Origin of the sequence: Pedobacter jeongneungensis (assembly GCF_039538295.1) — a bacterium.
Taxonomy (GTDB): domain Bacteria; phylum Bacteroidota; class Bacteroidia; order Sphingobacteriales; family Sphingobacteriaceae; genus Pedobacter; species Pedobacter jeongneungensis.
This window is the reverse complement of sequence record NZ_BAABBY010000020.1, coordinates 1-55591: the sequence shown is the minus strand read 5'-3', so window position 1 is coordinate 55591 and position 55591 is coordinate 1. Positions and strand designations below refer to the sequence as shown.

40 protein-coding genes and 1 tRNA gene are annotated in these 55591 nt (G+C 40.7%); 23 read left to right on the top strand and 18 right to left on the bottom strand.

Going from position 1 to position 55591, the window contains the following annotated elements:
* Window positions 1-418: 418 nt before the first annotated feature.
* The 8 genes from ABD769_RS24540 to ABD769_RS24505 all read right to left on the bottom strand — a co-directional run bounded on the left by ABD769_RS24540 (window position 419) and on the right by ABD769_RS24505 (window position 13219).
* Window positions 419-1240, bottom strand: coding sequence for a universal stress protein (locus tag ABD769_RS24540; RefSeq protein ID WP_344854009.1), 822 nt, complete (start codon window positions 1238-1240; stop codon window positions 419-421).
* A gap of 18 nt (window positions 1241-1258) precedes the next feature.
* On the bottom strand, window positions 1259-2677 hold the full coding sequence (locus tag ABD769_RS24535) for an inorganic phosphate transporter (RefSeq protein ID WP_344854008.1): 1419 nt from the start codon (window positions 2675-2677) through the stop codon (window positions 1259-1261).
* 306 nt (window positions 2678-2983) lie between these two features.
* Window positions 2984-4057, bottom strand: a complete 1074-nt coding sequence (locus tag ABD769_RS24530; RefSeq protein ID WP_344854007.1) for a hypothetical protein — start codon at window positions 4055-4057, stop codon at window positions 2984-2986.
* A 98-nt stretch (window positions 4058-4155) separates the two neighbouring features.
* Window positions 4156-5457 carry a hypothetical protein gene (locus ABD769_RS24525; protein WP_344854006.1) on the bottom strand — a complete coding sequence of 434 codons (1302 nt, stop codon included), beginning with the start codon at window positions 5455-5457 and terminating at the stop codon, window positions 4156-4158.
* 384 nt (window positions 5458-5841) lie between these two features.
* Entirely contained in the window at window positions 5842-9093 is a 3252-nt protein-coding gene (locus tag ABD769_RS24520) for a TonB-dependent receptor (protein WP_344854005.1), read from the bottom strand.
* Between the two features lie 168 nt (window positions 9094-9261).
* On the bottom strand, window positions 9262-10287 hold the full coding sequence (locus tag ABD769_RS24515; protein WP_344854004.1) for a FecR family protein: 1026 nt from the start codon (window positions 10285-10287) through the stop codon (window positions 9262-9264).
* 836 nt (window positions 10288-11123) lie between these two features.
* Entirely contained in the window at window positions 11124-11741 is a 618-nt protein-coding gene (locus ABD769_RS24510; RefSeq protein ID WP_344854003.1) for an RNA polymerase sigma-70 factor, read from the bottom strand.
* Between the two features lie 77 nt (window positions 11742-11818).
* Window positions 11819-13219: a S41 family peptidase gene (locus ABD769_RS24505; RefSeq protein WP_344854002.1), complete on the bottom strand. Its 1401-nt coding sequence runs from the start codon at window positions 13217-13219 to the stop codon at window positions 11819-11821.
* Between the two features lie 180 nt (window positions 13220-13399).
* On the opposite strand from ABD769_RS24505, the gene ABD769_RS24500 reads away from it, so the two are divergent.
* Window positions 13400-13636, top strand: a complete 237-nt coding sequence (locus ABD769_RS24500) for a hypothetical protein (RefSeq protein WP_344854001.1) — start codon at window positions 13400-13402, stop codon at window positions 13634-13636.
* Window positions 13637-13807: 171 nt separating this feature from the next.
* Here the strand turns inward: ABD769_RS24500 and ABD769_RS24495 are convergent, their stop codons facing one another.
* From ABD769_RS24495 to ABD769_RS24480, 4 genes are all read right to left on the bottom strand, one after another.
* Window positions 13808-16321 (bottom strand): multicopper oxidase domain-containing protein, encoded by a 2514-nt coding sequence (locus ABD769_RS24495; protein ID WP_344854000.1) that lies wholly within the window; start codon window positions 16319-16321, stop codon window positions 13808-13810.
* 26 nt (window positions 16322-16347) lie between these two features.
* Entirely contained in the window at window positions 16348-16809 is a 462-nt protein-coding gene (locus tag ABD769_RS24490; RefSeq protein WP_344853999.1) for a heme-binding domain-containing protein, read from the bottom strand.
* A gap of 3 nt (window positions 16810-16812) precedes the next feature.
* Complete coding sequence (locus ABD769_RS24485; RefSeq protein ID WP_344853998.1) at window positions 16813-17355, bottom strand: DUF3347 domain-containing protein; 543 nt, start codon at window positions 17353-17355, stop codon at window positions 16813-16815.
* Between the two features lie 149 nt (window positions 17356-17504).
* Window positions 17505-17921: a hypothetical protein gene (locus ABD769_RS24480; RefSeq protein WP_344853997.1), complete on the bottom strand. Its 417-nt coding sequence runs from the start codon at window positions 17919-17921 to the stop codon at window positions 17505-17507.
* A 206-nt stretch (window positions 17922-18127) separates the two neighbouring features.
* Between ABD769_RS24480 and ABD769_RS24475 the strand changes: the two genes are divergently transcribed.
* The 4 genes from ABD769_RS24475 to ABD769_RS24460 are packed head-to-tail and all read left to right on the top strand — an operon-like array spanning window position 18128 to window position 22118.
* Window positions 18128-19444, top strand: coding sequence for a gluconate:H+ symporter (locus ABD769_RS24475; RefSeq protein WP_344853996.1), 1317 nt, complete (start codon window positions 18128-18130; stop codon window positions 19442-19444).
* A 1-nt stretch (window position 19445) separates the two neighbouring features.
* Window positions 19446-19916, top strand: coding sequence for a RidA family protein (locus ABD769_RS24470; protein WP_344853995.1), 471 nt, complete (start codon window positions 19446-19448; stop codon window positions 19914-19916).
* A gap of 9 nt (window positions 19917-19925) precedes the next feature.
* Window positions 19926-21038 carry a D-TA family PLP-dependent enzyme gene (locus tag ABD769_RS24465; protein ID WP_344853994.1) on the top strand — a complete coding sequence of 371 codons (1113 nt, stop codon included), beginning with the start codon at window positions 19926-19928 and terminating at the stop codon, window positions 21036-21038.
* Window positions 21039-21047: 9 nt separating this feature from the next.
* On the top strand, window positions 21048-22118 hold the full coding sequence (locus tag ABD769_RS24460; RefSeq protein WP_344853993.1) for a dipeptidase: 1071 nt from the start codon (window positions 21048-21050) through the stop codon (window positions 22116-22118).
* 717 nt (window positions 22119-22835) lie between these two features.
* Here the strand turns inward: ABD769_RS24460 and ABD769_RS24455 are convergent.
* The gene (locus ABD769_RS24455) at window positions 22836-24239 is read right to left on the bottom strand and encodes a hypothetical protein (RefSeq protein WP_344853992.1); all 1404 of its coding nucleotides are present in this window, start codon (window positions 24237-24239) and stop codon (window positions 22836-22838) included.
* Between the two features lie 371 nt (window positions 24240-24610).
* Here ABD769_RS24455 and ABD769_RS24450 point away from each other — a divergent pair, with 371 nt between their 5' ends.
* Window positions 24611-24985, top strand: coding sequence for a hypothetical protein (locus tag ABD769_RS24450; protein WP_344853991.1), 375 nt, complete (start codon window positions 24611-24613; stop codon window positions 24983-24985).
* A gap of 18 nt (window positions 24986-25003) precedes the next feature.
* Window positions 25004-26161 carry a zinc-dependent alcohol dehydrogenase gene (locus tag ABD769_RS24445; protein WP_344853990.1) on the top strand — a complete coding sequence of 386 codons (1158 nt, stop codon included), beginning with the start codon at window positions 25004-25006 and terminating at the stop codon, window positions 26159-26161.
* Between the two features lie 88 nt (window positions 26162-26249).
* On the opposite strand, the gene ABD769_RS24440 is transcribed toward ABD769_RS24445, so the two are convergent.
* Window positions 26250-28451, bottom strand: a complete 2202-nt coding sequence (locus ABD769_RS24440; protein WP_344853989.1) for a hypothetical protein — start codon at window positions 28449-28451, stop codon at window positions 26250-26252.
* Between the two features lie 266 nt (window positions 28452-28717).
* On the opposite strand from ABD769_RS24440, the gene ABD769_RS24435 reads away from it, so the two are divergent.
* Both ABD769_RS24435 and ABD769_RS24430 read left to right on the top strand, forming a co-directional pair.
* The gene (locus ABD769_RS24435; protein ID WP_344853988.1) at window positions 28718-29797 is read left to right on the top strand and encodes a sensor histidine kinase; all 1080 of its coding nucleotides are present in this window, start codon (window positions 28718-28720) and stop codon (window positions 29795-29797) included.
* A 140-nt stretch (window positions 29798-29937) separates the two neighbouring features.
* Complete coding sequence (locus ABD769_RS24430; RefSeq protein WP_344853987.1) at window positions 29938-30327, top strand: RidA family protein; 390 nt, start codon at window positions 29938-29940, stop codon at window positions 30325-30327.
* Window positions 30328-30373: 46 nt separating this feature from the next.
* Here the strand turns inward: ABD769_RS24430 and ABD769_RS24425 are convergent, their stop codons facing one another.
* The gene (locus ABD769_RS24425; RefSeq protein ID WP_344853986.1) at window positions 30374-31069 is read right to left on the bottom strand and encodes a patatin-like phospholipase family protein; all 696 of its coding nucleotides are present in this window, start codon (window positions 31067-31069) and stop codon (window positions 30374-30376) included.
* A gap of 28 nt (window positions 31070-31097) precedes the next feature.
* Window positions 31098-31325, bottom strand: a complete 228-nt coding sequence (locus ABD769_RS24420; protein ID WP_344853985.1) for a patatin-like phospholipase family protein — start codon at window positions 31323-31325, stop codon at window positions 31098-31100.
* 203 nt (window positions 31326-31528) lie between these two features.
* Between ABD769_RS24420 and ABD769_RS24415 the strand changes: the two genes are divergently transcribed.
* From ABD769_RS24415 to ABD769_RS24360, 12 genes are all read left to right on the top strand, one after another.
* Complete coding sequence (locus ABD769_RS24415) at window positions 31529-33178, top strand: glycoside hydrolase family 32 protein (RefSeq protein ID WP_344853984.1); 1650 nt, start codon at window positions 31529-31531, stop codon at window positions 33176-33178.
* A gap of 76 nt (window positions 33179-33254) precedes the next feature.
* Entirely contained in the window at window positions 33255-34121 is an 867-nt protein-coding gene (locus tag ABD769_RS24410; RefSeq protein WP_344853983.1) for a sugar phosphate isomerase/epimerase family protein, read from the top strand.
* Window positions 34122-34350: 229 nt separating this feature from the next.
* Window positions 34351-35886, top strand: coding sequence for an arylsulfatase (locus ABD769_RS24405; RefSeq protein WP_344853982.1), 1536 nt, complete (start codon window positions 34351-34353; stop codon window positions 35884-35886).
* A 73-nt stretch (window positions 35887-35959) separates the two neighbouring features.
* Complete coding sequence (locus ABD769_RS24400) at window positions 35960-37735, top strand: aminopeptidase P family protein (RefSeq protein ID WP_344853980.1); 1776 nt, start codon at window positions 35960-35962, stop codon at window positions 37733-37735.
* A gap of 585 nt (window positions 37736-38320) precedes the next feature.
* Window positions 38321-39718, top strand: coding sequence for an aminopeptidase P family protein (locus tag ABD769_RS24395; protein ID WP_344853979.1), 1398 nt, complete (start codon window positions 38321-38323; stop codon window positions 39716-39718).
* A 582-nt stretch (window positions 39719-40300) separates the two neighbouring features.
* The gene (locus ABD769_RS24390) at window positions 40301-41218 is read left to right on the top strand and encodes a dihydrodipicolinate synthase family protein (protein WP_344853978.1); all 918 of its coding nucleotides are present in this window, start codon (window positions 40301-40303) and stop codon (window positions 41216-41218) included.
* Between the two features lie 14 nt (window positions 41219-41232).
* The gene (locus tag ABD769_RS24385) at window positions 41233-42819 is read left to right on the top strand and encodes an aldehyde dehydrogenase (NADP(+)) (RefSeq protein ID WP_344853977.1); all 1587 of its coding nucleotides are present in this window, start codon (window positions 41233-41235) and stop codon (window positions 42817-42819) included.
* Window positions 42812-43813, top strand: coding sequence for a 4-hydroxyproline epimerase (locus ABD769_RS24380; protein ID WP_344853976.1), 1002 nt, complete (start codon window positions 42812-42814; stop codon window positions 43811-43813). Before ABD769_RS24385 ends, ABD769_RS24380 begins: the two co-directional genes overlap by 8 nt.
* A 36-nt stretch (window positions 43814-43849) precedes the next feature.
* Window positions 43850-45091: an NAD(P)/FAD-dependent oxidoreductase gene (locus ABD769_RS24375; protein WP_344853975.1), complete on the top strand. Its 1242-nt coding sequence runs from the start codon at window positions 43850-43852 to the stop codon at window positions 45089-45091.
* A 207-nt stretch (window positions 45092-45298) separates the two neighbouring features.
* Window positions 45299-46201 carry an AraC family transcriptional regulator gene (locus ABD769_RS24370; protein WP_344853974.1) on the top strand — a complete coding sequence of 301 codons (903 nt, stop codon included), beginning with the start codon at window positions 45299-45301 and terminating at the stop codon, window positions 46199-46201.
* A 145-nt stretch (window positions 46202-46346) separates the two neighbouring features.
* A complete protein-coding gene (locus ABD769_RS24365; protein ID WP_344853973.1) occupies window positions 46347-48638 on the top strand; it encodes a S9 family peptidase in 2292 nt (763 codons plus the stop codon).
* Window positions 48639-48831: 193 nt separating this feature from the next.
* A complete protein-coding gene (locus ABD769_RS24360) occupies window positions 48832-49620 on the top strand; it encodes an NIPSNAP family protein (RefSeq protein ID WP_344853972.1) in 789 nt (262 codons plus the stop codon).
* Between the two features lie 86 nt (window positions 49621-49706).
* Here ABD769_RS24360 and ABD769_RS24355 read toward each other — a convergent pair whose 3' ends face one another.
* Window positions 49707-50078: a response regulator gene (locus ABD769_RS24355; RefSeq protein ID WP_344853971.1), complete on the bottom strand. Its 372-nt coding sequence runs from the start codon at window positions 50076-50078 to the stop codon at window positions 49707-49709.
* A gap of 291 nt (window positions 50079-50369) precedes the next feature.
* On the opposite strand from ABD769_RS24355, the gene ABD769_RS24350 reads away from it, so the two are divergent.
* Window positions 50370-54236, top strand: coding sequence for a TIM-barrel domain-containing protein (locus ABD769_RS24350; protein ID WP_344853970.1), 3867 nt, complete (start codon window positions 50370-50372; stop codon window positions 54234-54236).
* A gap of 82 nt (window positions 54237-54318) precedes the next feature.
* Here ABD769_RS24350 and ABD769_RS24345 read toward each other — a convergent pair whose 3' ends face one another.
* Window positions 54319-54951 (bottom strand): Crp/Fnr family transcriptional regulator, encoded by a 633-nt coding sequence (locus ABD769_RS24345; RefSeq protein ID WP_344853969.1) that lies wholly within the window; start codon window positions 54949-54951, stop codon window positions 54319-54321.
* A gap of 422 nt (window positions 54952-55373) precedes the next feature.
* Here ABD769_RS24345 and ABD769_RS24340 point away from each other — a divergent pair.
* A tRNA-Lys gene (locus ABD769_RS24340) sits at window positions 55374-55446 on the top strand.
* Window positions 55447-55591 lie beyond the last annotated feature (145 nt).

The following is a 55591-nucleotide window of genomic DNA, read 5'->3' as shown; positions in this document are numbered from 1 at the left end:
AACGGTATTTACTTAAATAATTCCGCTTTAAGGTAAGGTCGTTAGTGTTTATTCGCATAAATTATAATTAGCTATTTACAAAGCTAATTCTGTTACCGAATTACTAAACCTTTACAATTGCGAGGAGGAACGACGAAGCAATCTTTCTAACAATGATCGCTAGCAAGAAAGATTGCTTCGTCGGCTGAAAAAGCCTTCTCGCAATGACGAACTTAGCGGCTTATCATTGCGCGAAGATTCTTCTGTCATTCATATTGATTTTTATAAAATAAATTATCCCTCAGGATGACAACACGACTGAAGTTTCCGTGTTTCCGCGTCTCTGTGGCTCAATACTAGGGCTATCGCTAACTGATCATTGGTGAGATTCATTTCCATTATCCATCTTACCTTTTCCATCTCAACTCAAAATTCCCTCTTATTCGTGTAATACCAAAATAGCCTTCACCGTTTTGTTCATCACCTGGTTAACCGTACTGCTGGTAAATAAGCGGTAAATGATATTATGGTGGTGTTTAACCAAACAAAGAATATCGGTGTGATTACTTTTAATAAAGTCCATAATGCCATTTGGGGCGCTGTTGTGCATAATGTAATTAAATTCTATCTCGGTATCTGGTAGCAGCTCCCTGATTCTTTTTTCTCCGGTTTTAATGTGAACTTCATCTGATTTTTCTGCCACATAAAGCACCTGCATTTTTCTTGTTCCCGAGGCTTTTAACAATTCGCTGAGGGCAGTAATATCTTTCGGCGAAAGCACGGTTTCATAATCAGTGGCGAGCGTAATAATCGGAAAATTGGTAAAACTGCTCTCCAGAGGTACAATTAACGTCGGGATTCTCATTTTGGTAACAGCCATGCTGGCGTTACTACCCACAATTCCGCTGATACCTGTAGCACCGGTAATGCCCATTACCAATAATTCTACAGGGTTATTTTCGGTATGTTTGGTAATTACCGTTTTTAAAAAGCCTACATCGCATATGGTTTCGAGTTTTACATCGGTGAGGTTATCTTTCTGACTGATGTTTTCGGCCCATTCTTTTAAAGCAACCCTTTTATTTCTGTAGTACGATTCGATAAAAATGGCATTGTAGGTGCTGTTATTTATACCTTCGGTAGGGTGGATGGCATGAATGGCCACAACTTCCATTTTCAGCGTTTTTGCCATTGCCAATGCATAGGAGAGGGCATTTCCGGCACTTCTTGAAAAATCTGTTGCTACAAGTATCTGTTTCATTTTTTGCAGAATAATATTTTAAATAAACAGGTGAAAAAGCATAAATAACAAAATAGCCAATACAATCGAAACCGGCAAGGTAAGTACCCAGGCCAGACCAATATTTTTAAGCGTATTATTGTTCAGGTTTTTTCTTCCGCCAGAAGCCACCATTGCACCGGCTATCCCGCTTGATAATACGTGTGTGGTACTTACGGGCAAACCAAAAGCGGTACTCAAGCCAATGGTAGAAGCGGCTACAATTTCGGAAGTAGCGCCCTGCGCATAATTTAAATGTTCGTTACCTATTTTCTCGCCAATGGTAACCGCTATGCGTTTCCAGCCGATCATTGTACCCAGTCCGAGTGAAATGGAAATTAAAAGTATTACCCAAAGCGGTGCAAATTCTACCAGTTTCGATAATTCGGAAGCATTATCGTGAAGAAGCTGATCATCAGCCGGGTTAATTACCAGTGTTTTATCTTCCCGCACCGTTTTTACCGAAGCTATAACGTCTTCAATCTGCTTACGGAAAAGATAGGTGTTTTTTTTATCAGTTTCATTTTTAAGCGACAAATGATATTTTGTCTTTTCTATTTTATTCAGTAGTGTGCTGATATCCAATCGCTTGCCATGGTTAAGGCTGGTTGTTTTTTTAAGCACCTGTTCCGTCTGATTCAGCTGAAACAATACTTTATCGTTGGGAATGTGATGGTTTACTGCAAATTTCGCCGGTAAAAAGGCAATCAGGATCAGCATTAATAAACCCACACCTTTTTGTCCGTCGTTGCTTCCGTGGAAAAAACTAACCAGTGTACAGGTAGTAATCAGCAGGCCCCTGATCAATAATGGCGGACGGTCGTTTTCGCCGGTTGGGATGTGAAATAACGCATGATACTTAATTACATGCTTTAAAAAATACATGAGTAATATGGCCAGTCCGAAGCCGATAACGGGCGATAAAATAAGTGATAAACCAATTTCTTCGGCCTTGCCCCAGTTTACGCCATTGCCACCATAGTACCAGGTAAAGGCTAAACCTGTGCCAATCATGGCCCCGATCATGGTATGCGAACTGGAACAGGGGATCCCCAGGTACCAGGTGCCGAGGTTCCAGGCAATGGAAGCCAACAAAACGGCTAAAACCATAGCCGCGCCAACACCAACCGGAAGGTTCATTAAAGCATCTAATGGAACGAGTTTTAAAATGCCCATGGCTACGGCAATCCCTCCGGTAAATACGCCCATAAAATTCCAGAATCCCGACCAGGGAATGGCAATAATGGGCTTAAGTGCCTTGGTATAAATTACGGTTGCTACTGCATTGGCCGTATCGTGAAAACCATTTACAAACTCAAAACCAACTACGGCAAGGAGGCAAACAATAAAAACAATGGCGAGTGAGGTACTTAAATCGGTGTTCCCTAAAAAGGGTATAACGGTGCAGAACGACGGCATAAAATCAGTTTGGGTATTGATGGTGCAGATCTCTTATCTACACTACCCAAATAAATGAATAAGTAACTGATTTAAATCATTTTGAATGTTAAATGATTGTTATCAATACGTTAAAGCAGATGCTGTTTTTTTAACAATTAAGAAAGGTTAGGAATAGCTATATGAGGTGATACAATCGCGATTCTCGTGCATCACCGTTGCAAACGGAGACGATGATTGAATAACAGGTATTATCATTCGAAAAAAACAGGGGAATAACCCATGCACAATGCGCAGGTATCCCCCTATATTATGTTATTATGATTTTTATTTAAAATATTCAGAAAGATCGGTAACAGCGCCGGAGAAATAGGTAGATCTTGTTACTGCAGCTAAATTTTTTGTATCCTTTATAATAAATAACTTCGATTTATTTGCTTCAAAGCTGATTGAACCATACCTTCCTTCGTTTTGTTTAAAAGGAAAAGCTGCATTTACAAATGGTGAGGCGGTGGTGGTGTAAGGAACATTGTTGGTTCCCGCTTCAAATATGTCAAAGCTGTAAATGTAATTCGGTCCGGGCAGGGGTGGGAGTTCAATTGAACTGAACGAGCCATCTTTTTTAAGGGTAAGCCTAAGTTCGGGTGTAACTTTTGTTCCTGCGGTTGTAATGGCGGCAGATGTAGGTTTTGTATAAAAAACAATATCTACATCAACATTTTTAAATTGTGGTGAAAATATGGTTTCAAACTTTGCACTGATCATCATATTGGCAGGATTTGCCGGTGGAGTGAGTTTTACATTATCTGCGATTTTGGTTCCGTCGAAAAAGAAATCAATATTCTGCCTTGCTATTTCAGCCTGGATTGTTTTGGTCAGAAGAATTTCGGTGGTCCCCTTCTTACGGATGGTAATTTCCCTCGTGGTGCCTTTATCAATTAGGATAAAAAAGGTGTTGTTAATGGTACTGGTGCCAGATGATAATACTTTTCCATCTAACAGGAATTCAATTTCGCCGGATAAGGCAAAACCTTTAACAACCAATGAAATGGCACTGTTGTACACTTTGGTTCCATCATAAAAAATACTGATGGTCTGATCAAATGGTACTGCAACCATGGCTTTGGTGAGCAATATTTCTGATGTGCCTTTTTTTCGCACCTTTAGAACAGCATTCTGATCCTTTACAGAAAGCAATGTTTTTACATTAATGCCACCAACAGGCGGGGTAGCAATGATACTGTCTTTATACAAATATTCCAATGCTACATCAGAAGCACCGGTAAGGGTTAACTGAATTACTTTAGCAGGTTCTGGCTGAAGAAGTTCTGCTTTGCGACAGGATAAACCTAAGGCTATAACAGCCGAAAAAAAGAAAAGGGTAAAGATTTTTAGTTTCATAAAAGGGGTAATTATCATTTAAAACAGAAAAGTGCTGTTTTATAAATCAAGAGACCATACCTGAAAAGGTACGGTCTCTTTAGGTAAGAGAGAAAAAATTAGAATACAAGTTTTGACCATGTAGCAGCCCAACCCGGAAGTGTAACCGTAGATGGAGAACCTGGTGTATTGTACCATGGCTGGCTTACACCGAATGAACTTGCGTTGCTTGCATTAACCACTAAATTGTTACCGCCACCATCAACATAAGCACCAACTGCCGCTGTAATTGAATTTGTGAAACCGTGAACAGATGTAGTAGAAATATCTGAAAGACTTGCATTGGCATCAGCATCAAAAGCGATACCGGTGTTGTAACCAGAAACAATTACGTTAGATAAAGTAACTTCCGAACCTCTGCGCTCGCGGATACCATTACGGTAACCTAAACCGGCAATACCTGAAGTATTTTCTGTTCCAAAAATGCTCACATTGATTAATACAGGGTGTGTTTTAGGTGTTAAGCTAAAAGTTGCATCTTCTGCAGGTGCGTTGTTATCTGATTCGATACCGTTAGAATCGCTGGCGCTACCGCTTGTGCTGTGGGTAGAATTTTTATCTGCAATAGCGATACAGTCGCTTAATATACCACTGAAACCATTATCGAAATCGAACTGATCATCGTCAGAAGCTAAGGCAATTAAATTGCTTGCGTTAACTGTACCACCGAAAAATTCGAATCCATCATCTAAACCGTAAGAAACCTGTACGTGATCGATAGTTGTACCGTTACCTACACCGCCTAAAGTTAAACCGTTAACCTCAACGTTTGGAGCCAGCTGGAAACCGGCATACTCAATACGTACATACTGGAAAGTACCACGATTATCGGCATCGTTAGTACCTCCGTAGTGGAATTTAGCTTCGTTAGCCAAACCTTCAATCAGTTTATCACCAACGTTGATGGTTGCATTACCTAAAATAATTGTACCACCAAAATCACCTGGTTTACCTGTTGTGCTGGCATCGCCATCTAAAAGGTAACGGCTTGTAAATACAATCGGATCGGCAGCTGTACCAACTGCATTGATGGTACCATCTTTTGCAATAACCAATACACCGTTTTGTACACCCGGGGTATTAACCGATGCTTTGATGTAAGTACCTGGCTGAATGGTTAATGTTGCACCGTTTCTAACCGTTACTACACCGCTTAATTCGTAAACGTTTCCTGCTGTCCAGGTTACAGAGCTGGTAATGTCTCCGCTAACTGCTACAACCGGTAATGATGATTGAGAATAATCTGCTGCTGAAGTACTGCGGTTGCCAAATGCTGATGAACCACCTTCATTTTTTTTACAAGCTGTAAAAGAAACAGCAACAATTGATAAAAGACCGATTAAGTTTTTGAAATTTTTCATTTTCGTTTTTTGTTTTTCATAGGATCTCATAGGGATGATCCATGTTTTTTAGGTTGATTTTTTTGGTTATTCAGATACAGGAGGCAAGTGATCCGTTGTTTTGCGGAAATAAAAGCCTGTTTGTACCTAAATGGTATGTTTTTTTATATCTTAGTATTTCTGATCGATATCACTAAGCAGATCTGTTAACAGTCCTCGACTTTTAGCAGTAGGTTTTTAAAATAATTCGGGTTTATCCTGATGCGCCGTTCCACTAGAAATGACCGGTTTAAAACGGAGGGTTCTGATACAACCTTTCGTTTTTTTTATGGCTATGCAGGAAACTTTGTTCCTCCTTTCTTTTTAAATGGTGTAACCTTATTTATACTGTTTTTCATGGTCGCATTAAAAATTATAGGTAATGGAAGTACTGTAGGTTCGGCCAAACTTCTGCGAAAATAATACCTGGTCGCCATCATCCAAAGCATTGGTAAAACCTGGTTTCAGGCGGTATTGCTTACTGTAATCGGCGGTTCCGGCAACATATTCAGGATTGCGCTCATAACTGCCGTTATTGTTAAAAATTACAGAAGCCTTATTGAGCAGGTTACCCGCATTTACCTTTACCTCGAACCTGTTTTTGTAAAATTTGTAACTCACCTGCGCATCAATCTGGTCTCTTGGTTTTTCATATTCTATGCGCAGCAGTTCTGCACTTACCATTGTGGTTTTAAGTCCCGATTTGTTGTAAGAAATGTTAAAACCAAAGTGCTCATCAAGGTATTGTAAACCAGCATTTAAGAGGTAAGGCGACTGGCCGTACATGTTTCTTTTTACTTTGGTGCATACTTTAATCTGGCTGCCATCGGGCCCAATTGCATTATATGTTCCCACTACATCTGCCTTTTGCAGGGTTAAATTTCCATATAGGGTAAAGCGCGATAACAGGGGAGTACTGGCAATAAAGCCGAGGTTTTTCCTAAGCTCGAATTCTAAACCATACACTTTAGCTTCATCAGAGTTTAAGATGTAATAAAAGCCACCGTTACCGTTTGATAAGCTGAAAGTAACTTCAACGGGTTTATCAAAGCGTTTATAAAAAGCACTGACTGAGATAATTTCGCCTAAACCCGGAAACCATTCTGCTTTAATATCGAAATTTTTAATCTGTGTACTCGCCAAACCCTCATTGCCAAACTGCGCATCGAACATAGGATCGTACCTGAAGAACTGGCTGTTATCCATTAGTTCCGGTCTGATGGCCGTATTTGAAAAAGCAGCCCTGATGTTGATCTGCCTTGTTGGACTATAGGTAAGATTCGCCGATGGCAACCACCTCCATTTCTTTTCGTAAGGTATTGCAAATGAGCTGATTCCCCTCACGTTGATGTCATTACGCAGCTCGGTATATTTATAATATTCGGCCCTTACACCCCAAACCAGGCGTAGTTTTTCGGCTAAGCGGTTATCCAGCATTACATAACCGGCCTGGGTAGTGCTTTTTCCCTTATAACCGTTTAAAAAGTAATTGTTGATGTAGTAATTGTAACCGTTATTGCCAATTTTGGCCGGATCGATCATCTGTCCGATCGGGATGTACCTTAAACTATCGGCGAGTGCGGGACTGTTTACCAGCGAAGCAATCTGCCAGTTTAGCGATCCTTCTTTATGGATACCGAAATAACCGGCTTTGATGCTGTTGTTTAGCGGACCCGTTTTAAATGGCATGCTTGCATCACCGCTCCATGAGAAATGATGTTCGTTATTGCTGTAGTTATGGCGCGATGTAGGTTTGATATAACCCTCTGTTTGTCCGCTTGATGCGTAAAAATATTCGTAATCGTTACCTGTTTTGGTTAGATATTGCGTGGCAATCCCCAGGTCTTTCTCTTTACGGTCTATTGCTGTCCTCGATAAATTCCAGTCTAATTTTACCTTGCCCAGCTGGTGCTGACCGTTTAATTTATTCTGTAATAAATCCGTGTAGGTAGGATCGTCGGCCTCTACAATGCGGTTGGGTTTTAAGCCTGCATTAAAAAATGCCGTTCCCTGATCCGTATCATATCCAATGGTACGCACCATATCATTGTTAAAAATGTGGGTATAGGTATTGCGGAAACCAAACCTGTTTTTATTCAGCTGTAAGCCAATATTTAGCATGGCACCCAAAGTGGTATTGAACATGTATTTATTACCGGTATTAGTGGTGCCGGCATTCCAATCGCTTCTGGTTTGTTGTTCTATGGTGTTGATATTCTGCGTATTGCGATAGTTTAAAGACGCTGTAAAGCCCAGTTTTTTATTATTGGTGGTATCAATACCGATCAGCCTGCCAATGGTGAACTGATAATTCTGCGAGGGGGAAGTTTTGTATTTGTACATTGTAAAATTATCGTTCGTAAACTTCTGGCTCTGTGTAATCAGCTTTTGTTTATACTGCTCATCAGTAAGGGTGTTATTGGGCGTAATAGTACGGTCGGTATGCTGTAAATCTTCAGGGAATTTTCTCCGGCCATCATCAAAACCCAGGTAATCATTTTTGCCACGCTGATGGCTTAAAAAGTCTTTGCCTGTACTTTGGTCGTTATAGGAAGTACCTGCCGTAAAGCTCATGAAATTTTCTGTCGGGATATCTTTGGTATTGATCTGGATTAAACCACCACCGAAACTGCTGTTCATATCAGGAGTAACTGTTTTACTTACCACCACGTTATCAACCAGACTCGAAGGGATGAGGTCGAAAGAGAAATTGCGGGTCTGTGCTTCGGTGCTTGGCAAAGTGATGCCATCTAATTGTGCCGTATTATACCGTTCGCCAATACCACGTACCAGTACCAGTTTATTATCTATCGAGCTTACCCCGCTGATGCGCTTTAAACTTTCGCCGATGTTTTTATCCGGAGTTCTCGAAATCTGTTCGGCACTGATCCCGTTACTGATTTCGGAGGCATTTTTCTGACGGGTAAGCAAACCTTCAACAGAAGCTTTTTTATAGGTAGCCGTTACCACAACATCCTGCAAGCCTGTTGCATCGGGTTTTAATGAGATATCAAGTGTAGTGGTTTTATCGCTTTTTACGATTACCTCACTGATGCGTTTGGTAGCGAAAGAAATATAGCTGATTTCTACGGTGTAGGTTCCGGGTTCTACATTTATGCTATAACTTCCGTCGCTTGCTGTTTGGGTGGCTTTGCCTGTTTCGATAATCTTTACGGAAGCACCGGGAAGGGTTTCTCCTTTCTCATCGAATATTTTTCCCGATACCCGCCCTGGTTTTACCGGATCTGGTAATTTATAAAGCAATATGGTATTGGCATCAGCAAACCTATACGTTACCCTGGTGCCCGAAAGTATCTTTTTAAGGATAAGCTCAAGGGGCATATTTTTGACCTCAAGGTTTATTGTTCCGTTTTGGCTAAAAATCGATTTGTTATAATTGATGGAAAATCCGGCTTTTTCTTCTAGCAGCGAAAGTGCATCGGGGATATTTTTTGTCGCTATTTTAATGCTCAAACTGGTTTCTTTTGGCGTTTGCGCAAAGCTGCTTGCCATGCCCTGGTTTAATAAAAATGTACATAACACCATAAGGGCTACCAGAGCACGGTAATCCAAATTGATAAAATATTCTTTTATATAGTCGTAAAACCCTATTTTCATAGGTTCAAGATGTTTTTTAATTCTCACGGGTTAAAAACTTTTGTTTTAGGAGCTGGATTGTTCGAGCAATCCGGCTCCTTGTTTATGTTAAGAGGTTTAATTTGTTTTTCGTAGGTATAAATCCGGTTTATGGTGCTTTTTGCAGCACTATAGCATATCGCTAACTCCTCATTGACAGCCCTCCCCCCATACGGTAATTATTTTGTTCACAGTGTCTATTTTATATTTCATTTTTTTGCCGCTCATCACGCGGATTTCTTCCATTATATCGCTAATGCTTTTATTGGTGAACGTGGCATTAAACCTGCATTGATTTAAATTGTTGCCCTTAAGTTCAAAATGAACATTGTAATATCTTTCCAGTGATTTAAGCATGGCTGCTAAGCTTGTATGTTTAAAAGCAAAACTGTTTTTAATCCATGCATTTACCTCCGCAATGCGTTCTGTACGTACTGTATAATTGCCTTCTTTAAGGCGGTAAAGCAGTTTCATGCCCGGTGTAAGGAGCGAAAGTTGTTTTAATTTACCCTCACGGTTTTCTGAAATCCCTACCTTTCCGGTTCTTACTGCAACACTGAAAGTACCATCCTTAGGGTAGGCATAGATGTTAAATGAAGTGCCCAGAACCCTGGTTTGCATGTGCCCGCTGTGTACAATAAACGGACTCTTGATATCGTGTTTTACTTCAAAAAAAGCCTCACCTTCCAGCCGGATATTTCTAAGCTTCCCTTTCACAAAATGCGATGGCCAGGTAAGTTTACTCCCTGCACCCAGATATACAATGGAACTATCGGGCAGCATCAGTTTTACTTTTTCTCCCTTTTGGGTAGTTTTACTTAAAAAGGCAATTGCTAATTCTACCGGCTGCTGTGTTTTTTTATAGGTATACCAACCGAGAGCTGCAGAAATAATCACCACAATTGCGGCAGCATATTTTAGTACAGGGTATAGTCTTTTGCTTTTTGGCTGACCGGCCTCAATTTTATTCCATATTTCATCTAGCCCTTTGTTGGCTTCCGGGGAGTAGTCGGGCAGGATGTTTTGCTTTTTCCATGCTTTTTCCATTATCGCATGAAATTCGCTGTCGCCATTCGCTGGATCGGCGAGGTATTCCATCAGGTTTTTTTCCTGTTCCGCATCGGTTTTGCCCTCCAGGTAAAGTTCAAATAATGTTTTAATGTAATCTTGTTTCACTTTTATGCTTGGTGTTAACGCTTTTATGCTGCGTGCTACAGTATATATGCACGAAAGTTGGGATACAGCTATAGGGGGAGAAGATTTTTTTTAAAAAAGATTTAAAAGTATAATTAAGGCACGGAAACACGGAGAATTTAGCGCAGATTGTCATCCTAAGCGTAGCTGAAGGATCTTTAAGGATGGAAAAGGTAAGATGGATGATGGAATTGAATAGCCAATGATCAATTTACAATGAGCAGTTAGCGATGGTTTTAGTAATTTGAGCCACGGAGGCGCGGAAACACGGAGAATTTAGCGCAGATTGTGATCCTGAACGTTAGTCGAAGAAGCTTTAAGAATGGAAAATGGAAAAGGTAAGATGGATGATGGAATTTTAATGATCAATTAACAGATGAATTAGAAATTAAAATTAACTGTAAATCTTAATGTTCTTAATTCCTTAATGGTGGAATTATTTATTGTATAAAAATCAATATTAGTGACTTTTTTTTAGCAAATGATAGTCTGCAAGAGGTCATCTTTGCTAACAGGATAGATTGCTTCGTCGTTCCTCCTCGCAATGACGACCGTACTAATAATAAGGCTACTAATGGAAGGATCTTTAAGGATGGAAATGTAAGATGGATGATGGAATTGAATAGCCAATGATTAATTTACAATGAGCAGTTACCGATGGCTTTAGTAATTAAGCCACGGAGGCACAGAAACACGGAGAATTTAGCGCAGATTGTCATCCTGAACGTAGCTGAAGGATCTTTTAGGATGGAAAAGGTAAGATGGATGATGGAAATGAATCACCAATAAACAATCACCAATAAACAATGATCAATGAACTAATGACCAATGAACCATTGGCTAATGAACAATTGAACCACTACCATCAATGATATAATCGTTTCAGGAGAATAAGTTTTAAAGTATTTCCGCATAATGCCCAGCGATTTTTTGAGGTGGTTGTTCACCGTGTTTTTAGAAATGCCCATCAACTGCGATATTTCCTCATGCGTATGGTGATCATTGCGGCTCATGAGGTATATTCTTTTTACCTGTGGCGAAAGACTTTCTATTGCTTCCTGTGCCAGCTGTTTCGATTCTTTCGCATCGAGTTCATCTTCAATGGCATTAAAAGATTGCTCTTGCCTTAAACTTTCGCTGCTGTAGGCTTTTTCTCTTGCTTTTTTGCGGAGTGTACCCAGAAAATTATTGCGGATGAGGGTATAAAGAAAAGCGTCAAAATTTTTTTCAGGATCTATTTTGATCCTGTTCTCCCAAAGCCTTACAAAAGCATCCTGTGTAAGTTCTTCAGCTTCTTCCCTGCAACGGGTAAAATGGTAGGCATAACCAAATATCTTTTGACGGTACTTGTGGTAAATTTCGTTAAAAGCAGCCGAATCGCCAGTTTTCACTGCATTCAGGAATTTTATATTTTTAAAATCTTCCAACTTTTCCATGAGTAGCGGTTAACGAAGGCAAGTTAGGGCTTGCATTTAAAGTTAATGTTAAGCTAATGAGAACCTTTTCTAATCATTTAGCGGTGCGTAATTACCATGCTCTGTTGGGCAGATTGAACCCTCGAATCCATCAAAATATTTCCGGATCGGAAGCCCCCGGAAAGCATTGTATTGGCGCTAATGCCGGTTTTGGCTACTTTGCCGGTTATCCTTGCAATTGCTGTTTTTACCAAAGGATCGGCCTGATCGCCTAACGGGAGCAGGGGCAGGGTATTGAATTCATTTACCGCAACATCGGGGTTAATACCTGAGCTGTAGTTTCCAATACCTTGTGCATTAAAAAGTTTGTACACAATGGGGTGCATTTCCCAGTTTACCTGTTTCGGGATGCGTGAATCAAATATCCTGAAAGAAGCTTCATCTTTTCCCCTGGTTTTTTCGCCAATCTGTACCACCTGGATAAAGGGTTTTAAATTGTTGATCATGACTTCAGAAGCGGAGGCCGTTGCTGCGGTTGATAAGATATATACTTTGCTTAAGCCGAGGTTTTGCTGGAGAAGGACATTAAAATTTACGGTACGATCAAAAGTAGCTGCTGTACCGATAGATTCTGTTCTGGTACCGCCGTTTTTATTACCCTTATAGGTGATGAATGGTTTATCATAAGCAATATTCTGCACAATCATGGCACATATTGCTGCGGCCTCTGCTACCTGTCCGCCGGCGTTGTAGCGGAGATCAAGTATAAGATCTGTAATTCCTTCCGATTTAAAATTGCTAAAAACCGCAGTCAACGAACTGGCTAAGCCACCATTAAAATCAAGAAAATAAAGGTAGCCGATTTTTTTTCCATCGCTTTCTATTACCTTACTGATTTCTTTTTGATCGAGGATTACTCCTTTGGCTAAATCTACCGTACGTGTATCTGTCCAGGTATTATTATTCAGTTCTGCCAAACCTAAAGAAAAGCGCTCGTTGTTTAATATTTCATCCTGTAAAGCCTGCGCATTAGCCGATGTTAACGTTTTTCCGTTTATTTTGCTGATGTAATCGCCTCGTTTTAAACCTGCCCTCGCTGCCGGAGAATCTTTTAACACCAGTTTAACAATCCCGATTACCCTGGTACTATTTTGATCGCTGACAGTTGCATAATCAAAACCGAAATTGCGGTTGTTTGGTATATTGGTTGTAGCGTCGTTTGGAATATTGATGTACGAAAAACGATCGGCACCGTTACGCACCGAATTAAAAAAATCTTTAGGCGAAAGGCCAATATCAGGACCAGAAGGCAATTGTTCATTCCAGTAATAATAGCGTTTAAGGCTATCGAGTATCCATGTATTGATGTTTTCGTTGCTTCCTGCCGGATAATTTGGGCTTTTTTTATCTTTTTTGCATGAAGGAAGTATAATGATCAGAAAAATAAAATAAAAACAGCAATAAAGCATTCTTTTTAAGTGAGTTGAGCGTTTTTTCATGGCCTTTCTGAATTTTAACAGCAAACTTAAAACTACTACTGTTAACCATGGGTTAATTTTCGGTTAGATTGGCCGCCTTCAAAATAGCTTACACCCACTGTTAATTAATTATTATCAATGTAATTAACGTTAACATAACAATAATTAAATCTTTGCTTTTTATTATGTTAACTTTGTGAAGTGAATTTTCCGCTCTATATCTACTACGAATTGCTGATCCGTTTATCCGAAATTGAATCCGAAATAGGGCATTATGTATCGTCCACTGCCGATCAGGAAATCTGCATCATCCGCACCACAAACGGAACGGTTAAAGTACCGCTAAACCTTGTAAAACGGCAATTTGAAGATCCCAACCTCATCAGCAACGAAGAACTTAAAGTGTTAGGCAAAACTTTCAGGCCAAATTACCTGTAATCGAAATAACTTCATTTATTGTTCATCTTTCCTGATTAGTTTTGAGGTATAGATATCATAGATATTGGTTATTATTTGGTTAGTAAATAAGCCGCAATGGATGTTGTGGCTTATTTCGTAAAACGGGATAAACAGACAGGAGACCCTCATTTACCCCGTTATACTTAATTGCTAATAATTAAAAGTTAATCCGCCTCCAAGGCCCATATCGCTGTCGTAATGGGTAGAAAGTGCAATGTATTTTGTTAATATAAACCGAAGCCCTGCTGCATATTCTTTATCGGTGTTTACCATAAAGTTTGCACGTAAACGTTTCGAAACCGGGATGTCTTCTCTTCCCAACTGAAACCTTAATTTCCCGTTGCCATCAATTCTGGCATCTGCGACAATGAGCATTGGCAGGGTATAGGCAATCCCTGCAACAATTGTTTTTCTGTTTTCTTTATTGCTGATCTGTCCGAACATATTGCGTTCATCGCTTCCGAAAATGTTCTTTTCGCCGGGATTAAATTCTTTATAGTGATAATCAAAGCCCACATAAGGAAACAGCCATTGATTACGGCCAATGTACCTGCCTAACATGGTTTCGCTCTCGTAACCCATCATGGCGTTAGTTCCTACATGCCACATGGTATTAAGCGACCAGCGGGTTTGTGCCAGCATTAACTGTCCGTCGCTGCCACTGCTTTCTATACCCACACGGCCCATCAGGTGAGGCATGCGGTCGTCGCGGAAGAGTCTGCGTTGTGCCAGTTTCGGATCGGGTACATCAGGGTTGGGTGGCGAATTTTCATAACTGAACACCCTGCCCATGCCGCTCATCATGTGGTATAAAATATGGCAATGGAAAAACCAGTCACCACCGTTTTCGGTAGCCGCAAATTCAATCGTGTCCCTTTCCATTGGCATAATATCAAGTACGTTTTTCATCGGGGCGTAATCTCCCTGTCCGTTAATTACCCTAAAATCGTGTCCATGCAGGTGCATCGGGTGGCGCATCATGCTGTTGTTGTATAAAATGATCCTTAAATTCTCACCTTTTTTGATCAGTATTTTATCTGATTCCGAAACGGTTTTATTGTCCAGCGTCCAAACGTAACGGTTCATGTTTCCCGTGAGGTCGAATTTTAGCTCCCTAACTGGTCCTTTGGGCAAAACCGTTTTTTTAGGATCGCGCAGCATGTTGTAATTCAGGGTAACAATATCGGGTAACTCATCATTCATATCCATGTCATCCATTTTTGCTGTTTTTTTTGCATTTTCCAGACCTGTAATTTCCGGATACATTACGGTGTTCATATCCATGATCTGGTTTTGCATTTTCATGCCTTTCATTTCAATCATATTGCCGTTCATATCCATCATATCATTCATCATCTTCATCCCGGCGAAATATTTGAGTTTAGGCATTTTTCCGGCTGCTACTTTTTCGCCGTTTCCCAACCAGAGGGATGCAGATTTTGTGCGGTCCTCCGGTGTTACTAAAAATTCATAACTTTTATTTTCAGGGATGGTGACTACCACATCGTAAGTTTCAGATACTGCGATAATTAAACGGTCTACCTCAACCGGCTCTACATCATTCCCATCGGTTGCTACCACCGTAATTTTTCCACCGGCATATTTAAGCCAGAAGTAGGATGAAGCTCCTGCATTGGCAATACGTAGCCTCACCTTATCGCCGGCCTTAAACTGGGGTTGTTGGTACTGATTTTCTCCGTTAATCAGGAATTTATCGTAATACACATCACTAACATCCATGGCGTTCATCCTCTTCCATTCATTAGCCACTTTGGTTTTAAAGTTCCCCGTTTTAATGGCCTCTGCATAACTCTGTGTAGTGCCTTTTTTAATCGAAAACCAATCGGTAGCAGCGTGGAGGCTTCTTTGCACTTCTTCCGGTTTCATATTGGTCCATTCGCTTAGCACCAACGGAATGGAAGGAATATCCCATTCCTGACGTTTTTTGATGATAAATGCACCGTACATGCCAATCTGTTCCTGTAACATGGTGTGGCTATGGTACCAATGTGTGCCATTTTGTTTAACCGGAAATTTATAAAAGTGCGTAGCGCCTGGTTTTATCGGCATTTGGGTCATGTTGGGTACGCCATCATAACGGTTTGGAAGAAAAAGCCCGTGCCAGTGCATAGAAGTTTCTTCTTTTAACCTGTTGTGTACATAAATTTCAGCGGTATCGCCCTCAGTAAAAGTTAAAGTGGGCATTGGTATGCTGCCGTTTACTGCAATGGCATGTTTGGGTTTGCCTCCATAGGTTACGGTGGTATCAGTAACATATAAATCGTAGCGAACGGTTCCTGGAGGCGTATTAGATGGCAAAGTTTTTATGGGACCAAGATTTGCTTTAGCTTTTTTAATGTTGTCCATTGTGGTAGAATTGCCGGCCGTATCCATACCATTTATGCCTTCATTTTTATCGTGTTTCATGCCCGGCATATCCTGATGAGCCGCTTTGTTTTTAGTGTCATTTCCCCTTTTTGCAACCAGGTTCATTCCGCATTTGGGGCATTTACCGGGTTTATCAGATACGATTTCCGGGTGCATCGGGCAGGTATAAACCGTTGTTGTGGTTTTTTCTTTCTCTGGCATTTTCATTCCATTCCTTTCCTGTGCAGAAACGCTGAGCGAAAAGAATATTAAAATGCTGAATATTATATTTTTCATCTTTCGATATTTGTGTGTTATTAAAATCAGTTTTTTTCAAGGCTCTCTTCCGATGTCTTTATCCACTCAGTGAGCTGTTTTTTTTCATGTTTGCTTAAAATGGCATCACGATGGATTAGAGTGTACGATGTAATGGGCATGGTGCCATCTTCCAGGCTGTTTTCAATTGCACGGAGCTTGCTCAACTGTTTCCTTTTGGTATCATTCTTAAACTCATCAAAATTGAGTTCTGCTTTAGCAGCTTTAATGTGTTTATTAACAAGCCAGTTAAGGGGTTGAATTTGGGCATACCAGGGATACCGGGTGTTGTTGCTATGGCAATCGTAACAGGCCTTTCTGAGTGTAGCATTTACCTGACCGGGAACATTAACAACCCTCGAAATGTGATTTGGCATAGCCGATGGATCGTTATTTTGGGCAAGCCTGTAAAACTGGGCCGCTATCGTAATCAATAGCAGCCCGGTTAGTGTTTTCTTTACGAAATACATCTGTTAATGCAGCGTTTCCCTGATTTCACCGCAGGTAGACATCGCTTTTCCGAAGTATGGGTTTTTAATATCTTTTACCTCGCTGATCCAGATGGCACCTTTACCTTTATTGTACATGGGGCAATTGTCAACATAAATCTCGCGGCCGGCGCCCAATAATTTAATCATGTCGTAGATGTCTTTGCTCAATAGACCGAAATGCTCGCGTTGGTGAGGAATGTTGTCTGCATTTACTCCAATGTGCCTGGCATGTTCTTTGGCATCATCCACAATTTCTGCATAGGTTTTTCGTTCCGAAGCAGTGAGCCTGGTTTGATCGAAACCTGCAAATGCTTTTACCAGCTCGTTTCCGGCAGCGGCGGCATTTTTGCCATTATCGGCACCCAGGGCATTTTTTAACTTTAAGTAAGCATCTAAAATAGTTGCTGGATTGTTTTTAGCGCCCTGATCATTTGTAAGATTGTAAGCCTGTTTCGCATCAGCATTTGTACTGTATGTGCTTATGAAAAATATAGAGCAGGCAAGGCTATATAGGAAAGTTTTCATGTGTTTTATTTTAACGATAAAGAATAAGATTAATAATTAAATTGACGTGACTGCTAAAAAGAGCCTGATCCAATTACGGAATTGGGACAGGGTGAGAACGCTATGCGATCACTCAAAGCTGTTTGTTAGCAGGCTTTATTATCTTAATGCTATATCTGAAAACTCTGTATGGATATCCTGATATCAGGATGTGGTGGATGGTAAGCGCGATGATTAATTTCTTGCTGAGCTGCAATAATAATTTTTGTTTGCGGAACAAAAGCGAAACTGAAACCCGTTGGAACCAGTGCAGGTGCCTTTAAATTTAGTTTTGTATAATGGGGCAGGAGTTTACCCTGAACCAGAAAATTGGTAACCAGTGTTTTACAGCAGGAATCTTCTTTTCCGGTTATTTTAAGCTCAATATGTTGGGAAGAAACTAACTGAACTGTTTCATGCTGATGTGTATGATGGTCATGTTTATGGCTATTTTCGTGCCCTTCATTTTCCATTGATATGGAACAGCCAAAACCCACAAGGGCGTTGAGCATAAATGTAAAGAGGAAGAAAACTGCCTTAATTTTCATAAAACAAAATTAAGCAGGGTTTTGCCTGATGGCTTTATATAATTCTGATAAAAGTTTATATGATTTTAGGGCTCCTATAATATTATTATGCAGATATTCAGGGTAAACACGGGGTGATATCATCAACTTAAAACAAAATAATTACTATTTTGCATTATATCGCCTGAAAAACAGTGCAGGCAGAGAAAATTGAAAAATATACATAAATGACCATACTCATCGTTTTCTGCTGCATTGCATTGTTGATTTTAATGATCTCCGTTTTTAAAATTAATGCTTTTCTGGCCTTTCTGATGGTTTCGGTACTGGCAGGAATGGGTTTAGGCTTGCCTCTGCCGAAAATTGCGGGCGCTGTTGAAAAAGGAATTGGCGATGTTTTGGGTTCATTGGTAATTATCATTACAACGGGTGCCATGTTGGGCAAACTGGTTGCAGAAAGTGGTGCCGCTCAAAAAATCGCCCAGGTCATGATGGATGTTTTTGGTACCAGACATATCCAGTGGGCCATGGTAATTACCGGTTTTGTAATCGGCATTCCGCTTTATTATGGAATCGGATTTGTGCTGATGGTTCCACTGATTTTCTCTGTGGTGTACCGTTATAAGTTGCCGGCCCTCTATATTGGTTTGCCGATGCTGGCAGCGCTTTCTGTTACCCATGGTTTTTTACCACCGCATCCATCACCAGCCGCTTTGGTGGTACAGTTTAAGGCTAATATGGGGCTCACCCTGTTTTATGGATTGCTTGTGGCCATACCTGCAATAGTAATCGGCGGACCGCTTTTTGCCAGAACTTTAAAAAACATCCCTTCCACACCAATGGCATCATTTAGGGCAAAAGAATTGCCCGAAAATGAACTGCCTGGTACATTTATCAGTCTCTTTACTGCCTTATTGCCTGTTATTTTACTGGGACTTGCTTCTTTTTTGCCGCTGTTTTTAGATCCAGATTCAACTATTCTTCCAATCATTACCTTTTTAGGTCATCCCTCTATTGTGATGTTGATTGTGCTGATTTTAGCGGGCTATTTCCTGGGTATTAGGAGAGGAAAGAAAATGGATCACCTCTCCGGGATTTTTGGCGATGCCTTAAAAGATATCGCATTGATTTTGCTGATCATTGCCGGCTCGGGTGCTTTAAAAGAGATTTTAACCCAAAGTGGTGTGAGTAAAGAAATTGCCGGTTATCTGCAACAATTATCTGTTGAACCCTTATTTTTGGCCTGGTTAATTGCAGCCCTGATCCGTTTTTGTGTAGGTTCTGCAACGGTTGCCGGCCTCGCCACAGCAGGTATTATTGTGCCTTTAATGGTGGCCACGCATACCGATCCGAATTTAATGGTTTTGGCAGTTGGCGCAGGCAGCTTGATGTTTTCGCACGTAAACGACGCCGGATTTTGGATGTTTAAAGAATATTTTAATTTAAGCCTTAAAGATACATTCCGATCCTGGGCTTTAATGGAATCAATAGTGGGTATTGCAGGATTAGCCGGCGTACTTTTACTTAAAATAATAATAGCTTAATATGGAAAATATAACGGCAGATGCCAATTTCGAAAAACTTGGATTAAACCTTCCGCCCGCTCCGGCACCGCTTGGAGTGTACAAACCTTATCTTATTGATGGAAAATATTTGTATCTGAGCGGTCATGGTCCGGTAAGGGACGATAAAAGCCTGATTATCGGCCGGATCGGATCTGATATAAATCAGGACGAAGGCAAACTTGCTGCAAGGCAGGTGGGTTTAACCATGTTATCGACCATTAAAACGAATTTGGGAAGTTTGGACAAGGTAAGACGGGTAATTAAGGTTTTAGGAATGGTAAACTGCATACCCGAATTTGAAAAACATCCTTTTATTATTAATGGCTGTAGTGAATTATTTGCAGAAGTTTGGGGCCCAGACAACGGGATAGGTGTAAGAAGTGCGGTAGGTTTTGGTTCACTGCCCGATAATATCCCGGTAGAGATCGAAGCTTTATTCGAACTGTATTAAACCAATATCATGTTAGAAAAGCAATGGTACCTCTTAGATGATCCGGCTTCAGTTGAATCGCCGGGCCTGGTTTTTTATGCAGACCGGATTAAGGCGAATATCAAACTGCTCATTTCGATGATTGATGATCAAAATCGACTTCGTCCGCATGTTAAAACTCATAAATCGGCCGGGGTGTGCAAGCTGATGATCGATGCAGGAATTACGAAATTTAAATGTGCTACCATTGCCGAGGCAGAAATGCTTGGCCGGTGTGGCGCAGCAGATGTACTGCTTGCCTATCAGCCTGTTGGACCAAATATTGCCAGGTTTATTGCCCTCCAGAAAGCATATCCTCTTACCCAATTCAGTTGCCTGGTTGATGATGAAAAAACTGCGCTCGAACTGGCTTCAGTTTCTCAATCCAATGGCTTAACAGCTGAGGTTTTTATCGACGTAAATGCAGGCATGAACCGTACGGGTATTTTACCTGAAAAAGTATTGGATCTTTATATAAAACTGGATCAGGTAAAAGGCCTGTCCGTTAAAGGTTTACATGCTTACGATGGTCATATTCATGAAAGTGATTTTGGCATTCGAACCGAAAAAGCAAAATTAATTATTGAGGTATTAAATGGCTTAGCTTCTGCAATTCAAAAACAATTTGGGTATCAACCCATAATTGTAGCCGGAGGAACACCAACTTTTACCATTTACAATACAGAAAGCACTTTTGATTGCAGTCCCGGTACTTTCGCCCTTTGGGATAAAGGTTATCAGGATGCTTTTGAAGAACAGCAGTTTAATACTGCTGCTTTAGTGATTTCGCGGATTGTTTCTTTACCTGAAAGTAACCTGATCTGCTGCGATTTAGGGCATAAAGGCGTAGCCGCAGAAAAACCGCTTGATAAAAGAGTGGTATTTTTAAATGCTCCTGAGCTTATTCCGTTTAGCCAAAGTGAGGAACATTTGGTTTTAAATGCAGGCGAAAGTCACCAATACCAGATAGGTGATGTTTTATACGGGTTGCCGCACCACATCTGCCCGACGGTTGCCCTTTACGAAAATGCGCTTGCTGTTTCAACAGAAAATACTGATCAAATCTGGGACATCACTTCCAGAAAAAGAAAAATAACCATATAAAACCCTGATATGTTTACCATAGATGCCCATTTAGATTTAAGCATGAATGCTTTGGAGTGGAACCGCGATTTAACCCGGCCGCTCTCTGAAATAAATGAGCGTGAACAGGGTTTAACTGATAAACCCGACCGTGCAAAAGCCACTGTATCGCTGCCCGAGCTCCGGAAAGGTAATATTGGTTTGGTGGTGGCTACACAAATTGCCAGGTTTGTGGCACCTGATAACCCATTGCCGGGCTGGCATTCGCCGGAGCAGGCCTGGGCGCAAACGCAAGGGCAATTGGCCTGGTATAAAGCCATGGAAGATGGTGGCGAAATGATCCAGGTGAACGATCTGGCCAGTTTAGAAAAACACCTTGCTTTATGGAAATCAGATTCTCCGAACGAAAAAAAGCGGATCGGATATATTTTAAGTTTAGAAGGTGCCGATTCTATTGTGCATGTTGATTACCTGCAACAGGCTTATGAAAGCGGATTAAGGGCCGTTGGACCAGCGCATTACGGTCCCGGCAGGTATGCACAGGGAACAGATGCGACAGGTAAATTGCGTCCCGGGGCTTACCAACTGCTTGCTGAGATGGAAAGACTCAATATTATTCTTGATGCCACCCATTTATGTGATGATAGTTTTTGGGATGCACTTGATCATTTTAACGGTCATGTGTGGGCCTCGCATAACAATTGCAGGGCTTTGGTTAATCATAACAGGCAGTTTAGTGATGATCAGATTAAAGCATTAATTGCCCGCGGGGCTGTAATTGGTGCGGCTTTAGATGCCTGGATGATGGTACCCAACTGGCAGCGGGGCGTTTCAACGCCAAAAGCAATGAATTGTAACCTCGAAGTGATGATCGATCATATCGACCACATCTGCCAGCTGGCAGGTAATGCCAGGCATGTAGGCATTGGCTCCGATCTGGATGGCGCCTTTGGAAGAGAGCAATGCCCTTATGATTTAGAAAGCATTGCTGATCTTGATAAGATTCCAGGGCTATTCGAAAAGCGTGGTTACAGCAAAACAGATATAGAAAATTTAATGCACTGCAACTGGATCAGGTTTCTGCGCAAAGCGTGGGCATAACTGATTTGGAAATGCATTTTTCGTTCTGGTGAGAAGATTGGTAGAGTGTATGTTTATTATTGGTGTTACAGGAACACCCCGTCCTGCGGACACCCCTCTGGAAGAGGGGAATTGATTTCCCGCGCCGTTCCGTAGGAACGAATCATAGGTAGCCAATTTTGAAATTGGCGTTTAACGTTCCGTAGGAACGTTTGGTGTTTCGCCGTTAATATTAGCTGCTATTTTGCCATTTAAACCCGATAGAGCGGAATAGCCCGCAGCGAAGCGAGGACTATAAGCGATAGCGGGACTAACACCTGATTGAAATACAGGTATTGCTTTTCAAAAAAATAATTTGTTAATCAAAAAACACCCCGTCCTGCGGACACCCCTCTGGGAGAGGGGAATGGATTCCCGCGGCCGTTCCGTAGGAACGAATCATAGGTAGCCAATTTTGAAATTGGCGTTCACGTTCCATAGGAACGTTTGGTTTTTCGCCGTTAATATCAGCTGCTGTTTCGCCATTTAAACCCGATAGAGCGTAATAGCCCACAGCGAAGCGAGGACTATAAGCGATAGCGGGACTAACACCTGATTGAAATACAGGTATTGCTTTTCAAAAAAAATAATTTGTCAATCAAAAAACACCCCGTCCTGCGGATACCCCTCTAAAAGAGGGGAATGAATAACGACCAGGAACTGCTCAACTCTTAAATTCCCGGTCGTTAGCTTTAATTTTTACTGCAACAACCTCCACTCGCTAAACTGCAGATCTGCACTTCCATTATTCGAAGTGATGAACAGTTTGTAATATTTGTAGGCCGTGGTATTGCTGATCAATATTTTTTTAGTTTGTCTTCTTAAACCAAAAGTCTGGTTACTTTGGATATCAAGCTGCGCAAAATTTACATTATCGTTTGATCCCATCAATTTCCAACCTTTAGGATCGCGGTCTGGCGCATCATTGCCGGCAGTAATGGTATAACCTTTAACCACCTGACTGGATGAGAAAGTTTGCTGTGCCCAGAAAGTAACAGGATAGCCACCCAGAAAGAATTTGGTATTGTAATAGCTGTCTGTCAGTTTTGAAGAACCTTCAGCGGCTGAAGCACCACCTGCATTTTCATTGCTTACACTTAATGTTGCCGAGCTGGTAATATCTTTCAGGTAACTTACATTCGGGAAAGCTGTTCTGGCGGTGGTGAGTTGGGTAGTCCAGTTATTGCCCTGCTCATCTAAGGTGCCGAAAGCGCTTAAAGCAAGCGGTTTAAGATCGATCCCCGTTGCACCGCTCCAGAAATGGATAAATTCACCATAGTTCATCGACCGTGAAAAACGCGTGATGTTTCCCTGTCCGTTATTTACCGTTTCTTTCGGGAAATATTGCGCCAGGAGGCTAAAATATTTGTTTAAAGCACTTGCATTTCCCTGTTGACTATAAATAGGAAAAAACCAGTCCCTGAACCAATAAGTTTGTGCTTTTGGATAATTTTCGGCACCGTTAGCCACCAGGTTATACCAGCGCTGTACGTCGGCTGTGCGGTTTAAGCCAACATAAACGTCGTAGATGTAAATTTCCATCCATTTACTATCATGCCAGATACCAAATGCAGGTGAGTTTAATACATTCCTTGATGCACCTTCAACAATATGCCCCACTTCGTGTGTGGTAATATCAAGGTCGTTGCCTGTGCCCGAAAGCCATGCGCTGGTGCTCGACGAGCCAACATCAATTACATTCCGGTAATCATGACTGGCATCCATATAGGTACTCGGATGGCCACCGCTGTATTTACCGGTATGAAATATGGCCCATAAACGCGAATCGGGACCAAATGAACCATATTTACTTTTGGTATAATTCCAAACCTGCGCCAGGTAGGTATTGGGCCAGGTAACGGTACTGCTTACATCATTATCGTGGTAAACCACAATGCTCGTATCATGGTAAAAGCGTTGCAGCACCTGCACATGGTCGAACCAGTGTTCCTGCCAGGTTAGGGGAGGTTCGGCCAATAAGTTTGTGTTTGCCAGGGTAGCGGGTTTTTTCAAAGGCTGCTCTTGTTGATCCAGTTCTTTTTTCTTGCAGGAGAAACTAAGAAAGATCAGAATGCCCGGAATGAGGATTAATCTGTGTTTCATAATAGGTTTTTATATTTAGGTTTGAGTTGATTCCTATATTAAATCCGGCCATCCCACAGTAGACATCTTTTACGGCCATAACCGTTTATAAAACCATTTTAGAATTAATTAAAACGTTTTAGTAACCCGGTTAAAAATTAATCCACCTGTATGGGGCGGATCAATAATTTAAATTAGTGATTTAAAACAGAAAGACTCTTTTGTAATTTAAATATTACAAAAGGGTAGTTGTGTGCTAATTGAATCAAACTACAACAGTATTGATAAATAGGGTATAAATACAGGGATAAATAACGTTTTTTAGCGGAACAATTAGTGATAACAAAGGTTGTTTAAATAAGGATAATACAATCCTGATCAACCTATAAAACATGGAAAATTTAAATTTTGAACAGAATGAAAACGAATTGGATCAAAACACAGTGAATGCTGATCAAACCAATGAAAACGACGAATCGTATGCTACAGACGGGCCGGTAAGTGAAAGTGGTGCCGAAGGAGAGGATGAATTGTCAGACCTTGACGAACAGACTGAAGGTAGCGATGCTGATCAGGATGAGACAGTTGAAGATGATGATGCAGAAGACCAGTTAGCCGGGAGCGATGCTGATTATGATACTTCGGTAACAACGGCTGATCTTGGTGCATTGGCTGATGATGAGTCGGCAACAGCTGGCGATGATGAGGAAATCGGTTTCGAAAGTGAAGGTGATGACGAATCAGAAGAAAAAGAGAATAATTATTAATCATTTAAATAATGAACTATGAAAGCAGCTGTTTTCCATAAACCCGGCGATATCAGGGTAGATAATGTGCCGGATCCGGAAATTCTGGATCCACGGGATGTCATTTTAAAAGTTACTTCAACCGCAATCTGCGGCTCAGATTTACATATTTTAAGTGGTGCTGTGCCTCAAAAAGAAAACATGATTTTAGGTCATGAGTTTATGGGCATCGTAGAAGAAGTGGGCTCGGCCATTACCAACCTTAAAAAAGGCGACAGGGTAGTGGTTCCTTTCCCGATTTCATGCGGTACCTGCTTTTTCTGTACCCATGAGGCCTCACCAGCCTGCGAAAATTCTAATTATGAACATTACGGACCAAACGGCGATTTAATGGATCAGAAAGGTGGGGCGCTTTTTGGCTATACCGATCTTTATGGAGGCTATTCGGGCGGACAGGCAGAATATGTGCGTGTTCCTTATGCAGATGTGAGTCCGAGGATTGTGCCCGAACATTTAACCGATGAGCAGGCACTTTTCTTAACAGATATTTTTCCAACAGGCTGGTCGGCAATTGACTGGGCGCAGCTAAAAGGTGGCGAAGTTGTGGCTATTTTTGGCTCAGGACCTGTGGGTTTAATGGCGCAAAAAGCTGCCTGGATAAACGGTGCAAGCCGCGTAATTGCCATCGATCCGCTTGATTACCGCCTGGAAAAAGCAAAAGCCGTTAATAATGTTGATACATTGAATCCGCATAAAGTTGATGTGGTGGAAGCCATCCGTGCTATGACGGGCGGACGTGGGGCTGATGTTTGTGTAGATGCCGTTGGTTTTGAACCTGAGCGTAGTTTTATGGATAAAGTAAAGGCAACGGTTAATTTCGAAAAAGGATCGATGAAAGTGCTCGATATGTGTTTTGAAGCGGTACGCCGCATGGGAACAGTTTCTATTATGGGTGTTTATGGTTCAACTTACGATAATTTTCCGATGCACCGTATGTTCGATAAAGGCATTACCATTAAGCAGGGGCAGGCACCGGTGTTAAACTATATTGACAAACTGATCGGTTTGGTTAACGATGGTAAAGTGGTACTCGATGATATCATTACACACAGTTTGCCGCTTGAAGAAGCCGCACACGGATACAAAATTTTTGACGAAAAAGAAGAGGATTGTGTAAAAGTGGTACTGAAACCATAATTTAACAAAGGGCAGCGCCATTGGCAGCTGCCTCTTTTTTTTGATATATCTTTATATCTGCGTATTTATAATTTGCTATTAGCAAGAGTTAAGATCTGCTCCAGCTGATTTTAACTTTTTCACCACCTTTTATAAACGCTTCAAAGTCTTCTTTCCTATCACTGGCGGGTTTTAGTTCTGCCGATGCGGATGACAACTCAAATTTCAGGTTTTTTGGCATTTTTACTCCCTCGCCGGTTGTAATGCGTAACCTGCATAATATCCGCGGATCACCCTGAGCATGAAAAATAACTGAATTTTTGCTTTTCCTGATGCCTGAAACAGGACAATCAATAAAAATTAAAAAAGATTCTTCTTCAAAACGGATAAAATGACGGGGCAATATGCCAAAGGCATTACCGGCCCCATAAACTTCCTGTCCAACAGCACCACTTTGTTCAGTGCCATCATGGATATCTTCCAGCGCGATCCAGAGGTTGCGGTTTACTTCGCCTGTTTTTACCTCATCCGAAATCATTTCATCAGGCAAAAACGGCGGATAATAATAGGGTGCCCTTTCTACCAGGTACCTGATAAATTCACAGCAGAGCAGTTTAACAGCTGGCAATATATCTACGTTTTGTGCATGTTCAAGGTAATCATGAAGGGCGCAAAATACTTCCTGTTCTTCATAGGCTGCGGTATAAGGAGCGTCACTAAGCGGAAAAAGGGCAAAAAAGGTAGGGATGTGTTTGCCAAAACCATAATTACAGTCCCAAAGCTGTACATTCTGAAATATAGAAGCTAAACACCGGTAACTTAAATTTAAGTAAAGCTTATTGCCCGTAATTTTATATAAACGCAAAAGCGCCCCCGCTCCAAATGCCGTATTGTTGGCCTGGTACATTACCTTGTAACCAATTTTTTTGAGTTTTTTTGCAGCTTTTTCTGCTTCTTTTAAATATTTTCCGTCGTTAGTAAGCTCATATGCCTGTAGCATTACATGTGCATAAAGTCCGGCTACATCCTGCTCACCACCTTCGCCGGGTTTAGTTTCAGCTTTAATAATTTCGAGTGTATCCATCTTATAAAATACCGGCCACTCATATTTAAACTGGTGTGCTACTTTTATGGCAAAACCCAAAGAATCAAGAAACAGTTTTTCTGCCTCCTTATCGCCTTTAATGGCCAGCCGTGATAAATTTAGCAACGGATGATGCAGGTACCAGGAATCCATTACCATCGGCAGTTTTTGTTCTTCTTCTCCTTTTAGTTTATCAGCAGCTGCAGGGTGCCAGCGCACCAGGGTTTTTAATTTAGTGCTGTAAAAAGCGGGCAGGCCTTTTTTGATGGTGCCCATAACCTTTAACGATTTACCGCTCCATTCACTATAATCGACTAAAGGAAGCAATACCGCAAGCTGCACCATAATTTCAGGAGGTGTATCATAATCACTTACATAAGCGTTAAGGTAACTGTTTCCGCCCACCATCGACCAGCATCCCGGGTTTTCGATCAGGTCTGTTAAGCCTTTTTCCAAAATTCCGGGCCAGTGCTTATAATGTGTTGCCGGTTTTGGAATGTGGATATAAACTTCAGCCAGCATATCCAGGTAATCGGTTGCAAGATCTGATTTTGTAGTCTCAACAATTTTAAATGCAACAATCGCATCAGACAGGATTATATTTTCACCAGCTTTCAAAGGTTTGTTTGTTGTTGCCGGCAGCGCAAGACCCAGCTCTGGCAGTATGCCTCCAACCACCTCTTTTAACGAGGTGCCGGTTTGTTCGCAATAGGGCGAAAGCGAAGTAAGGTTCTGGAAATACAGCACCCGCAGGTTACGTTCCGGTAATGTAAAATACAAGAGTCCTGATCGCGTTCCAACCTGGCTGACGTGGATTTCTCCCATCGGTTTTACGGGATAATCAGCCTGGTTGATGGTTAAAATATCCCTGGGCCAAAAAGGAAAAAAAACATTATCCATTGGTTTAAATGAACAGGAATATTTTAAAAAGCCAAGTTTTTCGGCCTCAAATGAGACATTTACATCAAATATGCCGATTGCTGAATTGATCCTGAACGAAATTTTTTCTTCCTTTTCATTTATAATCAGCTCATCGGTAAGGCCAGCCGGAACATAACACAAACGGAAATAAACCGGATCGGTTTCTTTATCTGAAACGCTGGCCCATAAAGAATCTGCTGTGCTGAATATGGTGAAACTGATTGCACCATAATTTTTGGAATATAATGTTTTACTGCTTTTAAACTGGCCTAGTGCTGTTAGTGCCCATGGTGATAATCCTTTCATGTTGTAACTTTAAGCTGGTTAGTGTGTATGCACAACATTGTTTTTAATGCCATTGTTTTGCTGGCTTTTTAAGGCAGGTCAGGTAGACCAGGTAAGATAGAAATGGTACTGAGTGTGTTTGAATGCATGTGTTGGGGCGGGGATTTCTGTTAATTACGCGTATTTATATCAATTTTGCACGACTTGATAATTTTCTTCTTATTTTAGAGAGATTTCGAATTTGTACGCATTTTCATTATCCAACCTTTGATATAAACAATATGAAAATGCACGATCAGAAACTGCAGGTTAGTGCGCTAACCGACCTGAACGAGGAACTGGAAAATTATTTCCGCAATACCATTATTCCGCAACTTTTTATTGATGCATCGTTAACATTAAGAAAATTTACTCCTCCGGCAATGAAGCAGTTTAGCCTGCAGGAAAGTGATATCGGGAAACCAATAGCAGATGTAAAGGAAAATTTCCGCTTTCCTTCCATTCTAGAAAACATCCAGCAGGTAATAGATTCAGGAGAAATTCTTGAAAAAGAAATCCAAACTATCGATTTCCGCTGGTACCAGATGAATATACTGCCTTATATTGTAAGGAAAAGTAATAAAACCAACGGGGTAATCATCACTTTTGTGGAGATTACGATGCGCATCAGAGACCTGAAAGAGCAGGAACGGTTAATTGCCGAACACGAGCTTTTGCTTGATACGATATCGCACGACATTAAAACACCGCTGACCAGCCTTGGATTAACCATTGAAATGTTAAAGGCATTACCCGATAAAAGCATGGAACGGTTTCCGCTTCTGTTAGAGAAAGTAGAGAATAGCTTAAGGAAAATGAAAGATGTTATTTTCGACCTGACGGATTCGAGAAATCACCAGCAAAAGTATAAGGCTTTCCCGGAGCTGATCAGTTTTGAGCATATTGTAGAGGATGCGCGCCTTACACTTGCCCCTCAGATTTTGGAATCGGGAGCAATAATAAATACCGAAATAGAGGTTTCAGAAATGATGTTTGTGAGGCGAAAACTGCGCAGCATTGTGTATAACCTGGTTAATAATGCCATTAAATACCAGGCTGCCGGTCGTGCACCGATCATTACAATCAGAACGGCGTTAGAGGAAGGTTATGTTACCATTACGGTTTCTGATAATGGTATGGGCATAGCAAAGGAAAATCTGAATACCGTATTTACTAAATTTCAGCGCTTAAACAATGAGGTTGAGGGTACCGGTGTTGGCCTTTACCTGGTAAGGGAAATTGTGGATTATGCAGGTGGAAAAATTACCGTAGAGAGTAAAATTGGCAAAGGATCTTCATTTAAAGTGCACTTAAAATTAGAACATTAACCAATAAGCCTGATCTTAAGCCGAATGCCAATAAAAAATACAGCTGTGATTAAGCTCACATAAAAATCGTGCGGTTTGTCAACAGCAGTATTTAATTGCTATTTCCAATTTTGTGGTGTAAAATTTAAAACACCCGTAATATGGAAAAAAGAATCATAAATCCCTGGCAATGGCAGGATCAGCGCAGTTATGTACAGGCTGTTGAGGTAAAAAACGTAACAGGCACCTTATACATTTCAGGCCAGACGGCCATTAATGATGAAGGAATCTCCAGCGATGCCGATATGAAAACCCAGTTGATTGATGCCCTGAAAAACCTCGAAACCGTAATTACACAGGCAGGTTACGAATGCAGTGGCATTGTAAGGCTGAATATTTATACCACCGCTACCCACGAGCTATGGCCGCATTTTAATATCTTTCAGGATTGGATTGCAAAACACAACATCAGGCAAGCCACTACCCTGCTCGAAGTAAAAAGCCTTTTCGAAACCTTAAAAGTAGAACTGGAAGCTACGGTGGTAAAGTAAGTTAAATCCCGGTCTGTGTTTCACAGACCGAAACTTATTTAGGGAGTTATAAATCAACGTGCTTTTGTTCGGTCAGTTTAATTCCCTGATCCCCTTCAACTGCCAGTACGTGTGTGGTACAATCTTTCGCTTTAAACAGGTCGTATCCGTCCTGCCACCAGGTCGTCATTTCCTGTTTATTAAATACAAAAGAATGGGTGGTAAGCTCGCGGTTAATGAAATAGAAATTAATTTTTACGTTTTTGCTTGCGGTTTGTAATTTCGAGATGATCAGGTCGTCGTTTGCAATCTGGTTGAGCATAAAATCGCTCGTCCGGGCAAATACCTCAATGGCATTCTGGAGGGGCGGATTGTTATAAACGGCTTTTTCCTGTCTTAACACAATCGTATCAATCTCTGTTGCACCTTTTATAATCGCTTCCTGCACCGGAATCAGGTTCCCAAAGCCACCATCAGCATAATCGTTTCCATTTTTCTGGTAAAGGCTCATTAACGGGGCCAGGTTGCACGAAGCCCACATCCAATCGCAAAAGTCTTCATAATTACAGTCGTTGCTCGATTTGTATTCAATCAGTTGCGTGGTTAAATTGGCTACTGTAACCACCACTTCTTTACCCAGTGCCTTAATGGTTTCAAAATCCTTACGCTTAAAATTGTTTCTGATTAAATTTCTTAAACCCGTACTATCGCCCAGCGTTTTCTGTCGCTTAAAAAACTGCTTAATAATCCCAAAATGGTTCATACGCAGTTTTACTTTTCCATTTTTGTATTTAACAATGAACGGGCAAACCGTAAAAATATCTGATTGTGAAATGGTGGTGTAAAGTTTTTTTAATCCGTGCTACATCGCCAATGGCCAGAAAAGGGATGAGCAAACTACCAGTAGAAGAACCTACAAAGAGATCATAATTTGTTTCACGGTATTTAATGAGGTATTCTGCTACACCACCGGCAAAAGCACCTTTGCTGCCGCCGCCCGAAATAACCAATGTCTTCATGTTCTGCTCCTTCGAAAGTTATTATCAAATATAATGGTTTAGTCTGAAGTCCGGAATCAATCATCGGTAGATCAGTAATCTAATTTCAATGCGATTGTCGCCCTTAGGAATAATTTATTGCGGCCTCCAATATTTTTCCCTATCTTTTCATCCACTAACCAATATTTTTCTTTTATCGATAAAACGATTTACCATCCCGGAACATGAAAACCAGTTTTAAAACAATTTTTGTCATCGGCACCTTACTTATTCTTTCCCAATTTGCTTTTGCTGCCGATATCGAAATCAAGATCAACAAACGTTACCTTAACCTTCCCGTTTCCCAAAAACAGGTCAGAGCCAGTATGAAGTTCGAAATTTCAGGCAGGCAGGAGCGGGTTTTTAAGATCAGGCTGGCAAAAGACGAACCCGAATACTGGGTTTTCTGTGATGTTACGGCCTTGAAAGGAAAAACGATTAAAATCAGTTACGAGGGCGATGCTGCAGGTTTACAGAAAATTTATCAGGACGATGAAATTGAAGGGCAAAAGTCCATTTACAAAGAGAAAAACCGGCCGCAGTTTCATTTCACTACCAAACGGGGATGGATAAACGACCCGAACGGCCTTATTTTTTACGAAGGCGAATATCACCTGTTTTATCAGCATAATCCATATGAGCGCGAATGGGAAAACATGTCGTGGGGCCATGCCGTAAGTAAAGATATGATCCATTGGGAAGAGTTGCCAACCGCATTAAGTCCTGATCAAACGGGTACGATGTTTTCTGGCTCAGCTGTAATTGACTATAACAACACGGCTGGTTTTAACAAAGGCAATACTCCGGCCATGGTAGCCACTTATACCGCTTTTACGGATGAAAAACAGGTGCAATGTGTGGCTTACAGCCTGGATAAAGGGCGTACCTGGACAAAATACAGTAAAAATCCAGTCATCGATTCGAAAGCAAAATGGAACAGTGTAGATACCCGCGATCCGAGGGTTTTCTGGTATAAGCCAGGCAAACATTGGGTGATGGTGCTCAATGAACGCGACGGGCACTCGATTTATAATTCGGCCAACTTAAAAGACTGGACTTTCCAAAGTCATACCACCGGCTTTTGGGAATGCCCCGATTTATTTGAACTGCCTGTTGACGGAGATAAAAATAAAACGAAATGGGTGATGTACGGCGCATCTAATACTTATATGACCGGTACTTTTGATGGCAAGAAATTTACACCCGAATCTGGCAAACATTATTATGTAACCGGAAGCATTTATGCCGCCCAAACCTTTGCCAATATCCCCGAAAGCGATGGCAGAAGGATCCAGATTGGATGGGGGAGGATTGGTCACCCCGATATGCCTTTTAACGGCATGATGCTTTTACCCACCGAACTTAAACTTAAAACTACAAAAGATGGCTTGCGCTTAGTGAGCCAACCCGTAAAAGAGGCCAGTCAACTTTTCGAAAACGCTGGCGAATGGAACAATTTAAGCGCAAAAGATGCAAACGAAAAGCTCAGTTCCTATAGTGGTACAGATAGGATCCGCATAAAAACTACGCTGAAACTTTCTCATGCCACCAGTGCCGGATTAAGCCTTTCGGGACAAAAAATTCTGGATTACGATATGAATTTTAATCTGGTAAACGGCGTTTTCTATTCACCGGAAGATATGACCAGCATGGAGATTTCTGCTGATATTTACATCGACCGTACCTCGGTTGAAGTTTTTATTGACGGAGGCGCCTATTCCTACTCAATGGAGCGAAAACCGGATGCTAAAAACACCGAAGGTTTCCGGTTTTGGGGAAATAATATCGAAATTAAAGATTTAAAAGTTTACTCAGTTAAATCGATATGGCAATAAAACAGCCTGTAGTTGAATCAATTTTTGAAAACTATAATCCTGAAACTCATTAATCCTGTTCTGAATCAGTAACATTATGAAAAATATATTTTTAGCAATTACCAGCTTATGCATTTTGCTCATTTCTAATCCGGTTTCAGCCCGGCAGGCTTATCCGGAATTGAGTATTGTAAGCGGTTTGGCGCAAGATAGCATAGCATATGCTGCGGGGTTTAAAATGATTGGTGAATCCGTGCCGAAAATACTTTCGCCCACATTGAGTGAGGATCAATTTCAAGCCAGTTTGAAAAGAATTAAAGCTGCGAAATGTAAAGTATTAAGCTGTAACCTTTTCTTCCCGGGCAGTTTAAAAATTGCAGGCCCCGATGTAGATGAAGCGAAAGTTTTAAGTTATACCGAAACTGTGCTTTCGAGGGCAAAACTAGCGGGCGTAAAATACATTGTTCTCGGCAGTTCGGGAGCGAGAAGTATTCCGACTGGTTACGATCTGGATAAAGCAAAAGCAGATTTCGTAATCCTTTGCAAAAAACTTGGACAGATGGCTAGGAAAAATGAGGTGGTGATTCTGTTGGAAAACCTCGAAACCACCGAAACCAATTTCATTACCTCATTAAAAGCAGCAGCCGAAATTGTAAAGAAAGTACACGAACCCAATTTCAGGCTTAATGTTGATATTTTCCACATGCTGCGTGAAGGCGAATCGCCCGATGAAATTATTGCTGCAGCTAAACAAGTTGGCTTTTGCGAAATTGCCGAAAAAGAAAAACGTAGCCTGCCCGGTGTAGCCGGCGATGATTTCAGGCCGTACCTGAGGGCATTAAAGAAAATCAACTACAAAGGGTATATCTTTATCGAAGCCAGTACCAATAATGCCGCTGTAGAAATGCCACAGGCATTTAAATACCTTACTAAACAAATAGAAGAGGTTTATTCAGTTAAATAATATATCAACTAAAACTCAGCTGTTATCCGGTGGCTCAGTTGGTGAAAAATAATGATTACCTAAATAATTTTCGGTGTAAACCAAAAGGCCCGATGGTTAATATTGGGCTCTTTTCTGTTCATTGGGTTACTATCCTGCTTTTATGCAAACGTTTGTGCAGTGAAAAATTAAAACAGCATCCGTACTTATCAATATATTGTAGGCTATAAACGCTTACCATCTTTAATGTATGATAAAAAGAACTGCTTTAGTAATATTAGCCTGCCTGTTTACCTTTAATTCTTTCGCACAACAATCAAAATCCAGGCCCAACATTGTGTATATTCTGGCCGATGACCTGGGTTATGGTGAACTGGGTAGTTATGGACAGCAGAAGATAGAAACCCCTAACTTAGATGAACTGGCCAAACGTGGCATGCGTTTTACCCAGCATTATGCCTATCCGGTTTGTGCACCCTCCAGATATGGATTGATGACAGGCATCAACTCCGGTAAAGCATTTATCCGCGGCAACCACGAGTGGGACGAACGTGGAGAAGTATGGAACTTTAAGGCAATGGAGGCCAATCCCTTTCTTGAAGGCCAGTATCCCATCCCTGATTCTACCATCACCATTGCCAAAGTATTAAAAACGGTAGGTTATCATACCGCATTGGTAGGCAAATGGGGATTGGGAAGTCCGATGACTGCTGGCGTACCCAACCGTCAGGGGTTTGATTATTTCTATGGGTTTATCTGTCAGCGGCAGGATCATACCTATTACAGCGGCCATTTATGGGAAAATGAAAACCGGGTTCCGCTTGATAATAAGATTGTTGATCCAGATGTTAAATTCCCTGCAGATCTTGATCCTTTAAACGAAAAAAACTACGAAAAATACCAGCAGAACGATTTTGCGCCTGATTTTCTGATCAAAGCTGCATTAAATTTTATCGGGAAAAACAAAGATAACCCCTTTTTTTTGTATTATGCCAGTCCTTTGCCACATGTATCTTTACAGGCACCTAAAGACCTGGTTAATTACTACCACAAAAAGTTTGGCGATGAAAAGCCATTTCTTGGAGGCTCGTACTTCCCTTGCCGCTATCCGCGTGCTACGTATGCTGCTATGATTACATTGCTCGACAGGCAGATAGGACAATTGATTAAAAAACTGAAGGATGAAGGTGTTTACGATAATACAATCATCATGTTCTGCGCCGATAACGGTACCGCGTTTAATGCAGGGGCTGATCCCGTATTTTTTAACAGCAACGGCCCTTTTAAGGGCGAATACGGCTGGGGCAAAGGTTTTGTGAGAGAAGGGGGCATCAGAGAACCGTTCATCGTATCCTGGCCGGGTAGAGTAAAAGCAGGTGCTACAAGCGATCTGATCTCTTCAACTTTGGATATGATGCCAACCTTTTGCGACCTCCTGAAAATCAACACACCATCCGGAATTGACGGATTAAGCATTTTACCAACCATTTTGAATAAAGGAAAACAGGTACAGCATGATTACCTCTACTTCGAATATCCCGAATATGGAGGACAACAGGCCATTCGCATCGGAAATTGGAAAGGGGTAAGGTTAGATATGTTAAAAGGCAATGATAAATGGACATTGTACGATCTGAATACCGACCTGAAAGAACAAAATGATGTGGCATCGGCCCATCCCGATATCATTAAGCGAATGGTTGCCATTTCGAAAAAAGAACACCGTACCCCACTTATTAAACGTTTCGAAATACCTGTTCTGGAAAAGGAAAAACGAGAGTATTAAGTAACTTTTAGCTGTTTAAGATAGCTAATATCGTCGTAATATTTAAATTTGGCCGATTACAATTTTCCTCAACATGACCTATATAGAAAAATTACAGGCCTTGCGTAAGTTAATGGCCGGGCATAATATAGATGCCTATATCATTACCGCGGCCGATCCGCATATCAGCGAATATCTGCCGGCGCATTACAAAGCCATTCCGTTTGTTAGTGGTTTTACAGGCTCTGCCGGAACGCTGGTAATTACACAGGAATTTGCAGGTCTTTGGACAGATTCGAGGTATTTTACACAGGCAGAGGCGCAATTGAGCGGTTCGGGTTACGAACTGGTAAAATTAAAAATAGCACATACGCCCGAGTACATCGATTGGTTGTCCGGCGTTTTACCTAAAGGTGCCAAGGTTGGCTTTAATTACCAGTTAATCACCGTTACATTGGCTACAGCGCTAAAAAATAGCCTGCAGCAACAACAAATAACGGTAACCAATGTAGATTTCGTTAGCGAGATATGGACGGATAGGGTAGGCCTTCCACAGGAGAAAGCTTATTTAATCGATGCAGAAGCTGCCGGCCTCAGCATCTCAGCTAAAATAACGCAGGTAAGAACCAACTTAATTGCATACGGAGCCGGTTATCACTTTATTTCCGCGCTTGATGATATTGCCTGGCTTTTTAACTTGCGTGGCAGTGATGTAGATTACAATCCTGTTACTTTAAGCTTTGCTTTAATTACACCAAACGAAACAAAGCTTTTCATCAATGAAGAAAAACTTTCAAAGAATGATATTGAGACTTTAAATCAGCAGGGAGTAGATTTATATCCCTATGATGAAGCAGCTAATGCACTGGAAACGCTGCCAGAAGAAGCTACGGTTTTTATTGATCCAAAACGGACATGCTTTGGCCTCTATCAGCTTTTACCCCAAACAGCTAAAATAATTTCAGGGATTAATCCGGTCACACATTTAAAAAGCCTGAAAAACGACACGGAAATCAAACATATCGGGAAAGCCATGCTGCATGATGGTGTAGCTTTAACCAGGTTCTTTAAATGGCTGGAAGATCGTCTGGGAAAAGAAAAGATTACAGAGTGGTCTGCTGCTCAAAAACTGGATGCTTTCAGGGCCGAAAATGCTTCTTTCGTTGGTTTAAGCTTTAATACCATTTCGGGCTATAATGCCAATGGTGCACTGCCACATTATACTGTAACAGCCGAGAGTGATCAGGAGATTAATGGCGATGGTTTGTTTCTGGTCGATTCAGGAGGACAGTACCTTTATGGCACAACCGATATTACCAGAGTGATACCCATTGGCAATTGCATAGTACGCCAGGCCGACGATTATACTTTGGTGTTAAAAGGTTTGATAGAAGGATCTAAACTCATCTTTCCGGCAGGTACAAATGGTTACCAGATCGATGCTGTTTGTAGAAAACCCCTTTGGGAGTATGGAATCAACTTCGGCCATGGCACTGGTCACGGTATTGGTTTTTTTCTGAACGTACATGAAGGACCTCAGACCATTAGCCCGGCTAATGTAGATATTCCCTTTAAACCTGGTATGGTAACCTCAATCGAACCTGGTATTTATCGTCCTGCAAAACACGGTGTGAGGATTGAGAACCTGGTTTTATGCATTTCCCACAACCATACTGAATTTGGTGATTTCCTTGCTTTTGAAACATTAACCTTATGTTACATTGATACTTCGGTTATAAATAAATCACTTTTAGAAAGCCATCAGCTTGCCTGGTTAAACCACTATAATCAAACAGTTTTTAACCAGCTTCAACCTTTGCTTTCTGTAGAAGAAGCTGCATGGCTGAAAGAAAAGTGTAAGGCGATTTAATTTATCATCATTTCAGGAGGCCAGTTATAACAAATGAAGAATTGGAATGACAGGTGTATCCTTGAATCATCATTTCGACAGGGTGGAGAAATCTTTAAAATTATAATTAGAGATTTCTCCTAAGATCACGATTGAGCACTATTCTACGATAATCTTCAATGAAATATTTTATAATTTCTTGAGCTTTACAACAAAGTTTTTATTATTATATTCACTATTATGAATTGATAATGAATAAACTGTATAGCTTGATGGTATTATATGTTAATATAAAATTATTTAAAGTGTTATCATTCAATTATATAAATAAATTATTCGGAATTAAATATTGAATAAAAACTTTAATTGTATGTGATTGCTCCTACTAAATCAGATACTTATTCAATCACAAATTTGATAATCAACTGTTTATAGTCTTTAATTTAATTACCGTCAGATTTTGTACTAATTTTTCGGTAAGCAGAATATTATTATGACTTTTATAAATAGCTTATAATTTGCAAATACAACCCATATTTTAGCCATTCTGTTTAATAGCTATTGCATAAAGATCACTTTTGGGATATTTGCCTAATTCATAAAAATATGTTTGAAAAGAAAGTTTACCTCCAACGACGTTCCGCATTAAAATCAAAAATCAATTCCGGGATATTACTCTTTCTGGGTAACGAAGATAGTCCCATGAACTATAAAGATAACACCTACCATTTTAGGCAGGACAGTACCTTTTTGTATTACTTTGGGATCAGCGAACCTTTACTGGCTGCAATTATTGATTTAGACGAAGATGAAACCATTCTGTTTGGCAACGAAATGGGTATTGATGATATCGTTTGGATGGGTCGTCAAAAAACATTAGCCGAAAAAAGTGCAGACTCAGGCCTAACCAAAGTGCTGCCCCTTGATCAACTTGATGCCTACCTCGAGCAATATCAGATAAAAAAACGTGCAGTTCATTTTTTACCACCGTATCGCCCGGAGAATAAAATTAAACTGGCAAATTGGTTTAACATTCCGATTGGTCAGCTTAAAGAACATGCATCGCTTGATTTTATAAAGGCAGTTGTTTCACAGCGTTCAGTTAAGTCAGCTGAAGAAATAGTAGAACTGGATCGTGCCGCATCGCGTTCTGCCGATATTCATCTAATGGTAATGCAACAGGCAAAACCCGGGATGTACGAGCGTGAGCTTGCAGCAAAAATTCAGGGCGAGGCATTGGCCTCAGGAGGCAATCTGGCTTATCCGGTTATCCTCACCGTTCAGGGCGAAATTCTCCATAACCACTACCACGGAAACCAGCTTAAAGAGGGCCAGTTAGTACTCAACGATTCGGGTGTGGAAACCGCTTTAGGTTATGCCGGCGATCTTACCCGTACTTTTCCGGTAGGCAAGAAATTTAGCCCTGAGCAAAAAGATGTTTACGATATTGTACTCAATGCCTATACCTACGCTAAAAACCTTTTGGCTCCCGGTGTAAGGTATTTAGATGTACACCTGGCTTCCTGTAAAATACTTGCGCAAGGTTTAAAAGATATTGGATTGATGAAAGGAAATGTAGACGATGCCGTACAGACTGGTGCGCATGCCATGTTTTTTCAATGCGGCACCGGCCATATGATGGGCCTCGATGTACATGATATGGAAGATTTAGGTGAGCAATACGTAGGTTATACCGATGACCTTGTTAAAAATACAACACAGTTTGGTTTAAAATCGTTAAGATTAGGCAAGGCGCTCGAAGCAGGTTATGTATTAACTGTTGAGCCCGGTGTTTACATCATCCCCGAACTGATCGACCGCTGGAAAGCCGCCAATCAATTTACCGAATTTATCAACTACGATAAATTAGAGCAGTTTAGAAACTTTAGCGGCATCAGGGTAGAAGACGATTTTCTGGTTACCGAAAACGGAAGCAGAATGTTAGGTAAACATTTAGCCTTAACTACTGCAGAAGTTGAATCGATCAGAAGCGGTGCTTATTAAAAAGATGCACTAAAGTGTTTTGATATTCGTGCTGTAAGGCAACAAGAGGTCGTCATTGCGATGAAGGCTTTTTCAGCCGAAGAAGCAATCTTCCAACGATCGCTATTTCGCCCGCGTATTATTCGTGCGGTCTGATAGTAACACTTAACAAATTTAACTAACGGTATTCTTTAAAAAGAATACCGTTTTTTGTAATCGAATGTTTTCGTTTAATATATTAAACAACATGTAAAACTTAGGTGGTCGATAAAAATAAACCTGTACTATTTAAATTGACCACCTTAGTCACATGAGAACATTCAAGCTGACTGATACTTTTCATAATCATGTCTCTTATACTTGATGCGATTAGATGTTTCCATCCGATTGTTTTCTCTTCATTTCTACCAGCCATCCCAAATGGTGCATTTCCGGTCGGTATTGGTTAAAATCCAACAATGTTGCCGTTTACATATCCCCTAAATTTGAAAATCATTTAAAAGGTTTATTTACGATAGACCTAAATGATGATATTTTAATTAACTAAAGCTAAAATTTAGTTAAAATTCATATCAATCTTAATATTAAAAAATATAAAAGTAAATGAGTATCAAATGGACGGGAGTTTTTCCTGCTGTAACCACTAAGTTTACAGCGAATGATGAATTGGATTTTCCGGCTTTCGATTTAAATATCGAAGCACAGCTGGAAGCAGGCGCAGAAGGCATTATTTTGGGTGGATCACTTGGCGAAGCCAGTGTGCTTACTGATGAAGAAAAATTTGGCCTGCTGTCGCACACTTTAAGCCTCGTAAACGGCCGTGTACCTGTTTTGTTGAACATTGCGGAGTCTACCACAAAAAAAGCGATTGAAGCCGCTAAAAAAGCAGAATCACTTGGCGCAAACGGATTGATGTTATTGCCACCAATGCGTTATAATGCAGCGGCCGATGAAACCCTTGCATTTTTCGGGGCGATTGCAGAAAGCACCAGTCTGCCCATCATGATTTACAATAACCCGGTCGACTATAAAATCGAGGTAACACTGGATATGTTTGAAGTGTTAACCAAATATGATAACATCCAGGCGATAAAAGAATCAACGAGAGATGTTTCAAATGTTACCCGTTTAATCAACCGCTTTGGCGACCGGTTTAAAATCTTTACCGGCGTAGATCCCCTGGCGATGGAAAGTATCGTAATGGGTGCCCATGGATGGGTTGCAGGCTTGGTTGATGCTTTTCCAAGAGAAACCGTAGCAATTTTCAGGCTGATCAAGCAAAACCGCATTGCCGAAGCCCTCACCATTTACCGCTGGTTTTTACCTGTGTTGGAACTGGATATCCACGCCAAATTGGTACAATACATTAAACTGGCAGAGGTAGCCACCGGCTTAGGAACAGAGGCTGTGCGTGCACCACGTTTACCGTTAAGCGGGGCAGAAAGAGAAAAAGTATTGAAAATTATCAACGATGCATTAGCTGTTCGTCCTGAATTACCAGCCGGAAGTTGGGGCAAATAGTTTAAAAATCAAATATGAACGGAAAAAATATTGTAGCCGGTGCCTATGCAGAAGTTAATGAAAAAAGCCTTAAAGCCGTTAATCCTGCTACAGGATTAACGCTTGATGGCGAATTTTCTAAAGCAAACAAAAGTTTGGTTGATGAAGCCTTAGCAGCAGCAACTACGGCTTTCTATAGTTACAAAAGTTTAAATAAAGACCTTAAGGCTGCTTTTTTGAATGCCATTGCCGACGAAATTGCCCAGCTTGGTGAAGAACTGGTAAACAGGGCTTCGGCCGAAAGTGGCCTGCCATTAGCCCGTTTGCAGGGCGAACTGGGCAGAACCACCGGGCAGTTAAGGTTATTTGCCAATCTTGTTTCCGAAGGCTCTTGGGTGGATGCGATTATAGATACAGCCCTGCCTGAAAGGCAACCTTTACCTCGTCCGGATATCAGAAGAATGCTGGTGCCGGTTGGCCCGGTAGTGGTTTTTGGCGCGAGTAACTTTCCGCTTGCTTTTTCGGTAGCAGGAGGTGATACCGCTTCGGCGCTGGCTTCTGGTTGTCCGGTAGTAGTAAAAGTACATCCGGCACATTATGGTACCAGTGCTTTAGTAGGCGGAGCCATTATAAAAGCTGCGGACAAAACCGGGATGCCAAAAGGTGTTTTTTCCATGTTATATGATGATGGTTATACCATAGGAGCTAATCTTGTGCAACATCCGTTAACTAGGGCAGTAACTTTTACAGGTTCGTTTAAGGGAGGTATGGCTTTGATTAATTTAGCGCATCAGCGTGAGCAACCTGTCCCGGTTTTTGCCGAAATGGGAAGTATTAATCCGGTTATCTTTCTTCCGCAGGCTATAGAAAAACAGGCAGCAGAACTGGCCAAAAAATATGCAGCTTCTATTACTTTGGGTGCCGGTCAGTTTTGTACCAACCCTGGTTTATTACTCGCTGTTCAGTCTCCGGGGCTCGATAATTTTAAAACTGTTTTAAAAGAAGCCATTGCGGTTATCCCATCAGCAACCATGCTTACCGAAGGTATTGCAGGCAATTATAGTCAACTTTCTGCAGAAATTATAAATGAAGCAGGAGTTGAGGTTATAGCTTCATCTAATCTGAATAATAATGAATTAAAAAATCAGTCGCAGGCAAAAATTGCACAGGTAAGTGCCGCTGATTTTATCAAAAACCCAAAACTCCGTGAAGAAATTTTTGGACCATATTCCTTGCTGGTAGTGGCTGATGATGTTGCTGAACTTGAAAAAGCAATTGATGTATTGGAAGGACAATTGACCGTAACCCTGATGGCCGAAAAGCAGGAGCTTCAGCATTATGAAGTCTTGCTAAGTAAACTCACCGGTAAAACCGGAAGGATCATTTTAAACGGCGTGCCTACCGGCGTGGAGGTTTGTGCAGCCATGCAACATGGCGGGCCTTTCCCTGCAACTAACGATAGCCGCTTTACATCAGTAGGTTCTACTGCAATCAACCGTTTTGTAAGGCCATTGGCTTACCAGGATTGGGAACAGGAACTTTTACCGGATGAACTGAAGGACGGTAACCCTTTAAATATTTTCAGAACCGTTAATCAAAAATTAACCAAATCTCATGAGTAAAACATTTTTTTGTGTAGATGCGCACACCTGTGGAAATCCGGTGAGGCTGGTTGCAGGTGGTGGTCCACAGCTTATTGGCTCAAATATGAGTGAAAAACGTCAGCATTTTTTAAAAGAATTTGACTGGATCAGAACGGGTTTAATGTTCGAGCCACGTGGGCATGATATGATGTCGGGCAGTATTCTCTATCCACCTCACGATCCGGATAACGACGTTGCCGTGCTCTTTATCGAAACCAGCGGCTGTTTACCCATGTGCGGCCACGGAACAATTGGTACCATTACCATTGCGATTGAAGAAGGGCTGATTAAACCAAAAGTACCCGGTATAATCAGAATGGAAGCTCCGGCAGGGCTCGTGTTAATCGAATACAGGCAGGAAGGAAGAAAAGTTAAATCTGTTAAGTTAAAAAATGTAGCTTCCTATCTCGCTGCCGAAAACCTAGAAATTGAATGTCCGGATTTAGGACTGCTTACTTTTGATGTAGCCTATGGAGGCAATTTTTATGCGATTGTTGATCCTCAGCAGAATTTTCCCGGATTGGAAAACTATTCAGCCTCACAATTAATTACCTGGAGCCAAACCATCAGAAAACGCATTAACGAAAAATATACTTTTGTTCACCCGCTTGATCCGACAATAAACGGCTGTAGCCATGTATTATGGACAGGTAAACCAATCGACCCTACATCAACCGCCCGAAATGCCGTTTTTTATGGCGATAAAGCCATCGATCGGTCACCTTGTGGTACCGGTACTTCTGCACGTATGGCGCAGTGGCATGCCAAAGGGAAATTAAAATTGGGAGAAGATTTTATCCACGAAAGTTTCATCGGCAGCAAATTTACAGGGAGGGTAGAAGAAGAAGTAGAACTGAACGGAATCAAAGCAATTATCCCAAGTGTAGAGGGCTGGGCAAAAGTATTTGGTTACAATACGATTAAAATTGATGCCGAAGATGATCCATACGCACATGGATTTCAGGTGATATAGTAAGTTTTTAAATTGATCAGTAAATAAATTAAAAGAATGTCGAAGGTATTAATTATTGGTGGTGGGATTGTGGGTTTAACTTCAGCATATTACCTGCAAAAAAAAGGATACGAAGTAACTGTTTTAGATAAAGGCGACATTACCGACAACTGCTCTTTTGGTAATGCGGGAATGATTGTACCGAGCCATTTTGTGCCTTTGGCTGCACCCGGAATGATTAAACAGGGTATCAGATGGATGTTTAACAGTAAAAGTCCGTTTTACGTCCGCCCGTCATTAAATGCAAATCTCATTAACTGGGGACTGAAATTTATGAAACATGCCACTGCAAAACATGTTAGCCAATCGGCAGAACCTTTGCGCGATCTTTCTTTATTAAGTAAAAAGCTATACGAAGACCTGGCAAAAGAGCCGGATTTTAATTTCGGGCTCACCAGTAATGGTATTCTTGCCTTTTACAAAACGGAAAAGGCAGGTGAAGAAGAAGCTCATCTGGCAGCAAGGGCGATAGAACTGGGTTTGGATATGGCCGTATTAAGCGCCAATGAGTGCAGGGCACTACAGCCCGGTTTAAAGCTGGATGTTTTAGGTGCGGTACATTACCATTGCGATGCACACCTCTATCCAACAAAATTAATGAATGCCTTACTCGGATATTTAACCGAAAATGGTGTAAAGATTGAACGGGGTAAGGAGGTTGATCAGATAAAAGTGGCAGGCAATCGCATCACGAAAGTTTTCACAGGGATACAGGCCTGGGAAGCAGATCAGTATGTGATAGCTACTGGCTCCTGGTCACCTGCGGTGGCTAAAATGGCTGATATCAACATATCTTTAATGCCAGGAAAAGGTTATTCTTTTATGGAGGCCGAACCCCAAAACCGTTTAACTATTCCGGCATTGTTATGCGAAGCGAGGGTAGCCATTACACCAATGAACGGTCAGATCAGGTACGGAGGGACAATGGAATTGGATAAAATTAATAACCGGATAAACATGCAGCGGGTTAAAGGCATTGTAGAATCGGTGCCGGCTTATTTCCCTGATTTAAAGCCTGCACTTCCGGCAGAAAAAGACATCTGGTATGGTTTCCGTCCATCTTCCCCGGATGGTTTACCTTACATAGGCAGAAGTGAAAAAAGAGATAACCTGATCATAGCAACTGGTCATGGCATGATGGGTTTGAGTTTAGGCCCTGCAACGGGATTACTTGTTAGCCAGATTGTTGCCGGAACTGCAACTGATTTAAAATTGGAACCTTTTGCAGTATCGCGTTAACTTACTGTAGAAGTTAGCCGGTATTTGTAATCCCAAAATAGATGTTTTCATTTTTTGCAGTGGTACGGTCTTATACCAGACAAAATCTGCCATATATTATTAAATTATAGCAGGATTTTAACTTGATTCGGTATTTGTTTGATTTTTATGGTTAATATCCTTACATTCAATTCGTAATCTGTAAACCGAACCAAATCTAACCAGACTATGAAAGTATTACCATTTACCCTGCTTGTGCCCGATGATAAGAGTGTTATATCGGAACACATCGAATTGCCGTATTTTTATCAATATCTGCACCGCCACGACGAATGGCAGATCACTTACATCGAAAGTGGAGAAGGTACTTTAATTGCAGGGAACGATATGCATAGCTTCCGGTCGGGCGATATTTTTGTAATCGGTGCAAAGCTTCCGCATTTATTTAAAAGTAATCCTGAATATTTTTCGGCAGATAGCCATAAAACAATCAAAGCATGTTCGGTTTATTTCAATCCCAATGGCATTCTTGCTTCATTGTTCAATCTTCCGGAAATGAAAATGGCAAGCGCTTTTTTGACTAAAAATAAACACGGTTTTAAAATTCCTCTTGGCTTTACCAAAGATATCGTGGCCAAATTATTCAATGTTCATCACGCAACGGGTGTAGATGTACTGTTTAATTTTTTAAAACTGATCAACAGTTTGCAGGATTTAAACGAAAATGTAGAATCCCTCTGCTCGGATATTTATTCAACTAATGTTAGCGAAAATGAAGGGATGCGGTTGAGCAAGATCATCAGTTTTATTACCCAGAATTACAATAACCAGATTTCATTGGAAGATGTAGCCAATACCGCTTTTATGACTCCGCAAGCCTTTTGCAGGTACTTTAAAAAGCACACCGGACACACCTTTGTTTCATTTTTAAACGAAGTGAGAATCAACGACGCATGTAAGAGCCTGATCTCGGACGAAAAAGCAGATTGTATTTCAGGAGTAGCTTATAAAGCCGGTTTTAATAGTATTACTAATTTTAACAGGGTATTTAAAAGCATTATCGGCCAATCGCCACGGTCTTATATCGATACTTACAACAACGTAAGTAAAGTGAATTACGTAGGCGCTTAAACGAATAGATTATCTTCTTTCATCATAAAAAATAGCCGTTTTTTCAAATGGAGGGAGATGCCTTTTACCTGATTTTTAAAATGTTGCTTATCGTAAAGTGCAACCAACGCTCATAATCCCGTATTTATAACCAAAAAATATAATAATGATTTTTTCTAAGGCTAAAATGCCAGTAATTTTTATTCTGTTAAATTTAGTTCTTTTTCAAACAAAAGCACAACAGTCAAAATTAAGTCCTTATGCTCCGGGCGCTGTAGAAATGGCCAGCGCGTATCAATTATCTGCTAAACTCGATACTGCACTACGCAATATTCCAACCAATAATGATATTGTTCCGTACTGGAAAAAAGATGGAAGTGCATTCTGGTATAAAAAGAACCTGCCCAACCGAACCTGGGAATATTATTATGTAGATGCGGCAAGCGGAAAACGTAAGTTGGCGTTCGATCATGATATCGTAGCCAGGAATATTGAGAAAATTACTGGTAAAAAACAAAATCCGCTAAAAATTCAATTTGCTGAATTGTATTTCGCTGAACAGGGAAATACCGCGAAAATAAAAATACAGGATAACTGGTTTCAACTCAATCTTAGCGATTTTAGCCTGACCAATACCAGCGACACCACAATTTACCGCTATTTTGCTAAAAAAGCCTTACAACAACGTCGGTCGCGTTGGCAAAGGAACCGCGAATCGCCAAAATCGCCCGATGGTAAAAACGAAATCCTGATTCGTGGAGGAAACCTGTTTGTGGTCGATCTTAAAACCAAAGCAGAAACACAATTGAGCACCGATGGCAATGCCGGCAAACCCTATGGCGATTTTGAATGGTCGCCGGATAGCAAAACTATAGTGGCTTACAAAACCGATCCCAAAGAAATTAAAAAAGTACATTATGTATTGAGTTCCGTTCCCGGTACTACACGGGGCGAGTTAAAATCAAGAGAATATGCACAGCCGGGCGATGATTTTACGGCGTACCAACCCTACGTTTTTAATGTATCAGCTAAAACTGCCATTAAGGTAGATGCAGATCCGATTGATTTTTTCGGTCCCCCAGACCTGCATTGGCGTTCGGGCAGCAGCAGGTATTACAGCTACGAAAAAGTAGACAGGGGCCATCAGCGTTTCAGGGTGATTGAAGTAGATGTGCTAACGGGTAAAACCAAAAATATCATCGACGAAAAAACAAAAACTTTCATTTACGAAAGCCGGATTTACACCCGTTACCTGCTTAAAACAAATGAAATGTTATATACCAGCGAGCAGGATGGCTGGCAGCACCTTTATCTTGTAAATACGCTCAGCGGGAAACAGTCGCTCATTACTAAAGGAGATTACGTGGTACGTGATATTGATAGTGTAGACGCAATAAAGCGCCAGGTTTGGTTCAGGGCCTGCGGCATGAATAATAGAGAAGATCCATATTTTATCCACTATTACCGCATTGGCTTTGACGGTAATGGCCTGATTGACCTTACGCCCGAAAAAGGCAACCACAGCCTCAGTTTTTCTCCCGATCGTAAATATTACCTTGATACCTATTCTCAGGTCAATGTTCCACCAGTTACAGCATTAAGGTTAACGGCGAGCACAAAAAAAATAACTGAAATAGAACACGGGCAAAAGGAGGCGTATTTGGCTACTGGTGTTAAATTACCTGAGGTATTTGTAGCTAAAGGACGAGATGGTGTAACCGACATATGGGGCATCGTTTGCTTTCCATCAAACATGGATGCCAGCAAAACCTATCCCGTTATCGAAAATATTTATGCAGGGCCGCACGATAGTTTTGTGCCTAAAAACTTTTTACCGGCCAGCGAAATGCAAAGTATGGCTGAATTAGGGTTTATTGTGGTGCAGATTGACGGAATGGGAACGGCTAACCGGTCTAAAGCCTTTCATGATGTATGCTGGAAAAATATTGCCGATGCCGGTTTTCCTGACCGGATATTATGGATGAAAGCCATGGCAGCGAAATATCCGAATGCAGATATTACACGCGTGGGAATTTATGGTACTTCTGCAGGTGGACAAAGCTCAACGGGGGCACTGTTATTTCATCCGGAGTTTTACAAAGCGGCCGTTTCTGCTTGTGGCTGCCATGATAACCGGATCGACAAGCAGTGGTGGAACGAGCAATGGATGGGTTATCCCGTAGGACCGCATTATGAAGAACAATCTAACATTACAAATGCGGCCAAATTACAGGGTAATTTATTTTTGATTGTTGGCGAAGCGGATGAAAATGTACCGCCAGAATCAACCTATCGGTTAGCAGATGCCTTAATTAAAGCGAATAAGAATTTTGATATTTTAAGCATACCAGGGATGGGCCATAGTGATGGAGGTATTTATGGACGGAGGCGTAAGCGCGATTTTTTTGTGAAACACTTGCTTAATGCCGAACCGCCAAATCCAAATATTTCAAAGTAGATTGGTGATTGGTCATTAGTTCAGTAGTCATTGGTTGATTGGTCATTAGTTTATTGATCATTAGTTTATTGGTCATTAGTTATTGGTTATTTATTCAATTGCTACTATAAACCGTCGATTACAAACTGTTAACTGATTTTTTTTAACTGATAATCGGTACATTAGTGCCAAATCATTTTAATCATCAGTAAATATGTTGCCAAAGATCAGAATATCCGGTTTGTTTTTGTTTTTCTTAGCATTTAATGCATTTGCAGCACATGCAGCGAAGAGAGATTTCTATCAGATTAAAATTTACCATTTAAAAAACGATGCGCAGGAAAAAACCGTGGATGAGTATTTACAGAAAGCTTATTTGCCCGCACTCCACCGATCCGGAATTGCAAAAGTGGGCGTGTTTAAACCTATTGTAAGCGATCCGGCTACGGCAAATGAAAAACTTATCTATGTATTTATTCCTTTAAAATCATTTCATGGCGTTTTAGAACTCGATAAAAAACTTGCCAAAGATCAGCAATATAGCATCGACGGCAAGACCTATCTGGATGCGACATATAACGATGCGCCTTATGAACGCCTTGAATCCATTATTTTACAAGCTTTTGAAGGTGCACCCGCTTTTATGCTGCCCAAATTAAAATCACCAATGAAAGAAAGGGTGTATGAACTAAGGAGTTACGAATCGCCTACCGAAAAATATTACCAGAATAAAGTGCAGATGTTTAATAAAGGCGATGAAATAGGTTTATTTAAGCGGCTTAATTTTAATGCCGTATTTTACGGAGAAGTAATTTCAGGAAGTCGCATGCCGAACCTGATGTACCTGACTACTTTTGAGAATAAGGCAGACAGAGATGAACACTGGAAGGCTTTTTCTGCCGATGATTATTGGAAAAAGTTATCTGCAATGCCAGAGTATCAGCACAATGTCTCTAAAAACGATACAAAATTTATTTACCCCACCGATTATTCGGATATTTAAGTTTGTTGGTCATTAGTTAATTGATCATTGGTTATTGGTCATTTTGTCGGATAATCGACTTATAACTTCAGACTAATGACTTCGGACTAAACAGAAATCAACTGCTCAATTGCGTTTAAAAAATTTGTAAAATCGAGTGGTTTTGATAAAAATTTACACTTATTAGCAAAAGTATCAATTGCCTGCGTGCCCTGCGTACCTAAAATTACAACATATTTTACGCTGTTTTTGAGCATCCTGGCTACATCAATGCCCGACATATCCATTTGTACGTCTAAAAAAAGGAAATCTATTTTTCCGAATGTCCAGAAAGCGGCCATAGCATCTACTTTATCCGTAAAGCTGCCTTTAAGTTCAAGTTTATCTATTTGGGAAACGAAATTTTCGAAAAGTGGCTTACTCATGCGGCTGTCATCAATGATTACGCAACTATAAGCTTGGGGTACTAAAAGGCTCATTAATCTTATTTTGCCATCTGTATGCAAAACGCCTGCCATAAATCCTTATTAATTGTAAAATTTTTAGGTAGAATGGTCTATCGGTTACCGGTTAACCGGCTCTCAACTCTAAACCCCGGTTCCTTACTCAAGCGCTTTGCTAAATAAAGTAAAAAACATGATAGACAAACGATTGCGCGGTGTTTGTGCTTAAAAACACAGCGTTTCCTTATGCATCATTGCTAACTTTAGCCAACAGCAGCTTCTACAATAAGCTTGCCTGACTACATAACATAACCAAATCAAATCTTAATGGCCCTGCAACCCTTTTACAAACGCTCTAAAACCATAATCCTGTTAGCATTTACGGCTCTTTTTTACGCATTTCCAGCCTGTGTTTTCGCACAGGAAATGGCGCAAAAAAACAACCAGACTGCTCAAAAAAGCATCAGGGTAACTGATGTAAAAAAGATCAATTCAACCACAATTGAGTTATTGCTTACCGATAACCAGCGCTTAACACTCGATTTTTATGGCGATAATATTTTCCGCCTTTTTCAGGATCCCACTGGTGGGTTTATCCGTGACCCTGAAGCAAAACCAGAGGCTAAAATTCTGGTAGAAAATCCGCGCAGGCCGGTATCGAAACTGGAAATTAAGGATGAAAATAATCAGTTATTCATTTCTACAGCAAAGATTACCGTTCTGATCGATAAAAATACTTCTTTAATTAAGGTCATTAACCTCGCTACACAGGCAGTGGCTTTAGAAGAACTTATCCCCATTCAGTTCGAAAAAGGAAAAGTAACACTCAGCTTTAAAGAAAATCCGGATGAATATTTTTATGGGGGCGGTGTGCAAAATGGTCGTTTCTCGCATAAAGGAAAAGCCATTTCCATCGAAAACCAAAACAGCTGGACAGACGGTGGAGTAGCTTCGCCAACACCTTATTACTGGTCTACAAACGGTTATGCCGTAATGTGGTACACCTTTAATAAAGGAAATTACAATTTTGGTGCTAAAGAAAAAGGACTGGTTAAATTAACACACGAAACCGGTTACCTGGATGCCTTTTTTATGGTAAGTAACGGTGTCGTGCCTTTATTGAATGATTTTTACCAGCTTACAGGGAATCCTGTATTATTGCCGAAATTCGGTTTTTACCAGGGACATTTAAATGCTTACAACCGCGATTTTTGGAAAGAAGATGAAAAAGGAACTTTGTTTGAAGATGGAAAACGCTACAAGGAAAGCCAGAAAGATAACGGCGGGATAAAAGAATCGTTAAACGGCGAGAAAAACAATTATCAGTTTTCAGCACGTGCGGTGATTGATCGCTACAGAAAGAATGACATGCCCTTGGGCTGGGTGCTTCCTAACGATGGTTATGGGGCAGGATATGGCCAAACCGAAACATTGGACGGCAACATTCAAAACTTAAAAAGTTTTGGCGATTATGCCCGTAAAAACGGTGTTGAAATAGGTTTGTGGACCCAATCAGATCTCCACCCCAAAACCGGGGTAAGTGCTTTATTACAGCGCGATATCATCAAAGAAGCCAGAGATGCCGGTGTTCGTGTATTAAAAACCGATGTGGCATGGGTAGGCGCGGGTTACTCATTCGGGTTAAACGGGGTAGCCGATGTAGCGCAGATTATGCCTTATTATGGCAACAGCAGCAGGCCTTTCATCATCTCGTTGGATGGCTGGGCAGGTACACAGCGCTATGCAGGCATCTGGTCGGGCGATCAAACCGGCGGGGTATGGGAATATATCCGTTTTCACATTCCAACCTACTTAGGTTCAGGTTTATCCGGTCAGCCAAACATTACTTCCGATATGGATGGTATTTTTGGTGGTAAAAATCAAACCATCAACACCCGCGATTTCCAATGGAAAACCTTTACGCCAATGCAGTTGAACATGGATGGCTGGGGTGCCAACGAAAAATATCCGCACGCCTTAGGAGAACCTGTGGCTTCCATCAACCGAAACTATTTAAAGCTGAAATCCGAATTAATACCTTATACCTATAGCATCGCGAAAGAAGCCCTTACAGGTTTGCCGATCATCAGGGCCATGTTCCTGGAATATCCAAATGCTTATACCAAAGGAATTTCAACACAGTATCAGTATTTATATGGCCCGTCTTTTCTGGTAGCACCAATTTATCAGGCGACTAAATCAGACGATAAAGGAAATGATATCCGCAACGGCATTTACCTGCCGGAAGGAATCTGGATCGATTATTTTACCAGTGAAAAATATACCGGAAACTGCATCCTTAACAGTTTTGCCGCACCACTTTGGAAATTACCTGTTTTCGTGAAAAATGGAGCGATTATTCCAATGACAAATCCAAACAACAATGTTTCTGAGATTAATAAAGCCAATAGGATTTACGAACTTTATCCATCAGGGAGTACCTCATTTACCGAATATGATGATGATGGAACAACAGAAGCTTATAAAATAGGTAAAGGCGCGTCGACCTTAATTGAGTTGACATCAGATCAAAAAAATAATGCTTCGGTAACCATTAATATTACAAAAGGTGATTTTGAGGGTTTTATTAAAGAAAAAACAACCGAATTGGTGGTTAACGTAACCGAAAAGCCTAAAAAGCTTACGGTTAAGGTGGGGAATGATAAAATTAAACTCACAGAAGTAAATTCAAAAGAGGCGTTTTTGAAACAGAGCAACGTATTCTTTTATGATGCCGCACCGAACTTGAACCGTTTTGCTACAAAAGGCAGCGATTTTGAAAAAGTTGTAATTACAAAAAATCCTCAGGTTTTAATCAAAATTCAGGCTACCGACATTACAATCAATCCTGTAACCGTTAATATAGATGGCTTTAAATTTGAACCTGCTGATAAACAACGCGTATCAACAGGAAAGTTAGCTGCTCCATCGAACGCAAGTGTCACCGATAAAAACAAAGAAGCTTACTCACTTACCCCAACGTGGAGCAAAGTAAATCATGCAGATTTTTATGAAATCGATTTCAATGACATGCACTACACCACTATCCGCGATACGGCCCTGTTATTTGATGGTTTATCGGCCGAAACGCCTTACACATTTAAATTGCGTGCGGTAAATAAGGATGGTTATTCTGACTGGACTGAAATTAAAGCTACCACTAAATCTAATCCTTTAGAATTTGCCATTCAGGGTATTGCAGCCCAAACTACAGCCGAAAATCAGGATGGTGAGGGTGTAGATAAATTGTTTGATTTTGATGAAGGTAACATATGGCACACCAAATGGGGTGTAAAATCGGTTCCTTTTGATATGGTTATTGATCTTAAATCAATTAATCAGCTGGATAAATTTCATTACCTGCCACGTAGCGGGAGAGGCAACGGAATATTATTAAAAGGTAAAGTGTTTTACAGCAACAATAAAGAAAGCTGGACGGATGCAGGCACTTTTGAGTGGGCAAATAATGGTGATGTTAAAATATTTAACTTCACAAGTCATCCAACTGCACGTTACATTAAAATTGCAGTTGCCGATGGTGTGGGTGGTTTTGGATCTGGACGCGAATTATACGTGTTTAAAGTTGCCGGAACCGAAAGTTACCTGCCCGGCGATATCAATAACGACCGTTTGATTGACCGGAACGATTTAACTTCTTACATCAACTATACCGGGCTAAGAAAAGGTGATGCCGATTTTGAAGGTTATATCAGCAATGGCGACATCAATAAAAACAACCTGATTGATGCCTACGATATTTCAGTAGTAGCCACTCAGCTTGATGGTGGTGTAAACGATAGTAAAATTGAGAAGGTTGCGGGTAAGTTGGAAATCAGTACTGCAAAACAGGCCTATAACAAAGATGAGATTGTGGAGATTAAAGTAAAAGGATTGAACCTTAAATCTATAAATGCTTTAAGTTTCGCCTTGCCATACCATGCGCAGGATTATGATTTTGTAAGCGTGCAGAACTTAAATGTGAAACAAATGGACAATTTCACCAACGATCGCCTACATACCAACGGAGATAAGGTTTTGTACCCAACATTTATAAATGTTGGGGCTAAAGATGCCTTAAACGGAACCAGCGATTTATTTATCCTGAAATTGAAAGCCAAACGTAAACTTCAGTTTAACCTTAAAGTTAATGATGGGGTTTTAGTGGATAAAAACTTGAATACGGTTAAGTTTTAAAAGAAAATTTAGTAAAAAAGCGGGACTGATTTTAATCGGTCCCGCTTTTTTATTGGTGTTACAACCCTTATGAGTTGAAAAATTATTTACCATCTTCAATTAAAGCCTGTTTCCTGATTCGGCTAAGTGTTTCGAGCCGCATGCCTATAAACGAAGCTACATACTTCAATGGTACACGGTTAATCAGGTGTGGATAAGAAACTAAAAACCTTTGGTAACGTTTTAATGCAGTAGGAAGTCTGCAGATGAATGCCCTTTCGGTTGCCCCCTGAAAATAAATTTCAGTCATTTTACGCCCTACATAGTTGGCGATGGGGAAATTTTCGTAAAGTAGTTTCGACATTTCATGCGGAATGGCAATCGCAAACACCGGATCAATCGTTTCAATATATTCGTCGGATATTTCATTCTCCCACAAATTCCTGATTGTTCCTGCCAGTTCGTTTTCTGCAGCAATCCATGTGGTAATTTTTTTATTTCCCATTTTAAGGTAACCATGTACTGCCCCTTCTAAAATCAGAAAGATATAACGGTTGTGCTTTAACGGCGATGCAATATGTTTGTTTTTTGCAAAGCGTATAGGAAATGTATAGCGGTTAATAATGTTTTCAATTTCGGGATTAAGCGGGTGGTAAGACTTAAAGACTGTAATAAGTGGCGAAAATCCACCAAATGCAGTCCATTTATCTTCACCATAAATATTTTCAATATTCATTAGGGAAAAGCGAATGTATCCGTAAAAATGAAAATAATAATGAAAATAAAAAAATCATCAGCAGTTCATACAACTAACAGGAATGTTAAAATGTTGGTTAGTTCATGGATAGATTCAGGTGAAAAGAAATGATTCTGCTTTTTACTTACTTTTTTGCTACAACATTAAATCGGAAAGGATATATAAAGGTTTTGAATATTTTAAACAGGCTTCTTTTAAAAAAATATTTCATTTCGATGTAAAGCAGTAAAAAGATACCGGGAATAAGATTTTTTTTAAATGAATTTAACATCATGATTCATAAATATTTAACCTCTTTGAGTTTCATTAACGTTAATTTTATATTAAATATTTTAAATTTATCCTTTGCAACAATAGATTTAATTTCTATCTTTGCAGCCCCGCAAGGGACATAAATAAATGATTCCGTAGCTCAGCTGGTAGAGCATTACACTTTTAATGTAGTGGTCCTGGGTTCGAATCCCAGCGGGATCACAGAAAGCCTCACAGAAATAGACTGCCCCCAAAAAGTTAGACACTATTTGGGGGCATTTTTATGAGAAAAAACAGAAGTCACACAGCTGAGTTTAGGCTAAAAATTGTGAAAGAAAAGCTACGTGGTATTTCTATCCGCGCGCTA

Excerpts from the sequence above, each read along its gene's own strand:
- ABD769_RS24540 (WP_344854009.1), bottom strand. The coding sequence starts at position 1,240 with ATGAAACAGATACTTGTAGCAACAGATTTTTCAAGAAGTGCCGGAAAT.
- ABD769_RS24535 (WP_344854008.1), bottom strand. The coding sequence starts at position 2,677 with ATGCCGTCGTTCTGCACCGTTATACCCTTTTTAGGGAACACCGATTTA.
- ABD769_RS24530 (WP_344854007.1), bottom strand. The coding sequence starts at position 4,057 with ATGAAACTAAAAATCTTTACCCTTTTCTTTTTTTCGGCTGTTATAGCC.
- ABD769_RS24525 (WP_344854006.1), bottom strand. The coding sequence starts at position 5,457 with ATGAAAAATTTCAAAAACTTAATCGGTCTTTTATCAATTGTTGCTGTT.
- ABD769_RS24520 (WP_344854005.1), bottom strand. The coding sequence starts at position 9,093 with ATGAAAATAGGGTTTTACGACTATATAAAAGAATATTTTATCAATTTG.
- ABD769_RS24510 (WP_344854003.1), bottom strand. The coding sequence starts at position 11,741 with ATGGAAAAGTTGGAAGATTTTAAAAATATAAAATTCCTGAATGCAGTG.
- ABD769_RS24505 (WP_344854002.1), bottom strand. The coding sequence starts at position 13,219 with ATGAAAAAACGCTCAACTCACTTAAAAAGAATGCTTTATTGCTGTTTT.
- ABD769_RS24495 (WP_344854000.1), bottom strand. The coding sequence starts at position 16,321 with ATGAAAAATATAATATTCAGCATTTTAATATTCTTTTCGCTCAGCGTT.
- ABD769_RS24490 (WP_344853999.1), bottom strand. The coding sequence starts at position 16,809 with ATGTATTTCGTAAAGAAAACACTAACCGGGCTGCTATTGATTACGATA.
- ABD769_RS24485 (WP_344853998.1), bottom strand. The coding sequence starts at position 17,355 with ATGAAAACTTTCCTATATAGCCTTGCCTGCTCTATATTTTTCATAAGC.
- ABD769_RS24480 (WP_344853997.1), bottom strand. The coding sequence starts at position 17,921 with ATGAAAATTAAGGCAGTTTTCTTCCTCTTTACATTTATGCTCAACGCC.
- ABD769_RS24475 (WP_344853996.1), top strand. The coding sequence starts at position 18,128 with ATGACCATACTCATCGTTTTCTGCTGCATTGCATTGTTGATTTTAATG.
- ABD769_RS24470 (WP_344853995.1), top strand. The coding sequence starts at position 19,446 with ATGGAAAATATAACGGCAGATGCCAATTTCGAAAAACTTGGATTAAAC.
- ABD769_RS24465 (WP_344853994.1), top strand. The coding sequence starts at position 19,926 with ATGTTAGAAAAGCAATGGTACCTCTTAGATGATCCGGCTTCAGTTGAA.
- ABD769_RS24460 (WP_344853993.1), top strand. The coding sequence starts at position 21,048 with ATGTTTACCATAGATGCCCATTTAGATTTAAGCATGAATGCTTTGGAG.
- ABD769_RS24455 (WP_344853992.1), bottom strand. The coding sequence starts at position 24,239 with ATGAAACACAGATTAATCCTCATTCCGGGCATTCTGATCTTTCTTAGT.
- ABD769_RS24450 (WP_344853991.1), top strand. The coding sequence starts at position 24,611 with ATGGAAAATTTAAATTTTGAACAGAATGAAAACGAATTGGATCAAAAC.
- ABD769_RS24445 (WP_344853990.1), top strand. The coding sequence starts at position 25,004 with ATGAAAGCAGCTGTTTTCCATAAACCCGGCGATATCAGGGTAGATAAT.
- ABD769_RS24440 (WP_344853989.1), bottom strand. The coding sequence starts at position 28,451 with ATGAAAGGATTATCACCATGGGCACTAACAGCACTAGGCCAGTTTAAA.
- ABD769_RS24435 (WP_344853988.1), top strand. The coding sequence starts at position 28,718 with ATGCACGATCAGAAACTGCAGGTTAGTGCGCTAACCGACCTGAACGAG.
- ABD769_RS24430 (WP_344853987.1), top strand. The coding sequence starts at position 29,938 with ATGGAAAAAAGAATCATAAATCCCTGGCAATGGCAGGATCAGCGCAGT.
- ABD769_RS24425 (WP_344853986.1), bottom strand. The coding sequence starts at position 31,069 with ATGAACCATTTTGGGATTATTAAGCAGTTTTTTAAGCGACAGAAAACG.
- ABD769_RS24420 (WP_344853985.1), bottom strand. The coding sequence starts at position 31,325 with ATGAAGACATTGGTTATTTCGGGCGGCGGCAGCAAAGGTGCTTTTGCC.
- ABD769_RS24415 (WP_344853984.1), top strand. The coding sequence starts at position 31,529 with ATGAAAACCAGTTTTAAAACAATTTTTGTCATCGGCACCTTACTTATT.
- ABD769_RS24410 (WP_344853983.1), top strand. The coding sequence starts at position 33,255 with ATGAAAAATATATTTTTAGCAATTACCAGCTTATGCATTTTGCTCATT.
- ABD769_RS24405 (WP_344853982.1), top strand. The coding sequence starts at position 34,351 with ATGATAAAAAGAACTGCTTTAGTAATATTAGCCTGCCTGTTTACCTTT.
- ABD769_RS24400 (WP_344853980.1), top strand. The coding sequence starts at position 35,960 with ATGACCTATATAGAAAAATTACAGGCCTTGCGTAAGTTAATGGCCGGG.
- ABD769_RS24395 (WP_344853979.1), top strand. The coding sequence starts at position 38,321 with ATGTTTGAAAAGAAAGTTTACCTCCAACGACGTTCCGCATTAAAATCA.
- ABD769_RS24390 (WP_344853978.1), top strand. The coding sequence starts at position 40,301 with ATGAGTATCAAATGGACGGGAGTTTTTCCTGCTGTAACCACTAAGTTT.
- ABD769_RS24385 (WP_344853977.1), top strand. The coding sequence starts at position 41,233 with ATGAACGGAAAAAATATTGTAGCCGGTGCCTATGCAGAAGTTAATGAA.
- ABD769_RS24380 (WP_344853976.1), top strand. The coding sequence starts at position 42,812 with ATGAGTAAAACATTTTTTTGTGTAGATGCGCACACCTGTGGAAATCCG.
- ABD769_RS24375 (WP_344853975.1), top strand. The coding sequence starts at position 43,850 with ATGTCGAAGGTATTAATTATTGGTGGTGGGATTGTGGGTTTAACTTCA.
- ABD769_RS24370 (WP_344853974.1), top strand. The coding sequence starts at position 45,299 with ATGAAAGTATTACCATTTACCCTGCTTGTGCCCGATGATAAGAGTGTT.
- ABD769_RS24365 (WP_344853973.1), top strand. The coding sequence starts at position 46,347 with ATGATTTTTTCTAAGGCTAAAATGCCAGTAATTTTTATTCTGTTAAAT.
- ABD769_RS24360 (WP_344853972.1), top strand. The coding sequence starts at position 48,832 with ATGTTGCCAAAGATCAGAATATCCGGTTTGTTTTTGTTTTTCTTAGCA.
- ABD769_RS24355 (WP_344853971.1), bottom strand. The coding sequence starts at position 50,078 with ATGAGCCTTTTAGTACCCCAAGCTTATAGTTGCGTAATCATTGATGAC.
- ABD769_RS24350 (WP_344853970.1), top strand. The coding sequence starts at position 50,370 with ATGGCCCTGCAACCCTTTTACAAACGCTCTAAAACCATAATCCTGTTA.
- ABD769_RS24345 (WP_344853969.1), bottom strand. The coding sequence starts at position 54,951 with ATGAATATTGAAAATATTTATGGTGAAGATAAATGGACTGCATTTGGT.